The sequence below is a fragment of the Chitinophaga polysaccharea genome (genome assembly GCF_007829335.1).
GTDB lineage: Bacteria > Bacteroidota > Bacteroidia > Chitinophagales > Chitinophagaceae > Chitinophaga > Chitinophaga polysaccharea_B.
The window spans coordinates 1-57,671 of the sequence record NZ_VIWO01000004.1 but is presented as its reverse complement, the minus strand read 5'-3'; the positions used below and the strand labels follow the sequence as shown (position 1 = coordinate 57,671).

Annotated in this window: 44 protein-coding genes and 1 pseudogene; 14 read left to right on the top strand and 31 right to left on the bottom strand. The window is 42.9% G+C overall.

Going from position 1 to position 57,671, the window contains the following annotated elements:
• Positions 1-42: 42 nt before the first annotated feature.
• Genes FHW36_RS14935 through FHW36_RS14925 form a run of 3 tightly spaced genes read right to left on the bottom strand, consistent with a single transcriptional unit; the run spans position 43 to position 2,778 of the window.
• Positions 43-1,416 carry a sugar porter family MFS transporter gene (locus FHW36_RS14935; RefSeq protein ID WP_145670368.1) on the bottom strand — a complete coding sequence of 458 codons (1,374 nt, stop codon included), beginning with the start codon at positions 1,414-1,416 and terminating at the stop codon, positions 43-45.
• Between the two features lie 26 nt (positions 1,417-1,442).
• A complete protein-coding gene (gene eda / locus FHW36_RS14930) occupies positions 1,443-2,081 on the bottom strand; it encodes a bifunctional 4-hydroxy-2-oxoglutarate aldolase/2-dehydro-3-deoxy-phosphogluconate aldolase (RefSeq protein WP_145670367.1) in 639 nt (212 codons plus the stop codon).
• A 10-nt stretch (positions 2,082-2,091) separates the two neighbouring features.
• Positions 2,092-2,778 carry a creatininase family protein gene (locus FHW36_RS14925; RefSeq protein WP_145670366.1) on the bottom strand — a complete coding sequence of 229 codons (687 nt, stop codon included), beginning with the start codon at positions 2,776-2,778 and terminating at the stop codon, positions 2,092-2,094.
• Between the two features lie 756 nt (positions 2,779-3,534).
• On the opposite strand from FHW36_RS14925, the gene FHW36_RS14920 reads away from it, so the two are divergent.
• The 5 genes from FHW36_RS14920 to FHW36_RS14900 all read left to right on the top strand — a co-directional run bounded on the left by FHW36_RS14920 (position 3,535) and on the right by FHW36_RS14900 (position 9,209).
• Positions 3,535-3,936, top strand: coding sequence for a hypothetical protein (locus tag FHW36_RS14920; RefSeq protein WP_145670365.1), 402 nt, complete (start codon positions 3,535-3,537; stop codon positions 3,934-3,936).
• 311 nt (positions 3,937-4,247) lie between these two features.
• The gene (locus FHW36_RS31065) at positions 4,248-4,427 is read left to right on the top strand and encodes a transposase (protein ID WP_145670753.1); all 180 of its coding nucleotides are present in this window, start codon (positions 4,248-4,250) and stop codon (positions 4,425-4,427) included.
• Positions 4,428-4,780: 353 nt separating this feature from the next.
• A complete protein-coding gene (locus FHW36_RS14910; protein WP_145670364.1) occupies positions 4,781-6,295 on the top strand; it encodes a hypothetical protein in 1,515 nt (504 codons plus the stop codon).
• A gap of 839 nt (positions 6,296-7,134) precedes the next feature.
• Positions 7,135-7,530, top strand: coding sequence for a hypothetical protein (locus tag FHW36_RS14905; RefSeq protein ID WP_145670362.1), 396 nt, complete (start codon positions 7,135-7,137; stop codon positions 7,528-7,530).
• Positions 7,531-7,532: 2 nt separating this feature from the next.
• On the top strand, positions 7,533-9,209 hold the full coding sequence (locus FHW36_RS14900) for a tyrosinase family protein (RefSeq protein WP_145670360.1): 1,677 nt from the start codon (positions 7,533-7,535) through the stop codon (positions 9,207-9,209).
• A gap of 841 nt (positions 9,210-10,050) precedes the next feature.
• Here FHW36_RS14900 and FHW36_RS14885 read toward each other — a convergent pair.
• Positions 10,051-10,824: a toxin-antitoxin system YwqK family antitoxin gene (locus FHW36_RS14885; protein ID WP_145670355.1), complete on the bottom strand. Its 774-nt coding sequence runs from the start codon at positions 10,822-10,824 to the stop codon at positions 10,051-10,053.
• A 287-nt stretch (positions 10,825-11,111) separates the two neighbouring features.
• On the opposite strand from FHW36_RS14885, the gene FHW36_RS14880 reads away from it, so the two are divergent.
• Complete coding sequence (locus FHW36_RS14880; RefSeq protein ID WP_145670347.1) at positions 11,112-11,435, top strand: helix-turn-helix domain-containing protein; 324 nt, start codon at positions 11,112-11,114, stop codon at positions 11,433-11,435.
• Positions 11,436-11,479: 44 nt separating this feature from the next.
• Here FHW36_RS14880 and FHW36_RS14875 read toward each other — a convergent pair whose 3' ends face one another.
• Both FHW36_RS14875 and FHW36_RS14870 read right to left on the bottom strand, forming a co-directional pair.
• A complete protein-coding gene (locus FHW36_RS14875; RefSeq protein ID WP_145670341.1) occupies positions 11,480-12,001 on the bottom strand; it encodes a hypothetical protein in 522 nt (173 codons plus the stop codon).
• A gap of 1 nt (position 12,002) precedes the next feature.
• The gene (locus tag FHW36_RS14870) at positions 12,003-13,037 is read right to left on the bottom strand and encodes an RHS repeat domain-containing protein (protein WP_186452455.1); all 1,035 of its coding nucleotides are present in this window, start codon (positions 13,035-13,037) and stop codon (positions 12,003-12,005) included.
• A 137-nt stretch (positions 13,038-13,174) separates the two neighbouring features.
• Between FHW36_RS14870 and FHW36_RS14865 the strand changes: the two genes are divergently transcribed.
• Positions 13,175-13,579 carry a hypothetical protein gene (locus tag FHW36_RS14865; protein ID WP_145670337.1) on the top strand — a complete coding sequence of 135 codons (405 nt, stop codon included), beginning with the start codon at positions 13,175-13,177 and terminating at the stop codon, positions 13,577-13,579.
• Positions 13,580-14,202: 623 nt separating this feature from the next.
• On the opposite strand, the gene FHW36_RS14860 is transcribed toward FHW36_RS14865, so the two are convergent.
• The 4 genes from FHW36_RS14860 to FHW36_RS14845 form a co-directional block, all read right to left on the bottom strand.
• A complete protein-coding gene (locus tag FHW36_RS14860; RefSeq protein ID WP_145670335.1) occupies positions 14,203-15,066 on the bottom strand; it encodes a tyrosine-type recombinase/integrase in 864 nt (287 codons plus the stop codon).
• Positions 15,063-15,917 carry a tyrosine-type recombinase/integrase gene (locus FHW36_RS14855; RefSeq protein ID WP_145670333.1) on the bottom strand — a complete coding sequence of 285 codons (855 nt, stop codon included), beginning with the start codon at positions 15,915-15,917 and terminating at the stop codon, positions 15,063-15,065. Before FHW36_RS14855 ends, FHW36_RS14860 begins: the two co-directional genes overlap by 4 nt.
• A gap of 210 nt (positions 15,918-16,127) precedes the next feature.
• On the bottom strand, positions 16,128-18,800 hold the full coding sequence (locus FHW36_RS14850) for a CHC2 zinc finger domain-containing protein (protein WP_145670330.1): 2,673 nt from the start codon (positions 18,798-18,800) through the stop codon (positions 16,128-16,130).
• The gene (locus tag FHW36_RS14845; RefSeq protein WP_186452454.1) at positions 18,797-19,057 is read right to left on the bottom strand and encodes a SymE family type I addiction module toxin; all 261 of its coding nucleotides are present in this window, start codon (positions 19,055-19,057) and stop codon (positions 18,797-18,799) included. The genes FHW36_RS14850 and FHW36_RS14845 overlap by 4 nt, the downstream gene beginning before the upstream one ends.
• Before the next feature lie 159 nt (positions 19,058-19,216).
• On the opposite strand from FHW36_RS14845, the gene FHW36_RS14840 reads away from it, so the two are divergent.
• Positions 19,217-19,555, top strand: coding sequence for a helix-turn-helix domain-containing protein (locus FHW36_RS14840; protein WP_145670327.1), 339 nt, complete (start codon positions 19,217-19,219; stop codon positions 19,553-19,555).
• Between the two features lie 70 nt (positions 19,556-19,625).
• Here the strand turns inward: FHW36_RS14840 and FHW36_RS14835 are convergent, their stop codons facing one another.
• From FHW36_RS14835 to FHW36_RS30540, 11 genes are all read right to left on the bottom strand, one after another.
• Complete coding sequence (locus tag FHW36_RS14835) at positions 19,626-20,087, bottom strand: hypothetical protein (RefSeq protein WP_145670325.1); 462 nt, start codon at positions 20,085-20,087, stop codon at positions 19,626-19,628.
• A gap of 8 nt (positions 20,088-20,095) precedes the next feature.
• Entirely contained in the window at positions 20,096-28,633 is an 8,538-nt protein-coding gene (locus FHW36_RS14830) for a DUF6443 domain-containing protein (protein WP_145670323.1), read from the bottom strand.
• A 3-nt stretch (positions 28,634-28,636) separates the two neighbouring features.
• Positions 28,637-29,326: a hypothetical protein gene (locus FHW36_RS14825; protein WP_145670321.1), complete on the bottom strand. Its 690-nt coding sequence runs from the start codon at positions 29,324-29,326 to the stop codon at positions 28,637-28,639.
• A gap of 68 nt (positions 29,327-29,394) precedes the next feature.
• Positions 29,395-32,931, bottom strand: coding sequence for a hypothetical protein (locus FHW36_RS14820; protein WP_145670319.1), 3,537 nt, complete (start codon positions 32,929-32,931; stop codon positions 29,395-29,397).
• 14 nt (positions 32,932-32,945) lie between these two features.
• Positions 32,946-33,440: a hypothetical protein gene (locus FHW36_RS14815; protein WP_145670317.1), complete on the bottom strand. Its 495-nt coding sequence runs from the start codon at positions 33,438-33,440 to the stop codon at positions 32,946-32,948.
• A 7-nt stretch (positions 33,441-33,447) separates the two neighbouring features.
• On the bottom strand, positions 33,448-39,030 hold the full coding sequence (locus tag FHW36_RS14810; protein WP_145670315.1) for a PA14 domain-containing protein: 5,583 nt from the start codon (positions 39,028-39,030) through the stop codon (positions 33,448-33,450).
• 50 nt (positions 39,031-39,080) lie between these two features.
• Positions 39,081-40,190, bottom strand: a complete 1,110-nt coding sequence (locus tag FHW36_RS14805) for a hypothetical protein (protein WP_145670313.1) — start codon at positions 40,188-40,190, stop codon at positions 39,081-39,083.
• Positions 40,191-40,201: 11 nt separating this feature from the next.
• Positions 40,202-42,595, bottom strand: coding sequence for a coiled-coil domain-containing protein (locus FHW36_RS14800; protein ID WP_145670309.1), 2,394 nt, complete (start codon positions 42,593-42,595; stop codon positions 40,202-40,204).
• Positions 42,596-43,340: 745 nt separating this feature from the next.
• Positions 43,341-43,703, bottom strand: a complete 363-nt coding sequence (locus FHW36_RS14795; RefSeq protein WP_145670307.1) for a methionine adenosyltransferase — start codon at positions 43,701-43,703, stop codon at positions 43,341-43,343.
• Positions 43,704-43,858: 155 nt separating this feature from the next.
• The gene (locus FHW36_RS14790) at positions 43,859-44,095 is read right to left on the bottom strand and encodes an SHOCT domain-containing protein (RefSeq protein ID WP_145670304.1); all 237 of its coding nucleotides are present in this window, start codon (positions 44,093-44,095) and stop codon (positions 43,859-43,861) included.
• Positions 44,096-44,159: 64 nt separating this feature from the next.
• On the bottom strand, positions 44,160-44,333 hold the full coding sequence (locus FHW36_RS30540; protein ID WP_186452452.1) for a hypothetical protein: 174 nt from the start codon (positions 44,331-44,333) through the stop codon (positions 44,160-44,162).
• A gap of 14 nt (positions 44,334-44,347) precedes the next feature.
• On the opposite strand from FHW36_RS30540, the gene FHW36_RS14785 reads away from it, so the two are divergent.
• Positions 44,348-44,839 (top strand): transposase, encoded by a 492-nt coding sequence (locus tag FHW36_RS14785; protein ID WP_145670302.1) that lies wholly within the window; start codon positions 44,348-44,350, stop codon positions 44,837-44,839.
• 549 nt (positions 44,840-45,388) lie between these two features.
• Here the strand turns inward: FHW36_RS14785 and FHW36_RS14780 are convergent.
• Positions 45,389-45,886 (bottom strand): shikimate kinase, encoded by a 498-nt coding sequence (locus FHW36_RS14780; RefSeq protein ID WP_145670299.1) that lies wholly within the window; start codon positions 45,884-45,886, stop codon positions 45,389-45,391.
• A gap of 113 nt (positions 45,887-45,999) precedes the next feature.
• Entirely contained in the window at positions 46,000-46,476 is a 477-nt protein-coding gene (locus FHW36_RS14775; protein ID WP_145670293.1) for a hypothetical protein, read from the bottom strand.
• Between the two features lie 631 nt (positions 46,477-47,107).
• Here FHW36_RS14775 and FHW36_RS14770 point away from each other — a divergent pair.
• Both FHW36_RS14770 and FHW36_RS14765 read left to right on the top strand, forming a co-directional pair.
• A complete protein-coding gene (locus FHW36_RS14770; protein WP_145670287.1) occupies positions 47,108-47,863 on the top strand; it encodes a hypothetical protein in 756 nt (251 codons plus the stop codon).
• A gap of 46 nt (positions 47,864-47,909) precedes the next feature.
• On the top strand, positions 47,910-48,119 hold the full coding sequence (locus tag FHW36_RS14765; RefSeq protein ID WP_145670285.1) for a hypothetical protein: 210 nt from the start codon (positions 47,910-47,912) through the stop codon (positions 48,117-48,119).
• A 154-nt stretch (positions 48,120-48,273) separates the two neighbouring features.
• On the opposite strand, the gene FHW36_RS14760 is transcribed toward FHW36_RS14765, so the two are convergent.
• The 5 genes and pseudogenes from FHW36_RS14760 to FHW36_RS14750 all read right to left on the bottom strand — a co-directional run bounded on the left by FHW36_RS14760 (position 48,274) and on the right by FHW36_RS14750 (position 51,125).
• Positions 48,274-48,807, bottom strand: a complete 534-nt coding sequence (locus tag FHW36_RS14760; RefSeq protein ID WP_145670283.1) for a hypothetical protein — start codon at positions 48,805-48,807, stop codon at positions 48,274-48,276.
• Between the two features lie 137 nt (positions 48,808-48,944).
• A complete protein-coding gene (locus tag FHW36_RS30955; protein ID WP_262713395.1) occupies positions 48,945-49,076 on the bottom strand; it encodes a hypothetical protein in 132 nt (43 codons plus the stop codon).
• 21 nt (positions 49,077-49,097) lie between these two features.
• Positions 49,098-49,481: a hypothetical protein gene (locus FHW36_RS30850; RefSeq protein WP_186452494.1), complete on the bottom strand. Its 384-nt coding sequence runs from the start codon at positions 49,479-49,481 to the stop codon at positions 49,098-49,100.
• 192 nt (positions 49,482-49,673) lie between these two features.
• Positions 49,674-49,976 (bottom strand): annotated as a pseudogene (locus FHW36_RS31060) (HNH endonuclease signature motif containing protein); the annotation flags it as partial.
• A gap of 51 nt (positions 49,977-50,027) precedes the next feature.
• Entirely contained in the window at positions 50,028-51,125 is a 1,098-nt protein-coding gene (locus FHW36_RS14750; protein ID WP_145670281.1) for a hypothetical protein, read from the bottom strand.
• Positions 51,126-51,494: 369 nt separating this feature from the next.
• On the opposite strand from FHW36_RS14750, the gene FHW36_RS14745 reads away from it, so the two are divergent.
• The 3 genes from FHW36_RS14745 to FHW36_RS14735 all read left to right on the top strand — a co-directional run bounded on the left by FHW36_RS14745 (position 51,495) and on the right by FHW36_RS14735 (position 52,958).
• Positions 51,495-51,926: a hypothetical protein gene (locus FHW36_RS14745; RefSeq protein WP_145670277.1), complete on the top strand. Its 432-nt coding sequence runs from the start codon at positions 51,495-51,497 to the stop codon at positions 51,924-51,926.
• Positions 51,927-51,988: 62 nt separating this feature from the next.
• Positions 51,989-52,366 (top strand): leucine-rich repeat domain-containing protein, encoded by a 378-nt coding sequence (locus tag FHW36_RS14740; RefSeq protein ID WP_145670275.1) that lies wholly within the window; start codon positions 51,989-51,991, stop codon positions 52,364-52,366.
• The gene (locus FHW36_RS14735; RefSeq protein ID WP_145670273.1) at positions 52,353-52,958 is read left to right on the top strand and encodes a leucine-rich repeat domain-containing protein; all 606 of its coding nucleotides are present in this window, start codon (positions 52,353-52,355) and stop codon (positions 52,956-52,958) included. Before FHW36_RS14740 ends, FHW36_RS14735 begins: the two co-directional genes overlap by 14 nt.
• A gap of 250 nt (positions 52,959-53,208) precedes the next feature.
• Here the strand turns inward: FHW36_RS14735 and FHW36_RS14730 are convergent, their stop codons facing one another.
• From FHW36_RS14730 to FHW36_RS14720, 3 genes are all read right to left on the bottom strand, one after another.
• Positions 53,209-53,706 (bottom strand): shikimate kinase, encoded by a 498-nt coding sequence (locus FHW36_RS14730; RefSeq protein ID WP_145670271.1) that lies wholly within the window; start codon positions 53,704-53,706, stop codon positions 53,209-53,211.
• A gap of 305 nt (positions 53,707-54,011) precedes the next feature.
• Positions 54,012-54,698: a hypothetical protein gene (locus tag FHW36_RS14725; protein WP_145670269.1), complete on the bottom strand. Its 687-nt coding sequence runs from the start codon at positions 54,696-54,698 to the stop codon at positions 54,012-54,014.
• A partial coding sequence (locus FHW36_RS14720) for an RHS repeat-associated core domain-containing protein (protein WP_246121157.1) occupies positions 54,679-57,671 on the bottom strand: 2,993 nt, incomplete at its 5' end. The genes FHW36_RS14720 and FHW36_RS14725, both read right to left, overlap by 20 nt.

The following is a 57,671-nucleotide window of genomic DNA, read 5'->3' as shown; positions in this document are numbered from 1 at the left end:
ATAAGATTGTCTTTACATTTTTCCTCATTATGCCGGGAATCATTACTTTACTAATATCTTCTCGATTTCTTCGAGCGACTTACCTTTTGTTTCTGGCACACGCTTCTGGATAAACAGGAAGTAGATGAAACATATTGCCCCATGAATAAGAAAGGTTCCGGGTAAACCAACTCTCATCTTTAATACCGGGAAGGAAGCTGTTGTAAAAAAATTGGTGAGCCATAATGCGAGCGTGGCAGCAGACATAGCATTGCCCCGGATACGATTAGGAAAAATCTCCGAAAGCGCTACCCAGGTTACCGGTCCTATTGTAGAAGAATAAACGGCAATGAACCCCAGGACAAAAACAAGTGTCCACATACCATTCCAATGAAAATAAAAAGCAGCAGCCAACAACAGCGCGTCAGCAAGCAACAGCACTGATCCAAATTGCAACAAGCTTCTTCTACCTGCTTTATCTATTAATGAAATTGCAATGAAAGTGAAAATAAAATTGATAATCCCGATAATAAATGACTGAATAAAGGCAGTTTTTACTCCCATACCAGCCTGTTTAAATATTTCCGGGGCATAAGAAAAAAGGGAATTCTGACCCACTGCTTGTGAAAAAATGGCGATGACTAATCCAATACTTGTAATAGGAAATACGTTCTTTTTAAGAATATCCATGAACCGTTCATTCAATGCCTGAGAAGAACTACTGGCGATTAACGCTACCTGTTGCCTGGCATAATCAACCCCACCTATCTTCGCTAATATTCTCTGGGCTTCACTTATCCTGTTTTTTCTTATAAGCCAACGAGGGCTTTCGGCTATCGCCACAAGACCGATAAAGAAAAATAACGCAGGCACCGATTGTGCCGTAAACATCCATCGCCAGTTGCTTATGCCGGTATTCAACAATAAATAATTGGATAGATAAGCAAGCAAAATACCAACCGTTATAGCCAGCTGATAAAATGATACCATGCGGCCTCGCAGATGAGCCGGTGAAATTTCCGCCGTGTACATAGGGCATACCAGCGCGGCAGCTCCAACTGCTACACCGCTCAGTATTCGCACCGTAACAAACATATTAAAACTCACCGAAAATCCGGTTCCAACACCGGTAACTATAAACAAAACAGCGCAAAAGATCAATAGCTTCCTTCTTCCCCATCTGTCACTCAATCTGCCAGCCAGGATTGACCCGATGATACAGCCTAAATTGATACATCCAACTGCCCAGCCTTTCTCATAGTCATTTAATTGAAAGTGGTTTCCCACAAACTGAATGGCACCCGAAATAGTCACTAAATCAAATCCAAACAATACACCGCCAAGCGCTGTGATGGCACAAACGAGAAAGACATATCTTTTATTAATCTCCGCTACTGCCGTGTCTTTCTCAAGTGTGGAAATTGCAACATAAGCCATGAACTATATATTAAATATTGGAATAACTATCTTTCATTCTTTACTCCTGTAATCGCAATAGAACGTTTGACGTTCTCCCGAATCTGATCAAATCTTTTTTGTTCGATGACTTCGTTTGGGGCAATCCATGAGCCCCCCGCAGCCAATACAACATCAAGATCTGTATACTCACGCAGATTTGAAAGGTGAATGCCTCCCATTGGGATAAACTTTACCCCCGTATGCGCATATGGTGCCTGCAATGCTTTAATCAGAGAGGTTCCTCCTGCCAGATCACAGGGAAAAAGTTTTAGAACCCGGCACCCCATTGTCAGTGCGCTTTCAAGTTCAGACGACGTAATAATTCCAGGAATGAAAGGAAATGATTTTTCGGCTGCATACTTCACTATGCTGCTGTTCAGCCCTGGCGCTACGCCAAAAAAAGCCCCCGCATTTAAAGCCAGGTCTATCTGTTCGGTCGAAAGTAATGTACCCGCCCCAACTTGCATTTCAGGGAACTGATTCCGTATCATCTCTATCGCTTTGCATGCAATTCCGGTACGAAAAGTAACTTCCATTACATTTAATCCGCCCTGCAATATCGCCTCTGTTACAGGCAACACTTCTTCCTCCCTATTGAATGTAACTGCAGGCATCAATCGATGTAAAAACAAATGATTCAACATAATTCCAGATTTAATCTTCAATAGCCGCTTTGACCTTCTTTATCAATGCCGATGTTGCCTTTTCAACTATGTACCTCCCATTCACCACGTCTGCCTCTGAGGGCTTTCCATTGATGCCGCCGGATTCAGCCTCCAGTTCAAATCTTGATCTGACTTTATACCAGGGCTTTTTTACTGTAAAATCCCTTACCCTGTCCATATGAGCTACCGTACCCAATGCCAGCGCAACTTCCGTTTCGCCCTTATCTGCATGATGAATACCCTCTATGCCACAGTCGCTCCACCAATTCCAGCACACTCCTTTGAAGGAAGGATACTGTTCCCATACTTTGCAGAATGACAGCTCACATGGTATTTTATTGGCGCCATGGCCGGTAATAAGAATTACTTTAAAAAAACCTTTTTGGCAAAGTGCCAGGCATACATCTGCAATCACCTGCATATAAGTGTTTGCAGTAAGGCCCAGCGTTCCTGCATACCCGGCCATTTCATCGGCAAAGCCATAATTGATAACCGGGGCAAGGATGGCTCCTGTTTCTTCGCAGACTTTCCTTGCAAAGTAATTGGCGGTATCGGTATCCACGCTAACAGCGAGGTGCGGCCCATGGGATTCTATCAGACCAAGTGGAACAATTACAGGCAGGCCTCTATCTAACTGGCATATTTCGTCGGATGTGAGATGTATCCATTCCTTCATAACGGCATTCTTTTAGCATTTATTTTTTCAACCCAGGCGACAGGACTGTTGCGGAAAATATAAGCCCGAAATTAGGCCCCATGCAAATCAAAAAAATATACAATTCAGGATAAAAGATGGATTATCCTGCATTTCTTGTCGGGCGCTCAAATAGGGTATCTTATTATATAAACATTTACATTATATATTATTTTAATTAGAAATTACTAGACTATTAGGCACTAGCTCAGTACGACGGGTATTGCTACTAATGTTCACCGTCTTTTGTTTTAAGGCACCTGATGAACTCTTGACCAGATCGTCAGATCACAGCTGATTGCTACTACAAGCGCATCTGCACAGTCAAAACCAATATTTTCAAGGGCCCCTACAGCTATTGTATTTACATGTTCCCACATTAGCCTCTGCATCTTAAATCTATTTTGTCATCTATTTCTCCAAGATTCAAAATAGCACCCTTTACTTCCGGTCTCCATCCTATGCTCAGCCCATATAAGATTACCTGCCGGACAATATAAGCGGTAATCACCACCTGTCGTCTTACAACAATTACCTCCAAGCTCCCATCTGTAGTAGTCCTTTTTATCTCCCTGGAATGATAGCTAAAGCCAGCTGTTAGCAAACTGTCTTGTACCTTTAGCGGAATTACAGAAAGTCCTATCCATCCGTCATTACCTGTGACGCTCCAGGCATATCTTATATTCTCTACCGTAATTGTCCTTAACGATTTTCAATATTTTTAACCGTTACGTTTTAATGGGAAGCCTCCAGAGCAGTTATAAATCCGGTACTAAGGCCTTATATAAAGTGACTTTTGAACTATCCCTAACCGATACCGGCGACAACAACTTCGAAGGAACTTGTCATGATCCCGATAGCCAGATCAGCAAAAATAACCCAGCTGCTATTAAAGGTTTTACCGAAGACGATTTTATCAGCTTTACAAAAGAATACGATCAATTCTTTATCATTACTGAGGCTAACCAGGTCATTGTAAATTCGCGACTTAAAAACCCGGACTTGAGCTACTATGGACATTATGACCCGGTAAGCGAAACCTTTTCCGGTGACTGGGAGCTTCTTGGGAGAGAACATTCTCATCCGGATAGCGACTACGTGGAAATAGCCACCGGAACCTGGGAAATGAGAAGAATTTAACGGCGTCCTGTCGCCACCTTAGTGGAATATCTATACTCTAAACACGCTTTTGATACGGCTCATAGTTGCAGATAACTTCAACCAGTGTGGCTCTTATGTACATCAACTACCTAATTTATGCCCCTCCTGTTCAGTTGCTCTCCAACATACCCCCCAACCGCCATTCATTGCCTTTTTCTTATCAACCACTACCTGCCAAATATAATTCCATATTAAAATGAGCTAATCTGAATGAAAATTTCTTTGAACAAAAATACCGGCTTAGGTTTGGAATAGTTATCAAATCGACTTAAATCTTTTGCTGACAAACGATTAAAAAGAAAAAAGGTATACAGAAGTGCAAACAACGTTGCTATGATGTGGCGCCTATTTTCGCCAGTATCAAGCACAACCATGGCTTTAAAAGATCTATGCTGAAAGGGCTGGATAAAGTAACTATCAAAATAGGACTATTGGCAATGGCACACAATCTTAGAAAGAAAACAGCATAAAATCATGTCTAATCTTTTCTTAGTCCGCCCTGTGGCCGGGATACTTCGGTACCTGCTGGAAGTATTCGGCAATAGCAGTATGGAAAAAATTTTATTTTTCGATTTTTTTAAATAGATTAGATTATCATTATTCAGAACTATCCGCCCTGTTTATAAGACTCAACAGTACGTTACCCGCTACAGCATTTAATTCAACCCTCAAATAACCTTTAACCTCAGTACTTGATACGAGCTCATATTACCTATTTTTTTGTCCTGACTAAGCCAGAAAGCATTGTACTTTTTGCCTGATCTGTCATTTCATTTCTTCAACAGAAAATGTTACTCAATCCATTTATCAAACACTTCAGCTTATGAAAAAAGCACTCCTCATTATTACCGCCGGTATTGCAGCAGGGGCAACCCTGATCGTTTTTTTTAAGCAGTCGCCCACCAGGGCTGCGGCTGTGCATGGAAAAGCGGACCAGTTTAGTTTCAATATAACATTCGATTCGACCGTTCCTAATACACTGAGTCAATACGCCGATTCTGCCGCTCTATGCAGCTTTGCCTGGAATGAGTTTTTTGCGCTGAACTGGAAATCAAGTTATAAGAAAAATACGCACGTATACAGAGGATATGCAGATCCCCAATGGACATTTAATGATCAAAGCGCTTACCCAATGAATGATCCTGTGGTATGGGAAACCTATGCTCATCGTGTTGAGCTGCGGCCTAATCATGGGAATACGCTCCCTTTCGATAAGGTCCCCAGGTATGATTATCAAAAATATATTCCCCGCAAGGATAATAGTGTTGATACCACTTTATTCAATAACCTGGACGAGAACAATGAAATTGGCTCCTGTGACCTGTATGCAAAAATAAATCAGTACAATACCCAGTATCAGGTATTGTATGAAGCAAAAGTGAACCGGGATGAATATGATTATAAGCGTAAGAATTATCCTGATGAGGCATCTTTAATAGCTGCGGTAAATAGAACTGCCAGCAATATCGCAAAGGATTCAGCATATTATAATCCAAAAGATTATCCAGGTGGTAAGTATACAGGCGGCAATTGTAATTGCCCTCCGGGTATATTTTGCCTGCCATGTGGAAACGCTAAGGATCCTGATACGCGTTTTGGTAGATATACCGGGGCACTGGAGGTAAAGAGCGCCTGGAGAGAGATGACCAATGCCGCAGAAGAAAATACACATTTTACCCGGAAAGTAATTGTCTATGAAAAGGATCCGCAAACAGGTAAAACGGTTTCCGTAAACAAAACATACGGGCTTATAGGTATTCATATCATCCATAAACTTGCTAACTACCCTGCTTTCACCTTTGCTACCTTTGAACATGTAGATGTTCAAAAGGATAGCATGGGTTACATAGAGTTGCCAAAAAAAGGTAATCCTACACCACAACGATACGATCGCTTTCATCCAATATCAGTTGTGGCAGATGCTTCTACCAAATATGTACAGGATCAATTAAAGAAAAAGAATCCAAAATCCATCTGGTTAAATTACCGCCTGGTAGGTGTGCAGGGCATGCCTACTAATGACAGCACTTCATTCAGCTTCTACCTGGCTAACTACGTCATAGAATCAGATCGAACACTGGGAGATTTCAGAGGAAGCGGCTTCAAACATCCTCATGACGGACGTCATAATGTTTTCATAAATGGAAAACATTACAGTATGGGAGGCTGTCAGGGCTGCCATGGCGCTGCCCAGGGAATCGGGGCTGACTTCTCTTTCGTGATGGATGCGACTTCCAATCAGCCGGATAAAGTACCAGATATCGACAGAACAGACGACAAACTGAAAGCGTATATAGATGCATTTGAAAAGCTGGAGAAAGCGGGGAAGAAAAAATGAATACGTTGATATTTAGGGATTTAATTATTTAGTGACGTGGATATTTAGCATGCAGCGGAGACGATGTGCTGTTCTAAATATCCACGTCGGGATATTGTTAGTTCCATGGTTCAGATCTAAACAGTACAAAGTATATGTCAAAAAACACCGATACTAACTGTATATGTTATACGCAACTATTTTTTGTAGAATTATCCCGGACTCATCTCCGGAAGTCCTTATCCCTACTATAATAAAACGGATCATCCATAATCATAGTTAGCATACCTTCCTATTAAAAAAAACAAAAAAAATTTGAGGATTAATTATTTTTTAATAGCTTCGGATATCACCGATCGTCAAAAAGATAACAGCATTATTTGAATGATTCAACGTAAGTATTTAATCATAGCATTTTTGTATGACATTTTAAACCTCATATAACCAAAACCCACAGCCCTTTTCATTATAAATACCCGCGTATTGATGCCAGTGTTTTGCATTGTTGCAATTATCTGAATTTATTGTCCTGACTGAACCGGCATGCATAGCGTGTCTTTGGCGGAGCCATGTTGTTGCCTTTTCCGGTTCCCTGATTTCTTACAGTGCATGAGTATACTGATTGTATTATCCATAAATGTTGTCTTATGAAAAATGGTGTTCCCTATTTCTTTCATAGTAACCATTGCAGAGATGGCCCCTGCTGCTTCTTTGAAACCATTATCCATGGCTGGATTACGTAGAAATATCTTTCGGCCTTTCCTCTTACAACATCAATATAGGCTATGGAAAATTTAAATGAATGCAACACTTGCAATTGCCATGTCAGGCATTCCGATGAGCAGCAATCGTTGGGAACGATGTCCTCGAAAACTGCCAGGAGTGCACCTTCGGTCATATTGAGCATCCTGATTGCTTTTTTTCCGAAATGTCCTATGTGCTGGGCTGTTTATATGAGTATGTTCGGCAGCCTGGGATTGGCGAAGCTACCTTACATGAAATGGCTGCTGCCTGTAATGATGATCTTCCTGACGATACATCTTTTCTTTTTGTATAAACGGATAAGAGTAGCTGGATACCTTCCTTTCATTATCAGCATGCTGGGGGCGGTTTTTATCATGAGCACCCGCGCATTCTTCCCTGGCACGCAATGGTCGCTGGTTGCGGGCGTTGGCATGATCCTGACAGGATCTTTACTGAATAATTTCCCCAATGTATCCTTGAAACTTATTCACAAGAAACATAAAATTGCTTAACTATGACAAGAAATGGCATAGGCGTTCGCCGCTCTATAATTGAAATTCAGAATGACTATGATGCAGGCATCAATAATGATCTGGAAAAACTGATGACAGCATGGGCTTATATTAAAGCATTACCACCTACTGATCCTAACTCCTTTTTTATGATAGGTGGGTATCACGGAGAACCATTTGCCGGAGAAGGCGCTACAAACCCGGAATGGTGGGGGGGCTACTGTAATCACCAGAATGTGCTTTTCCCCACCTGGCACAGGGTATACGTTTACATGCTGGAAAAAGCCCTGCAGACCACTCCTGGTTGTGAAGATGTGATGCAACCCTATTGGGATGAGACAGATTCCTATTCAACTACATATGGCATACCGCGTGCACTTACCGCTCCGAAGTTTACATTCAAGGGACAGTTCCCGGAGTGTTTGCGTGATAAGGGAATTGTACCTGATGATAATAATGCCATCGACAATCCACTGGCCTCCTTTACTTTCCCTAAAAAAATAACTGACCAGGTGAACAATGACGACTCCGTTTATAGCAAACCACAAGGTTACCAAACAGTAAGATACCCATTATCTGGCCTTGTGGGAACGCCGCAGGCCCAGGCCAATACTTACGCGTATAATGCTAATTTCTTTGATCCTAACGCCAATATTGCCTTGCTGAATGCGAATGTATTGCAATGGCTTAATAATGTGACTTACTATATACCCGGATGTGGCCCAGGAGACACGGGGGTACCACAACCGGCAGGTATAGCAAAGGCATTCAGTGATTGTCTTGACGCGCCTATTTATACGATATTTTCCAATACGCAATCTGCTGCTTATTATGGTAAAGGGTACACTGCACTGGAGCATCCGCACAACGATATTCATTTGGCAGTTGGTGGTTTTAATCTTCCTAAGGGCATAAATAACGGAGGCTATGATTTATCTCAGCTACCGGATGCAAATGGTGATATGGGTGAGAATGATACGGCAGGACTGGATCCTATCTTCTTTTTTCACCACTGTAATATAGATCGTGTGTTTTGGTTATGGCAGCAAAAGCAGGGTTTTACAGAAATTTTTGACATCATCGAAGACCCCGCAGATCCGGGTACCTCAAATGGTTTCAATGGCGGCAACGGACAAGGCCCTGCCAACGGGCAAACGGAGAATGAAACACTGACTATGAGCACTGCGCTGAAACCGTTTATAAAAACTGGTACTACCTATTTCACATCAGAAGATTGCATAAATATTGAATCACAGCTGAATTACACCTATAGCGATGGCTCATTGTCGCAAAACGATGTTGTTGCAGCTGCAAGAGCTGCCAGGGCTGTTGATTCAAAGAGAAGCGATCTGCATCTCTATATTTCAGGGCTTAGCAGAGGAGGTATCAAAGGCTCCTTTATTGTTGGTGTATACGCCACCAAAGGGGATGATACTAAATATCTTGTCGGCTATCAGTCTGTGCTGAGCCGCTGGGATGTTGGTGGTTGTGCTAATTGCCAGGCGCACCTGGGAATATCTGGAGTCGTTAGTCTGAACCAGTACACGGAGGAAGAGGTCAGCGGAATGAAATTTCACCTGGAAATTTTTGGCCGTGAGAAACAGAATACAGCACGCTTTAAACAGTTCAGGACATTGGTTGCAGCGGATACGCCGCCTTATAAGCTGGAGATAAGGTAATATTCCTGTTGATGAAAGTAAAGGGGGTGTCATAAAAAAGACGCCCTCTTTTTTATGGAATACCCAACCTAATGTTGATAGCACCGCTTTTTACTATGGTCATAATGTTCAGTCTGAAAGGCGAAGTGATTGAACAAATCCCTTTCGAGGTTGTACGGATAGCTTTGGTATTGGTTATTTACTTCGCCATCATGTTTTTAAATTCCCAGCACTACGAGCGATTCGAGCAGAAGACATCTTCTAACGGGAAAACCTCCCAGATACAATTCCATATCAAAATGGGCTAATCCGAATGGAAATTTCTTCGAACAAAAATACCGGCTTAGGCTTGGAATGGTTACCAACAAAACTATTACATCCTGCGCAGATGTGAGCCTAACGGGCTTGGCTACGTAAACAGCCCTATTCTTGTTTAAATTGTTTCTATATGGCAAAACTAAGTGGAATTATTCCCTTGCAAGGAACGGGCTTAAAAATAGCACTTACAACTTAATTCTGTAGCCAATTTCACAGCATCCTCAAATGGAGTGGCTGATATCTGAGGATTAGCCTTATAAAAAGTACGAATCTCCCTGGTATCAAATCTAGCAACCAAAAGCCTTTTCGTAGCATTATCAACATATGATGCAATATTTACAGGGACGTGTTAAACCGGCATTTATTGATTTATTGGAAATATCGTCAGCACCTCGTATTGTAAATGTAAGTTTAAGTCGAGGCTCAATTACGCTACACAGCGATCCAAATTATAAATACGACAACTACTGTTGTATATCTTTCTTCAAAATCAGCCTTGAATAATCTATTGTTTTAATTGGATTATCACTTCGGATTGGATCAATTACTCAACAGATAAATTTAAACGAATCGTATCCGATTTTACGATTCCAGCATAAGAGTGTTCCACATATATTGACCAAATATATTTTCCATTATTGCTACATACTTGTTCTATGCCAATCTTCTTGGAAAAATACAAATTGATTATATTTTCAAGATCATATCTCTTTTGAAACAAAATATTTGACGTGCCCAATTCTCGCTCTTCCACCTTCGCTTTAAAATCCGATCCAGGAGGGATCCCAATGAAACAATACAATTCAAAACTTTGATTTACTTTTAATCTGTCTGCATTAAAGGCTGTATAAATAGGCGTCCCCTCCCATCCTATTATCTTACCAACCGCGTTATAGGTAGCCGAAAATATCGGCTCACCATTTAAATTATTAAATGAATATTTCTCAATTCGTCCATCATCAAAGTAAATCTTTTGTTCACCAAAATTTTTTCCACCAAACCAATTTCGTTCTTCTTTAATACTTCCGCTATCGGAATAATACGTCCAAACGCTATCCTTTATGCCATCTCTATAAAACCCTTTGGACTTAATTTTCCCATTTAAAAAGTATTCTTTATACATCCCATCTGGAACCGAATCCTCATTTAGTCTGATTTCCTCTATTAAAACATCTTTTTCATTAAATATCTTCTTAAGTAGGAAATACTGACCGTTCGCGGGTATTCTTTCTATAAGAGTTTTCTTATTATTTGAACAACCTGTTAATAAGGTTATAGTGAAGCAATAGGCTAAAAATTGGTATGCTATAAATTTCATAGTTTGCACTTGATGCTATGGTCAATAACGTAAAAATAAAAGCCATTCAATAAAAAAGAACACCCGGTCGCTGACCGGGGTGTTCTTTTTTATAATGCGCGTATTTAAAGCTCCAGTATATTACTTTATTCTACTACAAATTTAAATATTAAAAACTCTTCTTTAATAATTTGCAAAAACGAAGCAATATCCGGATTCAAAAGGTTATCCATTCCAGATAAAACTATCCTTTTGTTACTAAAATATCCATTATGATTATATAATTCCAATAGGCAATCCTTAAAGGTATGCAGATCATGCCCAAAATACCCTCTGTCTCCTCACAACAGGAATTGGCTAAAAAACTGGGCTCCGCCCATACCGTCATCGGCCGCTATGAACGTGATGAGATGTTGCCTTCCATTGACGTTGTTAGAAAACTGGCGGATGCCCTTGATACGACTGTTGGCTTTTTGCTCGGTGAGGCTAACGATACTAACATACTTAAAGATCCTAAGATGATGAAGCGGATTAATGAGATCAACGACCTTCCCGATAAAGATAAAGAGTGCGTTTATTCCCTCCTGGATGCTTTCCTCGCTAAATCTAAATTACAAGCGATATTAAAATAATACACCCGGTCGCCGACCGGGTGTATTCTCTTCATTAAAGCATATCATTCAATATAACGACCTGACACAAAATAATCTGGAACTATGCTATCACACCAATCCTTATCATTTTTCTTAGGAGATGATTCACAATAATTGGCCTTGGTGTATACGATGAACATTTCATAGTCCCTTGCCTGTAATCCATTCAATCTTATATCTGCTCTACCTTGCCTAATTCGTATTGACAAAATATAATTACGATCACATATTTGTTTCATCTCATCATAGGACACTCCCAAATTATTATGATCAAATATTCCTTTTGCATCAGCATCTAATAATCCATTTTCCTTACGATGTAATATTCCAAACCCTTTTGAATTATAGGCATATGACACATCAAAAGTATCTTTAGGATATTTCGCCATTAAAGAGTCGCAAATATTTCCTATAACCCGAAAATCTGGTTTATTTTTATCAAATATTTCAACTGCTACTCTTTTAGCCCCTTCCTTGTCAAATACTGTATAACAACTGGTTAAGCCAAACAAAATGACTATTATAATTTGTTGTTTCCACATCATTTTAATTTTCGGATTGTTTATAATTTACAGATTTATAATTTTCATCGTCAGGTTTTGTGAAAAACACACCAGATCTATCTTCCACCTTCACTACTTGATCCTTTTGTTGAATACCATCTCGGTGCCCACCTGTTACCATATAATTAAATTGAGTGGTGATCACAGCTTCAAAAATCCCATTTTGATCTTTCACTGGCTGTAGTGACATCATAGAAGATCCAAGTGTCCAAATACCATAGGGCGTATTATTAGCATCTCGATTAGCTTCATTATCATTCCATTCCATCATCCTACTCATATTACGTTTATCGGAACCATCAGCAAATGATGAGAAACGTTTATACTCGCCTTCCGAAAATAATACCGCTGTTGTATTCGTACTTTCCATTGACCATGATGCTGGAGCAATACCGTGTCCTCCACTTATCTGCAAACCCCAACCCACTAATTTCTCGTCTGAGTTATATTCAAGTGATCCTCCAACTGACAAATGTGTTTGTGGAATACCTCCAGAAATTCCAAAGGAGGTCCCCATACCTGTTATGCCAGATACATCTTTAATTCCAGGTAGAAAAGACGCTTTAATACCTACATCATAACCTAAATTGGTTGCCACACTTGGACCAGCTGTTCTCGAATAAAAAAGTGCAACATTACCATTTTTGTCATATCCCATACCTTTTGCCATTGACTGAACACTTCCAAAAGAAACGCTGGCAAATGTTGAAATTGTAAATGTGCCTCTTATCCCTTTTGCGATGTAATGAGGAATACTCTCTTCACCATCAAGATCAACATTTAGTATTGGGCTGTTGGAAGAAAACTGGTATGGAGTAAGCTCTGGGTATTTCTTTGTCAATGGATCCACACTCAAAAACTTCCCTATCCTCGGATCATAAATCCTCATCCCATAGTCCTGCTGATTCCCCTCTCCTTTCACTTCATTATCATTCTCCTTCCCATTAAACCCATAACGATATCCCCCCGCCAACGCCCAACGGCCTTTACAGCCTCTCACACCTGGCGCTTTACTCAAAGAACTCCCGTAAATATATTATTTTTTATTTCATCTGTTTTCCATTTGAAAAAAAATAATATCCGCGGGAGCATAAGCGTAAAATACCGTCGGGAGGATAGATGATGCGTTACTACAGCTGATGATATATTCTATCGATGGTCATAGAACTACCGTCCAGCCTATGTTCTACTGATGACCGCATCATCTGTCCTCCCGACGGACGCGCGATAGTACTAACGCTGATCAGGGTACTGATGCTGGTGTTCGAGCAGTTTATTCTTCAGCCGCCGGGTAGCGGTATAACGCTGACGGCTATATCCTGTCGCCCTAACAGACGGTCTGCCGCCCCCACCGCCATTCCCACCTGGCTGCTGTGGCGGCAGCCTGAGCGCAGGCCCTGGAGCGCAGCGGAAGGGCCCAGCGAGGGCGAGCCACAGCTAGCCGCGCCTTCGACCTATATCTGGCCGGGAGCGCCAGCGGACGGCAAAATCAAAAATGCAAGGCCAGGTGGGATAGCGGGGGGCGGACAAAATGGACAGCGTAGGGATGGCGGGCATTAAAACCACCTCGATTTAAAACAGCTCACAGCCAGACCGGGAGCTGGCCGAACGAAGGGCGACGGGAGCGCAAAAAGCGTGACAGGACGAAGCGCAGCCCCTGTAGCGCAGCGGAAGGGGCAAGCGGAGGACTGGCGCGCCTTTTTGCCGACCTAGCCCGCAGTGAGACCGCTTTTCCTTTAACATAAAGGCTTTACCTTGCATAAACGGGGTTACTACACTTTTAGCACAACACCAACTTTACAAGTGCAGGTTCGATTCCTGTTCTGGGCATACCACCCTCAGAACCACAATCTGATGCTCATAACCTCAGTAAACAATAGCGTAGAAGAAGGGATTCGAACCCTTGATAAAAAACATTGGACGCGGGTTCGATTCCCGCCATCTCCACCTACCTGTTTTTTAATAATTGTACCCCAGATGGGAGTCGAACCCAAACGCAGATGACCTACTGCTTAGAAGGCAGTTGCTCTATACACTGATAAGTTTTTGGGAGGGGCCTACTGATTAAGAGTCAGTAGGTCTAACTTTAGTGCGAAGGAGGAGATTCGAACTCCCTAACCCTTTCAGGCACTCCGGAGGTTCCGAGCGGATTCGAACCGGTTGACAACAATAAAACAGTTTTTTCATCTCATCGGGTGATACTGCTCTATAGCACTTTTCAACGCTTCCACCTGGCTTTGTCTGTAACGCTCCGTACTGGACGGATATTTATGGCCCGCGAACCGCTGAACCACACTAATATCATGGCCCTGAGCCAATAAGTTAGCTATCACACTGCCACGTATAGCCTGTGCCGTTACTGATCGTCCGGGATACACGTTTTTATAACTACTGATTACATGCTTTACTATATCATCAGCGCTCATAGACCGTGATCGGTGGCCGATCAACAGCACATCACTATCAGCGCCCTTTAATAACTGCGGACGTACCTCCCGCAGCCAGGTGTAGAACAACAGGATCTGACCTGGCTTTAATGATAAGGTACGGCTGTTGGTAGTGGGAGTAGATTTTATGTAGATGCTGCCCACTTCCAGATTAATATCCTGTATGCCTATTGCAGCTATTTCCTGCGGTTTTAATCCCTGATAGATCAGTAGCCCCATTAATACCCGGTTACGGTAATATAACGCCTGATAACGCTCTTTTCGATCCAGCAGCCGTTCCAGCTCTTCCCCGGTAAAAAGATCCTGCAACTGTACGTCACGGCTGCGCTGATCACGTAACAGGATGGAACGTGCCGGATGATCACTGCGGCGGCTGGTACAGCATAAATAATCATAGTACACTTTAATACTACACAAGATGCGGTTGAGTGTAGCAGCATTATTATAACGCTCCCGTAAAACACCCAGGTAACTAATCAGATCCGCATAAGTAGCCATGGAAGCAGATGGATAACTGCTTAAAAAAATAGTTATTTCACGGTGATAACTTTCTACCGTAGCTGGTGTGTAGTGGCTTTCAAGATATTCATATAGTGTCATAAGGCTTGTAATTGATGCACACCAGGTCGCGCGTAAATTTGTGTAGATTCAAGGCACTGATGACCTAAAAAGTCACGTACATACTCCATGCTCATCTCGTTTTGTAAAAGATGCGTAGCGATGCTGTGGCGCAGGTAATGAGGGCTGATGTCCTTGCACATGTCTGCTCTGCGCAATAAAGATTTAAGCAGGCTTACATAATTCTTACCTGTCATAGCCCTACCCATACGATTAAGCATAAACGATGATCCGGTATACCTGGCCGTGCCTCGCTCCTGTAATACGTATTGTTCCAGACTATCCGCTACCTTGCCTGTTAACGGGATTACGCGGCGTCTGGCGCCTTTCCCTGATCTTACATACAATAACCGATGCCTAAACTGAACATCTGATAACCGCAGCCACACGGCCTCACTGCGCCGCAACCCGCAACTATAAAACAGGTGAAGCATAGCATACTCTTTAAAAGTGAAGGCTGCATTAAACAAGGTTTGTATTTCATCCACCGTCAAGGGTTCCCGGTAGCCACGCTCAGGGCTTTTAAACTTCAACACACTAACCGGGTTTATAGCGATGCCTCCCGTTTCCAGTTGCCAGCTAAAAAACACCTTCAACGCATACACGTAATGGCTGATCATCATCTCACTCAACCCTCCTTCACCACGCTTTAACGGACGCTCATGCAACCATTCATAAAACAGGTTAATATCCACTGGTCCTATTTCCTCTATGCTACTATACTGCCCGTACTCCAAAAAATCATGGATACACGCTGGCAGCATACTTTGTATGCCGCTGCTATATCCCAGCACGGACAGATAGCTTTTAAAGCTATCTACGATCTGGTACATAATTAATGATGTTATTTTGTGATAAAATAAATGGAGGGGCTAACTGTACGGTGATTCTGGTATAGGTATGACGTTTTTCTAAAAGGGGCCTTGAGCACTTTTTTGGAACGCGGAACGCCAGGGCATTTTTTCAGGTTGGATAAGGATTCCAGCGTTCCACTGGCGTTCCGTAGCGTTCCATTTTATTTATTTGGTGTTCCCTGCATAAACTTATTTCAATACTGGTGAAGGTTCCAGCGTTCCATCCTGAGCAGATACACGGATAGACTGTATTTGAGAAGTAAGATAATTACGGATTCTTTCACGCAATAACTGGTAATTATCGCAATAACTGAGCTTATAGGTAAACCCTTTATTAATATGGCCCCCACATATCTGTATATATTCCAATCGGGTTAGATCTCCTGCATAACGGAACACCTGCGTTTTACTGAACTTCAATGATTGCCTGACTTCACGCAGACCGAACACTGCACTTTGATATTGATCGCCGTGTTGCTGCTGTAACCAGCTTTTCAACTGCTCGAAGAACTGACGTAAACTGCCGTCCAGCTCATCTACTTTCAGCACAATACTATCGAACATAATATCAATAGCCGCTTCAAGGTCGGATATTTCTGTGATTAAACGGCCCTTACTATCCTTTTTTCTTTGGTACTGATGTACCAGCGTGATCATTTTTACAAAGTTTAAAAACAGATCATTTAAACGCCGGATCTTATGTGCATCGGGAGGTAGCTGTAATTTACTGGCGTAAGGATTAATGACCTGGCACACCTCTAAGCAACGCACAATATTTTGTATAAAACATTTGGTAGTCTGTTCCTGCTTACTATCGATCTGACCGGAGGCTTTAGCATTCTGATAACTAATAATACAACTGGTTTGCTCACTGCTTTCATCTACTGCCAGCAGGAACACACGGCTCATATTATCCTCATAGATTTCTCCGCGGGTAGTACACGCAAGGGAGGCAATAGGACCTTTTACGGTCTTCTGACCGCTGGTGATTTGCCCGTTATCCAGCTTGATACTGGTGGCGCTGTTCAGTTCTCCGTTACTCTGCAACTCCCTAAACGCAAACTCAGCTTCTTCACTCAACCCATCTATATCTTCAAGGCATAACAACCGGTTTATAAAATAATGTTCCGGATAATTATATAATACCTTGTCACTGACACGGGTTAGCTTCGTTACTTTCTCCTGCGGGATACAATCGGAGATTTGTTTTAACAGGCGGGTCTTTCCACTGCCACTACTCCCCTGTATCAGCGCGTGTAGCGTTTCTGGCATCTTATAGCTGATGGCGATAAGCAGTAAAAATAAACGGTTCGTTTCCTCCCCTACTATACCTGTCATACCCAACTGATCATTTAATCTGCCTATCAAGTCCGGGGCCTTTAAAAAGGCTTCTGCCGCGCTACGCTCCTGTAACGTAAGCGGATATACGCCTGTACCACTACCCTCAACCGGTTTTATCAGATCCTTTTCACGGTAACCGTCCAGCAGATCTGTTAAACGGTATAAATCCGCTTCCAGTAACGTTTTATCTAATAACAGCTTTTCACTTACTTCCCTGCTTACCTTGTCTACCTGCTTATCTTCGTATAAATCCAGCTTGTTGCGGCTTTTCTGGCTGTTATCTTTTCGTTCTACCACCAGCGTTACTTTCATGCTGTCTAGCTGCTTACTGATACCGCCCTGTACATAATAAAAGGCATGGTCAGTACTATAGCTTAGTTTATAAGGATTAGCGGTATCAAGACCAGGTGACGGCACTTTTAAAGCAGCCACCGGTAAGGGTTCCGGTGTTGTTTTTTCAGATGAAAGAAAAAAATCCTTTCGTTCACTTAGCAGGTGTACAAAAAGATCCGGTTCATGCGATAAGGCCATACTGTTGATATCCTCACCAACAGGAAGATCCAGCGTACTAACAATAACATGCGGCAGTTGCTCCCGCAACTGCCCCGCGTATTTAGCGACTGCTCTATTTCCTGCCTCATCACTATCAAAAGCAAAAATGATTTCCTGTAAGCCTGATAAGGATTTAACAGCCGCCCAATGTTCCGGTGTAAAACCATTGGTACCATAGCAGGATAATACGCTGTATTCCTTAGTAATGGCCGACTGCTGTAATAAAGTAGCTGCATCTATAATAGCTTCGGTAAGGATTAGACGCTGCGCTTCTGCTGTTGGATAGCCAGGATAAAGACCTTTACGATCCTTTAAATAAAAATGCTTTTGCTCATCATCATTAACAGTACTGCGGAAGTAAAAGCCACTCACCTGGTTACTCCGATCACGCAACGCGAACACAATACAATACTTAGCAAAAGCCTTGTAAGCCTGCCCGCCATCACGGTTATTGGTTCCCCATGGTGATAACAACCCCACTTCCACACATGAACTGATCAGCATTTCATCTCTGCGGTTGCCGTGATGGAACTGCGCTGTATTATAACCGATTTCTAAAACAGTAGCATCCAGCCCGCGACTACGTATATAGTCCTGCGCTGGTCTGCTATTATGTACAGCATTTCTAAAATAGGTAAACATATGACCCAGTATAGCTACACCGGGCGATGAGGGGATGCGGGCGGCAGATATGGGGACACCGATTAATTGTTTACATCGCTGGATAGCTTCATGCTTACTGCAACTTTCCTGATGCATCACAAAATCGATGACGTCTAACGCCTTGCCATGAGTTTTACAGTTGGAACTAAAACAATAGCAGGTATGCGTTTTATAATACACCTGCAGGCTCGGCGTTTTATCATCATGGAACGGACAATGTAAACGCAGATGCTTATCAGGCTTTAACCCGTAGTGCTGCAATACAGACGATAACGTAAGCTGCTGCTTGATCTCCTGTATATTCATTGCGCCAACTTTTTCAGCGTCTGCTTCATTTCCTGCAACGCAGATCTATATTCATGTGCTTCCTGCTCCGTGTCTTCCAGTGGTTCTATGATTAGCAACCTGTCACGGGTAGTAATCTTTACCATATCTCCCACTTTAAAACCTAACTCCTCCAACCACACACCGCTGATATTGAGCCACGGTACTACGGTATGATTCCCTGATTGATCCCGGTGTTTGGGTTGCAGCTTGATTTGTCTGTTATTACTCGTCAACATAAAAAATATTTTAGCTTTTTTAACCTGACAATATTTGGTATAAATGTAGAACATCTATATCAACAGACAAAATATTTATGGTTTTATTAGCTCATTTTTTGTCAGTATTTTTATAAAATCAACGCTTAACAAGCTTTTTAATACCATAAATGCGCCAATATGAGCAGTTTCGGCAAAAAATTAAGAGAGGCCAGAGAAGCCAAAGGCTTCTCCCAGGCGGAGTTGGCAAGGCAAATAACCTCTCACCACTCTATTATTGGTAAGTATGAACGCGATGAAGTAAAGCCTACTATTGATGTCGTTAAAAAACTCGCTGACGTCCTGGAGACAACCGTGGGGTACTTACTCGGAGAGTCGGAAGATCGGGAACTTTTAAAAGATCCCTCTATGCTTAAACGACTGAATGATATTTCTAAATTCCCTGATCAGGATAAAAAATGTATCCTGTATGCACTGGATGCCATGATCAATAACGTAAAGTTCAAAGCCATTCAATAAAAATTAATTTGATAAATGATAAAACCCGGTCGTCGACCGGGTTTTATCATTTATCAAATTAATCACTTACTTAATAGCAAGTAATCGTATCTCCTCTTTCCTTCATAATAGTGCTAATATTTTGGGATAGTTTGTACCCGCTAGGTAATTTAATACCTAGCATTTTACCCGTTAGATATTCTATATACTCTTTTTCTTCTTGGCTTAAACTAATTGCCTTGTCAATATTTAAACTAATGTGAGATTGTAACTCTTCTGGAATCAATATCTGAGGATACTTCTTTAAATAAAAAGAGTAATAACTCGGCCAGACCCAAAGACCGTCAGTATAAATAATATTAGGTCCAATAAGTTCCCCATCTGTATCGTACAAACTAGATATATAACGAACTATTGAAACTCCATTTTCCAAATAGTTACAAATCTCAGATAACCTTTCTTTATTAAGAAAACTATCAGAAAAAAGATCATCTATATCCTTTGAGCATGCAATATGCGGGTCATGAACTTGCAAAAAACCAACAACATTCATATTCTAATTTAAGGTTTAAATACTTTGAAAATTCCTCCTGGAACTATAGGCTTACCTAATTGGAACCAAGAACCGGGATACCCTACAAACATTGGTCTAGTAGGCGCTACAACCATCGCTTGAGACATCGTAGACAATCGTTGAGCAGCCCCCCCTTCCAATGAGCCAGACCAGCAAGACATCAACCTTATACGAGTACCTTGTTGATAGCCATCAGCAAGCATTTTTGAATATAATGCCTCAACACTCATCCGTTGTCCATTAAAAATAAACTCCTCTCCGTTTTTAGCCCCATGTACTACAACATCGAACCATCCTTTCCTAGATGGCAGATTAGCCATACTTTCCAGAACTATTTGATCATTACCGTAACCTGCTAAAAATTTACCACTAGTAGAAAAAGCTGCCCCTGAATAAGCACCCAAACCACTTTGAACCATTGTTGGCATTAAGCCCTCCATCAACGTAAAACTCCCCGACTTTTGCATCCAATCCGCAGCATTTGCATTTCGACCTACCATGTAACTCGCAAATGACTTGTCTGCACTCATCATCTTCCCAATAGATTCCCAATCATAATTTTTCCGAGAAGAAGAGAACACCCCGTCAAAATACAGGTCTTTCCCCCAAGTCATGCCACTCGCACTTCCTCTATCTTCAGGGTGCAATTGTGTACTTGTACTCGTTGTTGTAGATCCTCCTTTACTATTAATTACAGTACTGGTAAAATTGTACATAAATACATCTGCTCCAGAACTTTTTGTAATACCAATATTAAAGGAAGATGTACCTGTAGATCTTCGACCACCACCTGGATTAAATGTTGTTACACTCCTATTAAAGTTAATTGTATCTAATCCTGAAGGATCTGCGTTAATGATTGGGTTACTACCAAAAGCCTCATAGGGACTATGCTTATAGACAGGGTCATTATTCCATCTCCTTCCTATCCTCGGATCATACTCCCAGAACTCCGCTGTATAACTATTTCCTTCTCCCTTAATCTCATCCGATTTCTCCATCCCATTAAACCCATACCTATATACACCTCCATTCGCCGCAAACGTCCTTCCCGGTTGCAACATCCCAAACGCATAGTAATCCTGTGCATTCAAAACATCCACTGTATAACTGGCTATCGACTTATTATCTGCAGTAGGTACCGGAAGCTTTTTATCGCTGACGGTGGCCAGCACATTACCTAAATGATTGTTTAACTCAAAGAGCTTATTACCCCGGACAAAGGTAAAGTTAATAGCGGGACCAAGGCCCGGTAAATTTACAGCATTTGGAGCTAAAATGTTCTGTACATTTCGACGGAGTGTACTCATACCCAGCCGACTGCTACCATAAAGATGGCTCTCCGTTTGGGTAAGGTTGCCGCCATTCACGTCCGGATCGCCGCCGGTATAAACACTGATCACATTACCCTGTGCATCCCGTACGTACCACGTACTTTGTGTTTTGCCGCCACCAGTAAAGGTTTTGCTGATTCGGTTTCCAGCAGCATCATAGGTATAACTGATCGTAGAACCGTCTGTTTTCGTGATGGACTGGATCTTACCATAAACTGACCAGCTTATGTTGCTGATACCGGCCTGTCTGTCTGTAGTAAGATTACCGATAGCGTCATAACCATAGTTCCCGGCAGTTTGGTCGTCGATATCATTCGTATAATTGGTGGCTGGCACTACGTCGCTGATATAATCGAGGCGGTTGGTACCTGGAAGGTAATGATAACTGAGATCGTCCATCTCCAATGGTTTCCCAGACAGACTGTTGTTACCTTTACGCTGATTGCTGACGATATTACCCATGGGGTCATAGCTGATTGCTTCTCCCAGGTCGGCTATTTTCTGTAAACCAGACCAATTCCCCGTCGTCCCCTTCCAGGCATCCGATTTTACCAGGCGGTTCAACTGGTCATATCGATAGTTATACAACAACGCAGTATTCAACTTCCCGATGTTTACCGCCATACTGCTGATATTCCCGTTGTATAGCGGACGATGGTCCGTTCCCAGCTGGGCAGGAAATGTTGCGCCTGCGGAGGCGGCATTGATTCCGCTATAGTCACCGCCATTGTATTGAAGCACATAGTTATAGGCATCCGCAGCCACAGGGCTGCCCGCCGCTCCATCTCCACCGGCCATCGGGTTTACTGCTTTCAGCCAACCTTGCAGCGTATATACATAGTCAACTCCCTGGACCTGTTGCTGACCTAAAACCGACCGGGCCAGGGGACCATGCCGGTAATATTGATAGTAGGCATCATTCTCCCAGTAGAGGCTGTCCTGGCTCGTGTACACATTGGTCAAACGATTTTCTGCATCATATTCATAACGTTGATATAACGCATCTGCCTGTCCCGGCTGATAAGAAAACATATTTACCTTGCCGCTGATGAGGTCATAATTATATTGCAGCTTTTTAAACCGGTTATTCATGGTTGCCATGCTACCCTGCTTATAATCCTGTATCAGGGTATCCACATTACCATGGAAGTCATAACTATAAAAGCTTGCACTTGCATAGTTACCATAACTCATATCAGTAGCGGTATTATACAAGGCGGTCCAGGATACCCGGTTACGCAGATTGGCCGCTGTCATCACAGGCGCTAAAGGAGCGTATGGCTGGTCATACACCGTTGTGGTTACCTGGCTCTTACTGTATCTTGCGTTACTTATCCATTGTGTTAAAGCATTGGCGTTACGGCTGATAACATCTGTCATAACGGCGCCGCTGATAGTTTCTCCTACTTCAGTTATTCGGCCTAAGGCGTCGTAGAGCGTATAACTGTATCTGGACTGAGGCTGTTGCCGCGCATTCTGTGATACGGCAAGACGCCCAAGCCTGTCGTACCAAAACTGGGTAGAGCCGCCATCGGGCGTCTGCTGCACTACTACCTGGTTCAGCGTATTGTAACGGTAACTACTAATCAACGTATGCGCCGGCGACAGTAACTGGTTGGCTTTACGGGCGGCTTTTACCCGATTCAGCCAGGTGGCGCTGCGATCAATGATTACCCCTGCCGGAGGTACTGTTCTTACCAGGTTACCTGCCTGGTTATAGTAATAAAGTGTATAATGATATTCACTCAAATTATGCGTAACGGTGAATTGTTCCTGCGAACCGGCCAGCAAACAAGTAGTGATATAGTCCTTATCGAAACTGCCCAGGATAGAATCACGATACGCCTTGAACAACTCCGTACCCTTGCTGACTGCAAAGAAGTTATTATCTGAACAATTATTGATGGTATTTACATCAACGGGTTCAAATACCGGGGCAGCATTACCACAAAGCAGCGGACCTTTATAGTAGGTAATACAATCCACACCTGTCCCCGAAGAACAAGGTGAGCTATTGATGGAGGGAGAACAAAGGACGCCCGTAACCGGGAAATCTACTACACCACCTTGCAAATAACTGTCATAGAAAAGACTCCCCACGCTTTGCGTATATGCAACATCTGTATAACCTGCTGTCAGCGAATCTGTACTACATCCCGCTTTTCCACGGGCAGTGGTTAGCAACAACATCGCCTGGTTATTATATATACCAGCCCCGGCATAGCTTCCGTCGGCATTGCTCCTTATACACTGAAGCTCCATATTTCCAGGGATATTTATCCCGCTGGACCACTCAAATGTGTTATCAGCCTTAATTTTGTTTAAGTACAGTGTTTGCTGGGGAATATTCCTCAAGGTTTCCCCTATTATCATTCCCTTATCTGGTGTTGTATCTGTAGGAAACCACCATTTTATACTCTTCCCCGCCGGCCTATCCAATTTTTTGGCTGCAATAACACCACCGGCATCATTGATATCCAGGAAAACCACATTCGCATTGCTATCATCGATGTCGTCCCCGTTCAATATGGCTATCCTATATCCGGTGGCGGTCTTAAATATGCCGTTTAAGGTGTTTTTTCTTGCACCTACGTTGTACCGGTTCACTTTTGACAAAGTGCCGGTATTTTTGTCCAATTTTACCACCAGGCCGTCATACACACTGGACCCTCCCACGAAAGCAATGGCGGTAACCACCAGGGTATCGTGATTTTCAACAAGCGTATAGGCCTGGTCTGTACTGGGGGTCCCCAAACGTCTTATCCACCGCGGGGTTCCTTGTGCGTCTAACGATCCTATCAGCATATCGGCAACCCCTGGCCCCAGGTTATGGTTACCTGAAAAGGCGTATCCACCGTCGCTGGTCTGGATAATATCCCGGCATTCTTCACCATAGCTGGTACCATAGCCGATAGCTTTGCTCCAGGATACATTTCCCGCTCCATCCATCTTTAGTACAAATACATCCATGGTATGTGCTCCCGACTGGGTACCGCCAATAGCCACATACCCTCCGTCTTGTGTTGGCCTGATACGGGCAAACCAATCATCTTTTGCACCACCATATGTTTTTGCCCATAAAACATTCCCCTTATTATCTGTTTTGATCACATAGGCATCCCTGTCGGTCCTGCCTGGCGTAGCTCTCCCCGTACTGGACCCCACTAAAATATAGCCGCCATCTGATGTTCTTTCCAGGTTATTTATAACATCCGTTCCGTTGTTGTTGGAATAGCTGATAAGCGACCGGCATGCGGTACTGTCCCAGGATGAACTGGAACCACAACTATCTATAAAGCGCAGATATTCCCATGCCTGTTTGTTAAATCCCAGCCGGTTGTTCATAAAACTCGCAAACAGTCCATTTTTCTTTTGCTGGATAGTATCCCCCTCTTTAATTGTTGGGATGACAGACGGATAGGTAGTTTTAAACAGTTGATACATATCCGCTATATCTTTGCATCCTACGCAGGCGGGCGCCTTGTCGCATTGCATAAATGCCGGTATCTGCATAGGAGCGGCACTATAATTACAGGTTGAAGGACGGGGCTGGGCACAGGCAGTCAGTAATTGCTGCAGTGCATCCTCGGTGATGGTAATACCCCTTGTTCTGGCTAAATATTTTGAGAAAGTGACATCTTCCGGTTGTTTTCCAACTACGTATTGTTGCTGAAGTGCTGTAAGCTGGCGGCATTCACAGTCATCCGGTCCGGTATAGGAAGGCCTGCTGCCATATGCCGGTTGCTTATCATACGGCGCCGGAGCGGTGATCATTTCCGCATTACAGCTCAGCGGGTCTGTGATCCCATGTTGCCGGTTATACTCATCCAGTACTTGCTGAAAACTGCGATAGGTGTTCGTACTGGAAGGTTTTACAGTACTGGCTCCATTGGGATGCGACTGATCAGATCCTTCCTTGCACACCTGGATCAGCTTAGGCATAATCTCTTCCAGGGCAGCCTGGCTATATTTACAAGGGGCCAGTTGCTGCATCCATAATTTCACATAGGCATTGCAGTTATCTGAATAGTACTGGCTCATAGCCTGGTTGCCTGAAGTAATGGCGCCAGCAGCGGTAAGGTTGGGGTCATTCAGATACCCAAAACCATTTTGATTGAGGGCGTCAGTGGCGTTATTGAAGTTGGGTTGTTTTCCGGCAGCTATCAGCTCTCCGGCACCAGCGCAAGCCGCTTGTTTCACCAGGTTGTTGATGATATCCCGCTTGGTATTCTGGTATAATTCCCTAAAATTGCGCCAAGCCATATCCAGTTCACTGCCACAAAGTTTTGTTTCATCAAAAGGCGTGGCGCCATAAATGGCCGCGCAGGCAGTCATATCAGACTGAGTGCATTTCGACAACAAGGTGGCTACTGCCCACATAGAATAATTACCCGCATATTTACTCAGTTTAGCCTCCAGCTGGCTTTTGAGTGCGGCACTTTCCTGGCTCAACGGGTCCTGTCCTGCTGCAACGGCTGGCAAATTGGCTGGTGCTATAGTACTCGCTGTTGGGTTGAGATACCCTTTTTGTTTAGCTTCCGCATAGGTGTCCACGCCGGTGACTAACCGGTCCCAGGCCAGGCTGGAAGCATGTTTCTGGTATTCCTTCAGTTTACAGTATTCTGGATGAAAAGGCAACAGCGCTTCCGCCCATGATGGCTTAAACTTAGCCGCAAACAGGGCCGGTGGCAGTAATTGCGGTACAACGTAAGTCCCTGTTTGTTCATTGTATACTTTATCTGCCTGCCGGCTTTCATCAAGATAAATGATAGCACTGCTTCTATAAGGAGGAGTAGCATTGATATCTGGCTGATAAAAGATAGAATATTTGCTGGCAGAATCAGCGGGAGCAGCGTATTGCCCCGACGGAGCGGATACATCCAGCAACATAGCCCGTTGAATATCATCTGCATCGGTCAACTTGTTACACAAGGCGTTACAGGCATCCATGGCAGCCTGGTAAGCCGAAAGTATCTGCCCGTTATTGACTTCTCCGGCTGCTATCCCCGTCTTGCTGATATAACGGTCCCTAAAGGTGGTCCAGCTCCCGATGCTATCCAAACAGGATTTACAATCCGGTACGCAGGATGGGTTCTGCGAGGCAAAGATCACCTGTTGTTCATCAATAAACTGCTGCAATGTTTTACAAGTATTCGCTGGCAGGAAGATATTATCTCTGTAATAATCCATCCCGTCTTTACTCACCAGCAAACGTTTGGTAATCTCATAATTACCTGGAGGCAGATGCAATGAAAATTGCAGCGTCATAGGGCTGGGAGCAGTACAATCAGCGATGATATTACCCAGGGTATAATTCTGTAACTTGCTAACATAAGGTACTCCACCTAATTTCTGGTTATTACAGTCATCGGTAATTTTTATCTCAAGGTCATACAAACCTGTATAGCAAACGGTATTGTTATTACAATCTTTCTTCTGTAATACAGGCGGGGTTAGCAGGTAGCTAAACTGATAATCTCCTTCAGCGGCTATCAATTGAGACTGTTTGCTTTCCATGGCCAGCTCCTTTACCACATTACTTCCGGGGCTGGACAAGGTATCAATTACAGACACCTCCACATTAGAGGAAAGTTTGTCCAGACTCGCATTTTCTGGCATCCCCGAAAGCGCAGTAGCGATGGTACGTCCATTCATATCAACGTAACTAACGCTATACTGCCCGTTGGCATCACGCACCATGTTCTTAAAATAGTGGGATTTATCGCCGGCTTCCGTTCCAAAAAGGGCATCCAGCTCTTCCTGAGAAGGAGTGCCATAATAGTATTTTGTTTCATGGTTACTCCCCAGCTGGTAACCTGCACCCACCCCGCCTTGCCTGTTAATTCTTCCGGTATTATCGGGTGTATAAGCCGTTTCTGTAAAAGCATAACCCTGTGCATCGGGTATATAGCGTTGATAGCCGTCTGTTTTTTCAGGATTATTAGGGGAATAATACAATCCCGCGCCACTGGTACTGGAAAAAGCCGGCGCGCCGGCGTCGCATTGGTTTGTTTGCAGGTCGTACTGCGACTTGTCATACTCTGCCCCATTAATAGCCGTATTAAAATTACGGCTGTATTGTATTACGGTATTCAAAGTAGGGGCCGGCAACACCTGTATTACTGGCCGGCCTTGCCCATCGTAGTAAGTTTCTCCCACAATCGTTTTACCACTCGTATTATCCTTAGTAACAGACTGACGGCTTCGCAGGCTGCCATCATAGTATTGTACAACCGCTTTACGTTTACCTCCTTCCGCAAAACTAATATCCGCGTGCCAGTTTAGCTTTCGCTGGTGCCCTCCGAAATCATATCTTCCCAAGCCACTGGCATAATCAGAACTCCAGGCAGTAGGAATTCGCTTATCTCCTTTCTTCACCTGTACCGCCCTTACCCGGAAAAATAACGCCCCACGGTCATCATAGAGTAACGGCACAGCATAACTATTCCCGGGAATCATTACCCGGGTAGCGTTGTTGTCAAATACCAACGATGGTTTCACCGGGTTACCATACCTGTTGCCCGCCAGGGCTGATGAATCAATGTAAGCCCATTCAAGGTCATACTCGTCTGCACCGGTAATAGCCGGCCAACTTATCATGATTTCGTCGGTTGCGTCAGTATTCGGCGGCGAATTGGAGGATATCGTTTTAACGGCATCATCAGTATAAGACCACTTAAAAGTGGGCTGTACAATCATTTCATTTTCAATCAGCAACGCTGGCAGTACATCAACGCTGCCAGCTGTGGTGGTAACGTCAAGCACTTTTACCGTCACCTGATGGGCATCATTGAATACATAACTATTGCGAACTGTATATTGCTTTAATGTATCATAATTAATGGTAATCGATGTCTGTACGGAATCCTTTTGCTGATCAGCCTTGGTATAGATAATGCGTATATTGGCTGTGGCACTGAAGGGCGATGGTAAAAACAGCGGAGAATATTCATTAAGCCGGAAGCTGATTATGTTTTTGGCTGGATATGGCAGCACCAGTTTAGGTTGCATAAAAGCACTGAAAAAAGTAGTGTCTGTTACCGTCACCAGGGAATCTTTGGCAAGTTGATGTTTACTTCCGTCCAGCAGTTTCTTCAGTCCCACAGCTGTTTGCGACCAGCCAGCAATGCTCTGGCACATCAACAAAACGAAGATGGCGACCCTTGTTATTTTCTTTACTAAATACATCATTGCTTAAAAATTGGGGGTTGCAATAAATATTTTATAATCCGCATACGCCGCCGCTGGAAACACTTCATTGCCTTTCTTCACAAAAAAACTGCGTTCATCAAACAGGTCTTTTTCAGCAGCGAGTGGTTGGTAATGATGAAAATCCGCCACCACCAAAGCATATTCCTCGTACTCCTTTCCAACCTCCTCACTTGCCCCTGGAGCTATTAACAAAGTGGTTTTTACGATGTACCGCATTTGAAGCAGGTACCCGGAGAGCGTATCCAGCGTCATTTCTATGTGCCGGTAGGGAAGCCCGTCCTGAAAATCCACCTGTAAAGTTTTACGATGTTTTTTATACATTACTTCACAATGCCTGACGCCTGCCTGTCTTGCCATATCCTGCAAGGGCTGCAATGGACTTGCCGCGAGTGTATCTGTTGTGGTTTTTCCCAGGTAAAGCAACTTATCCTCTTTAAATACCACAACGCTATAGTTCCCGGTGCGGACCATTTCGGTATTGTCCAGTATGTACCGGTAATCTGCTCCGGCCATACATACCTTTCCTTCCAGCGAATCAAGTACCACGCGAGGAGTATGTTCGTTGGCATAGGTGTACTTCACCTCAAATGACAACGGATGCTTCTGATAAGCCAGCTGTATATCTTTCAAGACAGTAGCCATTTCATCCAAATGATTATCCTGCTGTGACATACCATTGTGATATGTCAGGACTAACAGCCAGCTAAATATTAATATCAACGTCGGATGTTTCATAGGTTCTACTCTTTTAATAATGCGTTTCTTGTTTCACGGATGGTTTGAACACCTCGTTGTGTTTCCTTCTTCAGCCGGATAAGGGCACCATCATCATCATATTCATAAAACGTTGCATAGTTATTCTCATCCAGCTCCGCCATGAGCCGCAGGCTTACAGGATTATATACAAACGACTTCATATTGGCGTTGTAGGGGTGTATTCGCAGATCATCGAAGTAAACAACAGAGGCCCCTTTTGCCTCCAGGGTGAAGGAGAGCTTGGTAACATCTGCCGGCAGATAAACCACTTGTTCATATCGTTGCCAACCATCTATAATAGCCCCCACAGGTTTTGCGATGACGGTAGTAGTGCCAGATGGCTGTGTTATGACGATCCCCATCTGGTTATTACTATAACCGGTACAGTTGCAGTTCTGCGCTTCCTTTGCCCAAACACTAAAGAGGATATTTTTACCTGACAAGGGAGAAAAAGCAGGCAACAAGGCATCAGATGTGGCCCGGACACTTCTCAATAAATACTGACTTCCTGAACTACCGCCACAATTATCAAGCACCGTATTGCTAGTAAATCCATAGGAGTTATTATCACTGGCCGTCACTGCCACAGTCATACCCGCTGCCTTACCTGCATCTACCCGCAGGCTATATTTACCTGAATGTTTCTCGGTTGAATCCAACTGAGATTTATAGGAAGAAAAATCAAAACTCCTTGGTGTGCTGCAACTGGCGCCACATGCGTTATTTTCAAAGTCATAATCTTCGAACCCCTCAAAAGCAGCTTCCCGATAACGGCTATTCTGTACTACAGCCACCGGAAGCGTATTGCCATATCCATATAATCCGGCATTATACCGGTCCAGCGGGTCTCTGCTTTCCAATTCATATCCCTTTTTATTATACAGGGTAACCTCCCCGGTCCACACCCAGCCACCTGCCGGTAGGTTATCCCCTAATTGCAGTCCTTTTGCCGATGATTTCCAATAAGGAGTATAGTTAGCAAAAAAACCATCCTGGCGTATGTCGTTGCTATTACCTGTACGGTTGCCATAGTTTACATAGGATTTAACTTTTCTCCAGTTCCCTAACAATCCATATACATATGGATTTACGCTGGTATCTGTAACAGCGCTGTAGCAGGTTATAACAGTTGGAGCTACCCTGACATTTACCTGTCCGGTTATAGACGCGCTACAAAAACCGGTAATGACAACCTGGTATAAACCCGCATTGGGTAAACTCGCTGGTACAGTGGGATTTTGCGCTGTACTGCTGAAGCCATTTGGCCCGGTCCATTGATACTGTACATTGGCGGAAGGCATATTAAAAGCGCTCAACCTGATGATGTCCCCTTCGCAATACTGCGATTTGTCGGAGGAAGCAATCTGCGTGGCGCCAACGTCCAGTACTTTTATAGTCTGCACCACACCGGCGCCACAGCCATCTTCCACGCGGATATCATAGTTCTGATTTTTCATCAGGGCATACGCCCCGCCAGACATGGCCGTACTGAACTTACCGGTAGTATTGGTTGCCAGGTATGGCCCTGCGATACCATTACCGGCTGCCGCCAGCTTATAGGTATAGGCGCCAGACGTGCTAACCCGGCCATTTATGGCTTGCACATTAATACTTCCGTCGTTATCTGCTCCGCCGGGGCATACCCAACCCCAGGAGCTGTTAACATCTACGCCGAGCGGCTTATAATCATAGGTTATATACTTTTCGGCAACACCATTATTGATGGTGGTGAAAGTAAAGGAAGCATAAAAATTATTGGGCTCCGAGCTGACCGCAATCTTATAGGTTCCCGGAGATGGCAAAATCAAAGAACTGTCAATAGGTACTACACCATTATTAAATCCGGATGGACCGGTTATTATCTTCATATAAATGGGGTAATTAGTATTATTGTAGGTGCAGGACCCGGCGCCTGTCAATTTCAGCCCCGTACAGGTTTCCCGTTGAGAAATAGACCAATTATAACGATACGCTTCCTTCTCTGCCACCGTAACAGGTAGTTCATAACTACCACAATTATCAGTTACCCTGAATAGATATGTACCGGGATAGAAAAAACGGGCAGGGGTATCTGTTGTTGTTGCCAACGCGAAAAAGGAATTACGCACGTTCAAAGAAGATGTTTTGGTATAAAAATTATAATTAGATGGACCCACCAACTGAATCTCGGTTCCTTCCACAAAATTGCCGGTCGATTTATTTATAGTAAACATCACCGCTCCATCATTTCCACTGCCCCCCATATATGGGCCAATTGAAACAGCATAAGGATTGGACGCCGGCTTATTGACAACCCAGTTATTGTTTTCATACAAAACATATCCATCTGCTGTAGTACATGTAACGGAATACCCCCCATAAGGAAGTTTTTTAACCACCCGATCATAAATATTATCAGTCTTTGTCTTTATAGTGTCTCTGTGATAAATACCTGTGCTATTGTTTTTAAAAACAGTATACAACGGGAAACAAGCAAACAAGGCATTGCCATTTAAGGTATAGCGGGCATCAAAATCAATATCACAGTTAGGAGTAGAAGAGAAATATGGGAAAGGGGTATAGAGTGTTCTATTTATTACCACCTCCGGGCCGCAGGGTGGCTTTACATAATAGGTAAGGATTTTACCATAGGCATCCTTAAGGGTTTTTCCAGCAGGTAATATAATAGTGTCGTTATTGCCGGGAGAAATATAATTCATCTGTTTATAGGGAAGTTTGGCGCCCCCATCAAAAGCTACCGTATACATCAGGGGCGTTTCTGAGCCATCGTAACCGCTTAATGAACTATTGGCAAGGATATAGGGAGCGCTCACATAAAACCTGTTACATACTTCATCGATTACTGATAGTTCGTGTGGATAAAACTGCGACGAAACCAATGGAGGCAGCTCCGCGATGGTCAGGTACTGGGTCGATTCAGTAGATCCGCAGGAATCGGCGATGGAAATAGTATAGTCTCCCTTGTTAAGATTATCTAACAAAAAGGGAGAAGTACGGACCGTAAACGTGACCGGACCTGTATAACCAGCTGGTGCGCTTTGTATTTTAATGTTATACGGAGATCTGCCCGCCGTGACGGTAACTGTGGCCTGCCCAGTGTTACAGGCATTCAATGCTGGCCGCTTCTGACTTATAGCAGCAGTGAAGGCTATATAATTCCCCTGAATCTGCACGTCTGAATAGTTTGACATCACCGTGCCGTTGCAGGTTGCCTGAACACGCACCTTATACTGTCCGGGCGGAATATTCTCCAATATAGAAGAACCATTGGGAGATATAGCATACCCTCCGGGGGTAACAGGCTCCAGGCTATATAATATATTACTGAGTGAACCCACATCCGTGCCAGTGAGCGATACTGTTATCTTGCCACTGGCCGCACAGGCAGATGCCTGTGGTACTGTACTGATCCCCCAGTTACATTGTGCCTGCGTTTGGAAGGCCGCCGACAGCAGACCTGCCAGTACCAGGGCTACAACAATGGGCTTTTTTAAAATGAAGACAGCTTTTGTCATTTTCATCCGTGTATAGGGGTTTATTTAAGACGTTGTTGATAATAACAGGTGTATTCCAGCCTTACTGCCAGGCCTCTGTCGTTATCTTTATAATATCCCGATGGCATATGTAATACCAGTGTGTGCTCCTGGCTCAAACTATATCTAATAACAAATCTCGGAACCGGTAATGGTGTTGCCGGTCCACTTCGCTCTTCCGGGAAATACTTCAGCTCTCCATTGTTCGTTACCTGGTACAAACCACCTTCCATACCATTACGGTGAGTGACAATACACTCCCGTTCCAGGAATTTTAGGTTCCAGGGTACCCAGCCGTTGATAACATGGGTGGATTCAGGAGTAGTAAATACTTTTTCTTCCAGCAGCCGCCCATCTTCCTGCGCATGCAGCTTCGTCTCTACTTTTGACAGTATCCATTCTCCCCTGATGCGTGCTTCATCACCCGTTGGTTGTTGCGCATACAACAGATTTCTGCCTGTAAGCAGCAGCATCGTTGCTATTATAATTTTTTTCATATTGTTATTATTGCAGGCTACAGTTTACTTTTTGTTTTTTCTTATCCTCTGCCTTCCATTGTTGCTGGAATTCCGTGGCAGAAGTATTAATGATTTTGGAATCTTTGCTAATGATGAGGCTATAGGCGCCGGCAGATTTCACCAGTGGGTTCACCATCATTGTGACTGTGCCAACGGTAGCGGCTATATTCCTTCTGCCAGAGCGAATAATCTTCATGGAAATATCGTTGCCTGTAAAGGGCTTGCCATCTCTGTCCATAAAGTAGATGTCTGGCGTACCTGTATTGGGAGGCAAGCGGTCCAGTATATTTTTATTTATTGCCCATATCTTACTGCTGGCCGGGAAAGAAGCTATTTGCGGATTACAGGTATCGCCACCGGTTTTAAATTTAGAATAGCAAAGGATTTCATCACCTGAAGCAAAGTAATCTGCCGGGTTCCCGGAAGGAAGGCCACTGATAATACGCCCCTCTTTAATATAGATATGGCTTAGCTTTAAGCCTGCGTTCTTATAGGCGCCTGCCATACCATCATAAGCCCAAGCCGCCGGGTAAGTAAGTTGAAAAACGGGGTCATTAAACTCATTTTGTACGCTGCTCAGTACAACATCACCCGTTTCACTGTCGTATAAAAGATTCCGGGTTACCACGCGACTCCCCTTGTCCATTACAATCACACTATCCAGGATACCATGCCGGTTAACGACTTTGGTAACCGCTACCGACCGAAATAGGTTTTCTTCCCGTTGTGCCAGGTTCAGAAAGCTTGGTATCAGTAACACCGGGGGAATAGCAAAACTGAAGAAGTCCCCATTAACATTAAAGTTATTGGCATTAGTCACAGAACGCTGCTCCCGCATGTCAACCATCAATTCCACATCTTTACCTATGGAGGCTGCGGAGTCAATTGTTCCATCAGGGCCAATAGCCATCACGGTGCTATTCAGCTGTTTAAAAGCAGCCTGCTGATTATCCAACCGGTAATAATTTTCCGTATAGGCGATAGGGTTATCAGGGTCCGTTTCCGCGTAGGACGCCTGGAAACGAAGTTTTCCATTCATATCATTCAGCTCTACCTTAAAACCCTGGCTGATTGCCACGAAATGTTTTGCATTGACACGCAATAGATTAGCCAATGCCGGCCTGTATCTTTTCTTGTTATCGGCCAGTAATGTCATATCAGTAATTGTCGGAAAATCGTAACTGGTATAAAATCCAGTTTCATCATACCCATTGGCAGATCTCGTATTCCTGGCATTGATAGTACGTATTCTTACCTTACTGTACCCCACAGCAGCAGAAGGGAAGAAAGATTCACCCAAGGGTGTTTCTGTATAGCCCAGGTTTACCGGCGCCAGGGGGGCCACCTGTTCTACATATTCAAGGGGTAGTTTCCAGGGATTTTCCTCCCCTCCAATAGTTGGTTCATAGCTGGCAACCCCGCTGCTAATGACAGTAGGCACACCATCTATTATCTTAGTTGTTGTATACTGATATTCCTGCCCGTAAAGCGCTTCTTTCTGCCCCGTCATCGCGTTCCAGTTGTCATAGGTAATAATACGCTTCACACGTAATCCGCCACCATATTTTTTATAAACAGGACTATTGAGCCGTGCATACGTCCGCGTAACATCCACTTGTCCGGCCCATCCTTTCATGCGGGCGCTATTGTCAAATCCTCCAAAAGCATTCTTTATATTACCGGCAAGGGAGAATATCAGCTTCACCGCATCCGCGGCGTCCAAATCATCCCCTACATCCGATCCGGGATAAGCCTTAGATGGCAAATTAAGCCGTAGAAACTGAATGGCAGCTTTGGCCAGGGGACTGAAAGGTCCACCCGTATTTCCATCCTTATCAATCCCCTTCAGCTTCACCCAAATAGTATTGCTGTTAATAAACCCATATCCGTTTGCCGGGTCCAGGATGGCATAGCAGGGCACATATTCACTTCCGCTGCCATACTTGTCGCCCGGCATTTGCACATACATACGGAAATATATTTTCTCAATTCCTTCCAGGTATCGGCGATAAACTTCTTTTACAGAAGAAACCTGTTGGGGCACCTGTATCGCTACATACAAATTGTCTTCATAACCATACAACCAGTTACTTAAATCCCCGGTGGATTTAGGTACTGTAGCGGAAAAACCCGCCACCTGGCAAAGCTGCATAGCCCGTTTATTCTGAACATAAGCGTAATCATCACTTTCATAGGTAACCTTCATCCTTCCGCCGGACGGCAGCTGCAGGGAATCCAAAGTCCACGCGGCAGCATTGTAAGCAGCTATTGTACTGTCCTGTAACGCATACGGATATTCTGCATTGGTTATCAGATTAGTTGGCGATGAGCCGGGATTTTGCAGTGCATCTTTGTAATTACCCCAACGATCATAGGACTTATTGTTATAACCAGGGTTATTGGCGTGATAGTAGAAGACGTATGGGTTTTTCTTTCCCTTATCGTTTCCATTGTAGCTAAACCATATTTTTTTCAAGGTCAACTTTCCCTGGTTATTAAGTGGCGCATTTACACCGGGGCATAATTCATAAGTATATTCAAAATGCACCGTTTTTACAGGGATGGCAGCTGTATTGTGTTTTAAGAAATCTGCCTTTGTATATAAATTAATCTCATCCAGCTTCTTTGCAATATGGTCTCCTCTCTTTTTCCCATTTTCATCGATGGCAGCCAGGTCGTCCCGATCGCTTATTTTGAAAGTGGCGATCATATTTCTTGATTCAATGGAATGCAGGTACCATAATTCCTTTTCCCCGTATACATAACTGCCTTTATCATCCCTTTTATCCGTTTTGAGTCCTTCATTATAGGTCGCATTCGTATCATAAGGTGCTCTCCAGCTATAAGCATTACGAACACCGGCTATTTTACTATAATTAAAACGGATAGCTTCGCCCGGATCGTCATCTGTAATCCCATCACCGGTCAGATCCGAATAGTCCGGAGAAACAATGCCCGTGAGCAGAAAAGAATGCGCATAGGCCGGCATTCGCTCTCCGTTGAAATACCAATCACCGCCCTTTCGGTTATTGGTTGTATTATCTGTCCCTGGCGTATACTTCACGAGCCCTTCAGGAGTATTACCATCGCTTGCATTTACAGAAAAAGTGGCCTCTCTTTGCCTAATGTTGTATACCGGTATACCATAAACGTATCGCCTGCCGTCGGCATTCAGTACGCTGATCTCAGAAATATGGTGTGCCTTCCGGAAATCATTTACCCTTTTTTCTTTAGACAACCCTGAGTTCACCACAAACGTATCTTTTGAAGGCATCAGGTAAAGGTTACGCTGCGGGATCACCTGTTCAGTTTGTCCCGGATATGACCAGCGAAGATGCATTCTTATATAGGTAGGGCCATTGTGATATTCAAGCCGGATATTATATAACTCACCCGCCACCAAATTTGCACTCCCATACCTGGTGGTAGGTTTATCCAACCATGTGTTCATAATAATGGAATCATTCAGAAAAAGCACAGCGCCATCGTCGGTATCCATTCTGAAGTCATAGCGGCCGGTAACAGGCGCCTTCAAACGGCCTGTCCATTTCACGGAGAAATGTTCTCTAACGGGTTGCGCGCCCGGTGGCAGATTGATATTAATATCATTGCCATCCCCAAAATCGATTACGGGATCAATTTTTTCAAATACCTTATTTTCAAAATATTCACCGTTGAAATATTCTCCTTTTAATCCTACACCCGGACCATTAATATCATCAGGAAATACATCACCGCAGTTGCTCAGGCTAAATTGATTGGGAGTATAGTTTTCAATGTACCGTGAAAGCCCGGTAACACTGGCTTCTTTCGCATTAAGATAAGTGATTAGCTGCGTCCTCTTGTCCCGGGCTGGTTTATACACTTTACTTTTGTTAAGGGCCACCTGGCCTACGGGGCGTTTGTTTCTATACCTGTTCAGAAAATTAGTGGTGGTAATTACGGAACTACTGTTACCGGATTGAAATAAATCTGCCGCCACTACATCATCTCCACCCAGGGCATCATAAAATGTGCTGGTATTTACCGCCTTCTCACCAGGATTACGGAAATAGGCGGCCTCGAAATCTTTATCTGCTTCCTTAAATCCAATAGTATTTGCCAATGGATTTTGTTCCAGCCAGGGACCATTTTGTGTAAAGGCCCTGGTAAAGTTAAGATCCACTCCGGCATGCAGCAGATCGGCAACCCCTACATCCGCACTTATCCGGGAAGAGTTGTCTTTGCTCTTCATCTGGTGATCATATACAAATCCTATGTCTCCGCGATATGCTCTGAACATACCGCCTGTACCCTCACCTGACATTGAAAATACATCATAGGTGTAGCCAGGTACCCCGATATTGGGCACAGCCGGCTTTTCGCGGTAAGGAATTTCTTTCTCCCGGTTATAATCCAACAGCGCGCCAGGATTTGAACTACCGTGTTGGTAGTTCAGATAACCATAAGCGGGAAGAGACAGGCGTTGGTCAGCTTTATCGATAAATTGCCGGGATATATACCCACTCACAAATAAACTGGGATGCACTACTTTAAATTCCGTCCCTACTTTAGCCGTGTAAGTCTGAAGCACACTCGTATAAGGCAGATTCATGGATGGGGTAAAAGAAGGCTGCGCAAATGAAATGCCCGAAGCAAACACCGAACCGGTGCCCATTTGACGTAAAGGAGCATTCGGCGTAGATTCTTTTTTAGTATCATCGTCTGTTTTGTATTGCCGGATACCGGCATCCAGCTGTAATCCCTTTAACCCCGTTCTCGAATTATACGCTGTTCCAATCGTTAAACTTCCTCCAATCCCCCCATTATCTATGGCTGCTCTTTGTGACAACCCTAACGATAAAGATGGCGCCAATGTGAGGCCTTCCTGCGAGTTGTTGGCAACTGATAACCCTCCTGAAAACAATCCCATACTTCCTACACCTGCATTAATACTTGCATTCACACTCTTCTCCAATCCCCAGCCCCGATATGTATTATGAAAAACTCCCTGGCTGGCGCCAACATTCAGGGGGAATCCTACCAGTTCTACATCTGCCCCGGCGGTAACGCCAATCGTCTTATTCTCCTTTATGGAAATTTCTTTCTGCACGGTATCCAATCCGTCAAAATCATCCGGTAGCCCCCGCAGGTTCCGCGTAATGGCCCCCGGGCTTATATTCCATCCCAAGCCTGTCCAACTGGCTTCCTGAGCCATAGATATACCACTGTTATAACCGATAGTTACCGGATATCCACCAACATCCAGTAAGGGAATACTATAAGAAAAATCGCCACTGAACAGATCCACCAGGTTGGTGTTGTTTACCGAATGGAAACCCTTGTTTTCCGGCTGTCCGGGGCCACCATCCATCGCCTTGGATTCAGAATGACCGGTTCGCACTACCGGTAAAACAGGTGCAATTTTCCCGAAGACACCTGTGGTATTGACAACAGCCCGGGGCATATGATAACTACCCTTAAACCTGCTGTTTAGGGCGTAAGCCGGCAATATCGTTTCCAGATAGCACAAAACGAGCAATGTAAAAGCAAGTGTTTTTCTACTCTTTGTGGCAAGCACAAGTATCATATCATTTTAATTTAAAATCAGGGATCATTATATCTGTCAATAGTGCCAATTCAGTTCCCGCGGTTTTCCGGTTTCGAATAAATAAACTGCAGATACCAGTATTCCCGCCTGGAATTAGTCAGGCGGAGCAAATAGTGCCGCCCTTCTTCCAGGTGCGTTTTGCCACCCAGCGGTAGTCTTATCAAATTCTCGCCTGGCCGGACGGCTAACGTATTCTTAAATACCAGCACACTGTTATTATCCAATGCAAGCACCTCACATGTAACCACGCTATCTCCGGGTTCATTACGATAGTTGAAATGGAGTGTATTACCACCACTAGTGACAATTGAGGCATCCAGTTCTTTTTTCAACTGGAGGTAAGCACTTTCATTTTCCGCTTGTTTCATTGGGAGGCCTTTCAGGCGGAAAGTCCAGACTTCCGTCTGTCCCGCCAACTGCGCCCCATTCCTGACGGTTATTGTCCAGGCATATTGTTTACCCGTATCCAGCCTGGGGGCAGAGGCAGGATAATTTGCAAAAAGATATTTATTGTAATTTGACCGGTACACAGGAATATTTTGCTGTACGGCTTCAGCAGCGGATTGTGAGGGTTTCATTTCTACCAGTGTAAGATCATAGTTCAGGTCATTAAATATACTGACTGGCGCTGGCGGCAACCAGCTAAACTGGGGTAAGGTTGTTTCCAATATACTTCCATTGGCAGGCATATTCAATAAGGCAGGGCTGGCCGGCTCCACAGTGAAGGAAACACAGTCTTCCCCCACTGTTGCCTTTTTATCCGCCACCTCAGCAACAATGCTGTAGCAAGCCAGATAGTTACCCGCTGTAAAAAATCCATTTACCCCTGGGTCAACGATGCGCGAAATATATTCATATTGCACAGGTTCTACGTCCTGCATCTGCAGTAGCCTGGCTCCCTTGTTCAGGGTAATATTACGTGAAATACCAGTTAACAAAGGCTGATTGGTGCGCAAATCCGACAAACGCAACATTACCCTGACATTCTCCGGCCTCTCAGAGACAGATACCAGCACAATGTTCCATAGTTGCGTTTTCTGCAATATACCCGCAGGTGGAAGCTGTACGGTCATACTTACCTGTCCTTTTACCTGCAATGCCATCCCAAACATCAATGGTAGCCAAAGTAAATACCTCATGCGTTTCATGTTTAAAATATTTTTGTATAGGTGATCCTCCCTACGTTGTTAGATGTCAATCTTTTATTTGCGCCAGGTATAAATCCTTTATCTGCGAAAAGCGAAAGCTCTCCGAAATAGGGTATACGCATGCGCGAGTTAGCTGAATACCCGATCTGCTGCAACCCATATACCGTCTGTCTGTTATACTTCACCCCCCCGCCCATCTCGAGCCATTTATTCACTTTAAACTGAAGATTTCCATCTGCATTATACAGTGTATAGTCACTGCTCTTTGCGGCTGACAGCACTGTATTAAGTGTAAACCTGTTTAAGAGTACAGTATGATTGAACATTACATTCCTGGTATTGAAATAGACGAAATTGCTATCGGTTTGCCTGTTGTAAAACTGCGTAAATGAAAAAATGGTGTTCATCATAATACCATGATACCTGTAAAGATGGCTGGCGGTACCTGTAAATGTATAAAACCGGTTTTCCACATAATGATCTTCACTCAGCTTTGTCAACTGTGAGCTGGGATAATACCCTACAGAGATCACCGGCCACTTCTTTATCCGCAATGTTGCCTGGATGCTTTTATAAACGGTGTTACTATGAAAATCCAGGTATTGATAGGTATTTTGAAAATCATTCTTTCTGAGGGCGACAGCAATGGAAAGTTGCCGGCGCCAAAAGGGCTGATCGATCCTTAATGACCAGGAACTTTGCGAAGATCCAGTCGTATATAAACTGAAGGATTGAAAATTCGCTCCCATTGATTTATATACGCCATTAATACTGGTTGCTGTACGAGGAATGAAGGAAAATGCCTTTACAGACCAGGCCTCATTGGAACGATCACCAAAACCAAACATGCTGCTGAAACCTTTCTGTCCTTTTGACGCAGCGGCATAATATGGTATAGACGATTTAGCCACCTCGCCCACCACATAGTTGTTGGGATTTATCTGCCACCTTCCCTCCAAAGACAGCCCCATAATATTATAATCTGGAGACCATTCCGTGTTATTGACGGTGCCAGCAGAGCTGAAGTTGTACAATTGCTTCTTCCCGGTATAATAGGTAAGGATCACGTTGTTCCCTTCTTTCATACCTGCTCCCACCCGCACCAGGTTCAAGTATTGTTTCGTTCGGTTCGTTCCTATTACGAAATCACGGAAACGGTAATCCACCGCCCCGGTGGCAAATGCCAGGTACCAGGAAGGATTATATTCTGCCTGTACGCCCGTAATACTGATATCTTTAGCAGTTAACTCCGAATAATCAACCAACGTCCTTCCAAGGCCGATTGATCTGATAGCCAGCAGATTCCGATACCCTTTGGGTAAAATGCTATCGGGTAAATTCATAGCTCCCAGCTCATCTGCCAATTCTTTATTGCTCCTGCTATTCATTAGTACATCCACTAAATGAGTTTTGGCAGTGTTGACTTTTTGCCGCTTCTTTTCATATAGATGTTCTAGCTTCGCCAAATCTTCCTTCAGGGAGTCAATCCTTCTCTGTGTTCTGTCGTTTACATCGGAAAGCTTAGTACTAACGGTATCGGCAGCACTCAATTCATTTTTCTGCCATGTTATCAAATCCTTTATTTTAGGTTTGTAAAGGTGCCTATTACCTGTTATTGAAATTTCCCTTATACGGAGGCTTGTATCTATTTCCCTATTATTTTTCACCAATGAATCCCGTATTCTTCCATATAACTCACGTTCGTTTTCTTCCACCATTTTTTGCAAGCGGGACGGCGCGGCCATTGCATTTTTCAACTGGTTAACCTGGCGAATTTTTTCGTCTGCCTGCTCCCGTATAGACTGTAACTCAGCCAATAGCTTCATCTGTGAAGACTCCCAGCTTTGCGCCTTATTTAATAATGATTGTTTGAAGTCCCGGTTTGTATACTGTAGGTTAACGCCGGTAATATTTCTGAAAAAATCGGAATTACCAATACTTGTGGTAAATGCAATACGCATCGGATATTGGTCTTTGACAGTAACATCAAGATAGGTTTGCAGCGTATGTTGATAAACATCCTTTTCTACGAAAGGCGTATCCAGGTTTGATCGATAATACAAATCATACATGACGTTACCATGTATTGTTAAAAAAGGTTTGGCAACAGCTGGTATAACAGGCCTGGCAGCTTTCCGCGTCCTTTCCCTGACGACGCTGACCGTATCATTACCCTGTGAAAATAAGAGCAGCGGTAATACCTTAACAGATTTACAGATAGATAATCCATAGTAATAGCCGGTATCAATCTGATGTTTCAGCTTCCCTCTACACACACTACAATTACACATGCTATCATTCGAGTGAATAATAGCACTACTATCACGCCGTTGCTGGGCATGCAGAACACCTGTAAGCGAAACGCATACAAATAGCTGTATGATGAATGCTTTCATCAAATTATGAATTGCGGTTAATGATGGAAAACTGGACGGAAACCAGATCTTAGCCGGATTTAACCGGCAAAGATGTCAAGGGATTTTATCACATAGAAATTATTACGGGCTGCATTTCCCAGGTACATTAAGGACATTCCACAAGTATTAAGGTTATTGCTTCAATAATTATTACGAAGATTCGGGGGCTAAACCGGGTCCAACATGCTACAGTATTTAATTTTTTAGTTCTTCTTTGGTAAAGGTTTACAGACATTCTCGATAGTCTGCTAATCTATAAGACTGCAATGATAATACTTGCGGTCGAAATATATTCTATCCCGTTTGTTATAGAAATGTTAATTCCACTAGTGTCAATTAGACATTGAAAGCCTGCATACACGCCGAACAAAATGAACTTATCCAGCAATTGCAGAACTGTTATTTTATAATGCCTGTTGCCTCCTTCCTATCAAGATAGAGCTTAGCCAGCAAGTATCTTAAGTAGATAAGTTTGTGATCACAATACCTGGACCTGGTTGCACAGACATCATTACCAGAATGCCAATCAAAAATTGCTTGTATTTATGAGTTCATTTCATATCTGCCGATGAGATACAATAACAAAGTCGGCTCTGTGGTGAAAGCGTCCCATTAAAACGTAACGGTTAAAAATATCTAATAATCGTTAATGAGCATTGTAAGCTTTTCTCACTTCCATAAGGAGCATCATTGATAAGCAATAAAATTTTCATCTTACGGTATTTTAAATTGCTACATAATTCTTTTTAGAGTTGATTATTATTTTCCAGAGTGTCGGCAAACAATCAAGTTTAGCCTGTACGAATTCCTCTATCGCTGTATTATGAGCAGATTGATTTTTCAATCTGATATCAAGCAATTGCGGCTGGTTAATTGGCTTTCCAATTTGAGAAACAATGTAAACACTTGCTTCTTCAGCCAAAGCATTTGTCACATTAGCTTTGCTTAACTCAAAAGCAAACAGGCTGTATATTTTTCCAACATGGCCGATTTGGTTTTTGCCTGCTGATACTTCAAGGCTCACGGGCCTATATGGGGTAATTAACCCGTCAAGTCTGTTTCCCCTGCCTACCTGGCCATCATCGATGCCCTATCCCTTTTCGTTCAGCTATTTCAATACCAGTAGCAGGCGAACAAGGATGTATGTAAATATTATTGTTCACTTTTTTTTCTGTTTATCCGGAATAACCATGATTACTTTGATCGTTCCTCCATTGTACTTTCTTTGAAGCTATCTTTTCATCAGATATTTTTTTTCATTTCTTCCATCTGATCTTTTGTAATCTCACCTTTGGCGTACCGCTTTTTTAAAATATCCAATGGAGTTTCATGAGTTTCTTTTTTATCATTATTATCCGGATGATAGTGATGATGATGTGTAACCTGATTATTACTGCTCAGTTTCCATAATATGACAATTATGATGGCAGGAATGATCCACATTCCCCAACTCATCCATACCCAGGGATTATTCATCATAGTGCAATGTTTTTATTTTTAACTGATTTTATGACAATAAAGCTTCCTCTGCCATAACCCAGTTTTAGCTATTTTCTTCCGGCTTTATTAGTGTTTGCCAGAATGAAAAATCACCAAAACGCGCATTAGACAAAAGTTGCATAATTTCTTTTGTGGAATGAAAATAAGCATTTCTGTAAAATTTATTACTTTCTTTCTGTTGCATATATCTTTCCCCAAGTTCACTGGTGCTGTCCATCAGGCCAATGACAAATATCCCCCCGGACTTTAAAATGCGATACACTTCTGAAAAAGCTTTCGGTATATCATTCAGAAAGCAAACTGTTTAGTGCCGTTAAAGCCTGTTTCGCCAACGCCCATAGGGTGATAGATCGCTTCCATGTGCAACACCTGGCTTTTGACGCAGTGCAGGAAATCAGAATTAAACATCGCTGGGAGGCGCTGGAACAGGAAAATCAGGAGTATGAGCAAGCGAAACGGGCAGCAGTGAAGTATGAACCTGCCAGGCTCTCCAATGGCGACACAGCGAAGCAGCTGTTGGCCAGAAGCAGATATTTGCTGTTTAAACATCCCAGACTATGGACCAGAGAACAGCAGCAGAAAGCCGAACTTTTATTTAGTCATTATCCTCTTATCCATAAATCTTATCAGCTATCCCTGCGTCTGGGGGAGGTTTACAGTGAAGTCAAGATCGGTAGTGGTTTTATTTTTCAAGGAAAGCTTGTCATAAAATTCACCTATTAACTCCGGATAGTTCCCTGGAGCATTCACTAATTTGACTTTTACATGTGGATTACATTAACCCACAGACATTGGAAAGATTCCAAGCCCTGATTGCTGAAAACTCCAATGAGTATCTATATGTGGACAGTTTACAATATGGAAATTTAGGACTACAGAAAAGTAGGTTTCAAAAAGATAAACTTAAAATTATTGACATCCCATCCGGCCAGATCTACTGGTCAAACTACAAAGACATGCCCATTGCATTAACAAAAAAATGGGGACTTCAGATAAGCCGCGATAGGAATACCGTCCATTAATTTCCTTTATATTCATAATGTTGGCGAGGATATTAAAGATAGCTGCTTTAAAGCATATTTCCATCTCGCCAGGAATATATCAAAAGAGCGTTACTTCCGTTATTTACAGGGATATAAGTCTTCGGGGGAATCGGTAAAATCCTGCCTTCTGATATTCAGCTTCACCATTTAGGTATTGCCCCCATAATCTACCAAGTCCAGATCTTTAAGCCCGGAAGACCACCGTTGATTTTCTATTTTCTACAGCCCGTTATCCCTTTATTATCCTAATTATTTCATCGGCTACCGCCTTAGGAGTTTTAAAAGTAACGTCAATCATCGAGCCTGCATTTTTGTACAAACATCTCCTAGCTTCATTAAACTCTGTTTTAATAAACCCGCTGATTGATGGATGATGTTTTTGTCTGTTGCCTCTTTCATAAATTACCTGAGGATCTCCTACTAATGCGAGAAGATTTTTAGACTGGTTCCAACTATGGCTGACTGGAAGATTAATAGACCCAGCACCAACAACAATTATTAAATCAGAAGAAGCATCCTTCTCAATTTCTTCGATACCTTCTTTGGACAATGTAAAAAATTGCTCGTCTCCTACTTCCGCCAAGTGAGCAGAAAGAGATTTTACACCGATTTTCTGTCTTAAAAATTCATCAAGGTCAATGACCTTAATGCTGCTCTCCTTTGCTACAATACCACAGGCAGTGGTTTTACCCACACCACTGGGCCCTACCAAAAGGGAAATAGCCATAGTTATTCTATTTAAAATACTTTAAACTCCGAAGATCTTTAATTATAAATATGATTTCTGTCAGTATGCCTATGTATTGCCAATCCTTCACAGGTTACTGTGCCAAATAAAGCCTACAAAATACCAGGACAAGTAACTTCAATCTTTTCAACTAGCTTTTTATATCGATCATAAGGAAATTCACCCTGCCTATCCTTTGCAAAGCTTTTTTCCATGAGCAAATGATAACTTTTCTTTAGCTGGTAAAACATTATGATTAAAAATTGCTTTTGCTTAATGCTAAAACCTACCACCTTTTCATACTCGCTGCCGTACTGGTCAGTTGCGTTGCCAATTTCCACAGAAAGAATATGTCGCTGCGTCTTATCCCTGATAACTCGAAAAATACTCCAGCCCGGTTCCTCAAACCACTGCATTTCCACCTTGTCTTCATTATTGAGTAAAGCAAGTAATAGGCTGGTAATATCATACATTGGATCGCTAAGCACACTAGAAATTCCTATTTGATGAATCGCCCCCTTTATACTAATTAAAAAAGTACTCCAACCGTGTTTGTCCAGGATGAATGAAAAGTCGATATTGTCTTCCATGAATTTCCAATATGGGATTAACTGAAAAGATAAATATACCTATTTCTTCGTATATTAACGAGCATCCACAGGTAGAATTTGAGATTGAATATATGGGCCTACAGGTATCATCAAACAAACCAGAGCTATTACGCGTATTATGACCCAATAAGTGAAACTTTTTCAGGTGATTGGGAGATTCTCAGGAGAGAACATCGTCACCCAGATGATGAGTACGTGGAAGTAATCATCAGAACCTGGGAAATGAGAAGAATTTACTGGACATAGCAGTATCATGGCAACGCATTAGTGGAATATCTATACTCTAAACATACTTTTGATATGACTTATGGTTGCAGCAAATTTCAACCGGTACGGCTATTGTGTCCATCAATTATCTAAAATTCGTCCAACTCTTATAACTTGCTCTATAACATACACCTCACATTCGCTGCCATTTCTTGTTTCAACTACTACCCTGCCAAATACAATTCCATATTAAAATGAGCCAATCCGAATGGAAATTTCTTTGAACAAAAATACCAGCTTATGTTTGGAGTGGTTACCAATAAAGTTACAACATCCTGCGCAGATGTGAGCCTAACGGGCTTGGCTACGTAAACAGCCCTATTCTTGTTTAAATTGTTTCTATATGGCAAAACAAAGTGGAATTATTCCCCTGCAAGGAACAATCGGCAACATCACGTTTTACAAGACGAAATCCGGACACTTGGCACGTGAAAAAACCAGTATGAACGCCAACAGGATCGCAACCGACCCGGCGTTTGTCCGTACCCGTGAAAACGGAGCAGAATTCGGCCGTGCGGGTAAAGCGAGTAAAGTGTTGCGGACTGCCTTCCGGGCCATGCTACTGAACATCGGAGACAGCTATATGGCGTCGCGCCTGACCCGCGAAATGGTAAAGGTGATCCAGGCAGATGCCACCAATGCGCGCGGTTTGCGCAATGTGATTGATGGAGAGGCTGAGTTACTCAAAGGCTTTGAGTTTAACAATAACAGCCGGCTGACCGGGGCTTTGTACGCTCCATTCACCACCGCCATTGATCGCGCTGCGGGCACCCTGAAGGTTGATATTCCGCCGTTCGTTCCCGTGAACATGGTGGCCGCTCCTATGGGCGCTACCCATTTCAAGGTGCAGGCAGCCGGTGCGGAGATTGATTTCGAAGCGGAAACGTTCGTGAATGGCAATACTGCCAGCCCTGAACTGCCCATCGATGCGACACCTACTGCTGTTATGGCTTTGACGGTAAATGTGACAGCCAATAGCACCAAACCGCTGTTCCTGGCACTGGGTGTTGAGTTTTACCAGCAGGTTAACGGGACTATGTATGGCCTTAAAAATGGCACTTACAATGCCCTTGCACTGGTAGACATTTCCGGTATGTAATCACCGGCCTCTATGGACCGGCATTTCTTAACGCTAAATTGTGTATATGAAACTTGCACAACGACTCACTGCATCCACCCCACCTTTTTTCAGTAAGGTGCGCAATATAGGTTTGATCCTTACAGCGATTAGTGGTGCGCTGATGGGTATCCCCGCGATCCCCGCCATCATCATAAAAATTGCCGGCTATATTGCTGTTGCCGGCACGGTGATGAGTGGTGTTAGCCAGGCGGCAGTGTCAGAAGAAGGCGGTTAGGCCGCCGATGATTATAGGGTTTTGTTTGATGTGGAGGCGCTCGTTAAAAACGGGCGCCTTTTTTGTATTCTAAAGATGGATTAAACTTTCAGTTCTGCTGAAAGGCATCAATTAACAATTAATACTCGCTTCTTTCCAGCTCGTTGAAGTTAATTTACAATCCAAGATCCTTCTGTGGGTTACCTCCACTCATTAAAAATTTATTTTTAAATTCAGGAGAATTACACTCAAAGTAAAATGTTGAATCCTTACTTGAAATTGTAAAAAATGATCCAGCATTTATCCTATATCTATATTGATTACTATCAATCTGTACTAATCCATTCACTTCGCAAGGCAGTACATAATAGAGATAATGAAAATCAAGCATACTTATTGGTTTCCCATGCCTCAAAATAGCAACAATAGATTCATTTGAAAGTTTCCACCCCTTGCATTTTGAATACATTACATCATCGGGTTTTAACTCATGCGATTCCCAATTGGCTGATTCTACTTTAATTATAGAATTAGATTTAATTCCAATTTTATCGGAGATTGACTTAACAGCTCCGCTATTAGCTCCTTTTGGCGCGGAATCACTCGGAATTGTTTTCAGAGGCTCTTCTTTTGAGAGACCAGGTTTAACCTTGCAAGAAACATATATACACCAGATGAAACCTAATACGGTAAAAATAAAAGCTCTCATAAATTGGTTATTTACTAAGTACACACGCCATCCAGATCAGCAACTTGTCCTTACTTGCTTAAACCTTTCATTAATATGATAGGTAATCGTCTTTCCCTTCGTGCCTTTTCCACTATCTGAATATAGGGAAAATTGGACTATTCCTTTAATGAGGTCTTACCAGACAGCGAGAACATGTCAATATCTCTAAAACCGGCAGCTTCCTTCACCTGGCTATTTGCCGCACCAGATGATATACAAATGATGGCTGAAATGATAATTGGCTGCATATAAACGCGTTTATTTCTCATTTACCATCTTTCCTTTTTCCCATCAGGTATTAATCTGGTCTCCATATAGTTACCCGTTGTGTCCAAAGTGATCTTATATCCAAACACCTCTTCTTCTACATGCTTTGTAAATACCGTACTTTTTGATGGGCCAAGCGTCTTCAAAATAATATTGTGGTCTTTAAGCGTCACATTCAAAACAGTCCATGTTGCTTTAAAAATCTCCTTCTTTTTGCCGTTCTTTTCCACAACTACAAAATCGGGGCTATTGTTTGTAATGTAACTATAGTAATACCATTTTATTGAAATATCCTTATTGTCAATTTCTTTTCGTACAAACTTTGACCCCTCCAAGCTGCAGCTTGAAAAAAAATTTATGAGTGATATAAGCATTAATATCTTCATGTATTTGCAATGTTTAAGGATTTTTATAAAAGAAGCCTGTATAAATTCCGGTACATGAATAAGTATGTTCACCAAAAAAGGGATAGCCTGCATTATAACCATTACCTCCATTTTGATGTTGGTTATATGCGCCGACCGCAGGCATAGCAACCATATGAAAGACCTTGGCCGGTACTGCAAGCTAACACACCTGAGATTCTCTGGTCGGTTATTTCGTTTGTTGATGTCAATATGGTCCACAACATAATCCTCTGTCGGAGGAAGGCCGTGGAAAGCTGTTGCCACTATTCTATGAATGGGGACGGAAGCAATCTGCAGATAACCCTGTCGGTCATTAGGTTTGCCAAAAGACCATTTGTTATCAGTCGACCGTAGTCGTTTGCTTGTAGGAGAATGCCGTAATACCTGCCCGCTATCACGTACCGAATATCGTTCACCTTTATAACTGCACGATACTTCTTGCGAGAAATCTTGGTCAGATTTACTATCTATCATGGCTATCTATTTCATATTATGGGGATAATCATTCAAAATGCGATCTATGCGTCAAACTATGCAGTTACCGAGTGTTGTTATACTGACCCGTTCTCCAGAAACGGTTAGACAGCCAATTTGCACCAGTTTGCCTATTGTTGCTGATACTTCCTCCGCGGTGAGTGAATGGACATACCGTTGTTGAATATTAAAAATTATAGTTTCTCCCTTACAGACGTAATGCACAAATCGCAAAACAGAGTCATCTCGGGAGGTGATTCCCTGCTTAAAGAAAAATTGGTAAGTATAGCCCTCTGTAATGGCTTTCTCTGCAGTTTCAATATTGTAAATATAGCTCGCAATATCTGCATGTACCTGATTACGCCTGTCCATCAACTCGTACTCCCGCCCCTGATATTGAACTTTATAGGTACCAATGAATTTTTTCATCCTCTCTTCAATATAAGGTTTTTCATAGGCCAGCAGCAATTTATCCAGGACTGTTTCTAATTGGCCTTTGAGTACCAAGATGTCCGCTATATCCAGCGCAACTATACTTACTATCTCTTTAGTGATCCGCTGCTGGACTTTATCCCGTATAAACGGGGCAATGGTGAAGGCCTCGAACTTTGTGCAGTAGCCCATTTTAAGGCACTCATCACCTTTTAAGAGGCATAAATTATAACCATCATCAGCTGGCTCGGCTTTCCTTAAACTTTCGTCCCACTCCCGCTTCAAGTGGCAAGGGTAGCAAATTTCTTGTGGTATATATGGGCTTTTTCTTGGTAAAATCAGTTTGCCACAATCCTGGCACAGAATACCCAAGTGTCTCTCTGTCCAAGCGGGACATTCGTCATCTGGTCCATCTTTCGCAGGAAAGTAAAAGGTGAGACCGTACTTCTGAGCGGCTTGGTTTCCCAAAGCTTCTGCCACTCCTTCGATAGTAAGTTTACTATTGGTAAAATACTCCGTTCCTTCCGGCACAGCAACTTGTCCCAGGAAATAGTGGTGTTCCCTCCTGAAGAAGAAAGGATAAGTAACTGTATAAAGATAGCACGACAGGTACCACCCATTAGTGTCTCCACTCCATAGCGCTTCTAATACAACTGGTTTCCCGCCAGCCTTTTTTATCTGCTGATCTAACGACTCAAATGTTGTGATAATAGCCATAAATACACTGACTGTTATGACAGATTACGGTTACCGGATTTTCTCCAAAGCTTAACTGCCAGGAAAATAAGCCCACCCGTTAAAAGAATAGCCATCGGTATCAAAGCTCCCCAATTCTGACTTATATCAGGGGCATCAGAGGTTAATATGCGAAAGGTCTCTTTGACAGCGCCCAGCGCTATAATACTCACAACAATGGCAAAAATTATCCATTTACTCATAAGGATACTAGGTATAGGTTCAGGTATGCAATCTAATCAAACTATATCATCCCGGCAAACTATGCCAAGGTAAGTATCAAGGTTTTGCAATGACTTTGCTGGCAATAAAACAAATACTATCTTGGGGCCAAGCAAATCCTTCATACTTATGATTTCCATCACTGGCCAATGGCAGGGATACTATATTTACGGACCCGAATACGGAGAAAAATTGTCTGGCAGTAAAGTAAACTTTGAACTATCCCTAACAGATACCGGCGACAATAACTTCAAAGAAACTTGTCATGATATGGATAGCCAGATTAGCAAAAATAATCCCGCGGTCGTTAAAGGCCTTACAGAAGACGATTTTATCAGCTTTACAAAAGAATATGATCAATTCTTTACTATCACTGAGGATAACCAGGTTATTGCAAATTCACGGCTTAAGAAGCCAGACTTAAGCTACCATGGACATTATGACCCTGTAAGCGAAACCTTTTCCGGTGACTGGGAGCTTCTCGGAAGAGAATATGCTCACCCCGATGGCGATTACATAGAAATAGCCACCGGAACCTGGGAAATGAAGAAGGTTTATTAATGTCCTTGTTAACGCGATTTCGCAATACAGCCAGGCAAACTATTTATCATATTTAAAGGACCATGCAAGCAGCACTATTAAATTATAAGGGCCAACAGCTAACAGACTTTCCCGCTGAGCTGCTAGAAAACCAGCAAATTACTCATCTGAATCTAGAAAACAACTTGCTGACTACCATCCCAAATTGGATAACAAAACTCTCCAATCTCAAGGTATTATATCTGAGTAATAACCTGTTATTGGATATAGATATATTGACCACACTACCGACCTTAGAAGTGTTGCATCTTAATAATAATCGTATCACCAATATTCCAGACAGCGTAACAAACCTTAAACATTTAAAGCAGCTATTTATCAATAGAAACCTTATTAGCCATCTACCGGACGCATTATGTAATCTTCCAGATTTGAACACTTTGCTACTTGCAGAAAAATAGATTGGAAAAAGTGTCCAATCACCTAGGGCGACTCATCCAGCTAAGAACTTTAAACCTGTTTGATAACAAGTTAACAGATATTCCTGAAAGCATTGGCTGCCTTACTGAACTCGACTACCTACAACTTGGTATGAATAAAATTGATTACTTACCGGAAAGTATCGGTCACTGCGCCAATATCAGGCACTTCGAAGTTTTCTCGAATGCGCTAACGAAAATTCCTTTACAATTAAAAAAAGTAAGCCATTTAGAAAGCTTGAATATTGCGGATAATCAGATCACACGGATAGAAAACGTGCCGGACCAGATTCATAGACTAAGTATTTATTCTAACCCTGTGGATTACATTAACCCACAGACATTGGAAAGATTCCAAGCCCTGATTGCTGAAAACTTCAATGAGTATCTATATGTGGACAGTTTACAATATGGAAATTTAGGACTACAGAAAAGTAGGTTTCAAAAAGATAAACTTAAAATTATTGACATCCCATCCGGCCAGATCTACTGGTCAAACTACAAAGACATGCCCATTGCATTAACAAAAAAATGGGGACTTCAGATAAGCCGCGATAGGAATACCGTCCATTAATTTCCTTTATATTCATAATGTTGGCGAGGATATTAAAGATAGCTGCTTTAAAGCATATTTACATCTCGCCAGGAATATATCAAAAGAGCGTTACTTCCGTTATTTACAGGGGTATAAGTCTTCGGGGGAATCGGTAAAATCCTGCCTTCTGATATTCAGCTTCACCATTTAGGTATTGCCCCCATAATCTACCAAGTCCAGATCTTTAAGCCCGGAAGACCACCGTTGATTTTCTATTTTCTACAGCCCGTTATCCCTTTATTATCCTAATTATTTCATCGGCTACCGCCTCAGGAGTTTTAAAAGTAACGTCAATCATCGAGCCTGCATTTTTGTACAAACATCTCCTAGCTTCATTAAACTCTGTTTTAATAAACCCGCTGATTGATGGATGATGTTTTTGTCTGTTGCCTCTTTCATAAATTACCTGAGGATCTCCTACTAATGCGAGAAGATTTTTAGACTGGTACCAACTATGGCTGACTGGAAGATTAATAGACCCAGCACCAACAACAATTATTAAATCAGAAGAAGCATCCTTCTCAATTTCTTCGATACCTTCTTTGGACAATGTAAAAAATTGCTCGTCTCCTACTTCCGCCAAGTGAGCAGAAAGAGATTTTACACCGATTTTCTGTCTTAAAAATTCATCAAGGTCAATGACCTTAATGCTGCTCTCCTTTGCTACAATACCACAGGCAGTGGTTTTACCCACACCACTGGGCCCTACCAAAAGGGAAATAGCCATAGTTATTCTATTTAAAATACTTTAAACTCCGAAGATCTTTAATTATAAATATGATTTCTGTCAGTATGCCTATGATGGAAAGAAAATCATTTGTCTGTTAAGGAATAGCAAATATCCCTCCCTCGTATTATACACCCGATCCCTATTAACCATAAATTTATAATTGCAAGCGCTATTAACCAGCAAAAGCAACATTGCCATATATCTATACATAATTGATCGATATCGACCTTCAAATTCCTATTTGGGCACACTCCAATCCACTCTTATTCCAAAACTCTCTATTCAGCGTCGTCTTCTTAAAATCAAAACAGCTTTCTATCTCTGACCCGTCTTAGCAGTATGTTATTAATCGGACTATCTTTCCGGAGTATTCCTTCTGAATAAAAATCTGAATACATGATATCAGCATTTTTAATTTTTGTCACGATTACAATATCCTCATTTACTCCATGCCCGACAGTATCCATCCATTTTTCTTTATCTAACTTGCTCCATTCCGAATATAAATCATCAAACTTCACTTTTGTATCGGCATCCCTAATCCATTTACCATTAACCAGACCAAACCTTCCAATATCAATAGTATTGGTGATAGTATCTAAAAAGAGTACGTAATTACAGATTCTGATTTTCTCTCCAGATTCATTGGCTTCCACGATATAAATATCACCACTGCAATTGCCATAATAAAAATTAAAAGTATGCAAGAACGTATAGCGCAGAGATTTCCGATTGATCATCGCTACATTGTCAATATCAAGATAGCTTTTGAAAGCTGAATCTTCGTTTAAATATAGGATTTCTGCCTGTTTATCTGAGGCCGTCTTTATCTGATTTTCGATGCTCTTTATCGTTGCCTTATTCCAACTTACAAACACTGAATCAGTACGTCTTAGCTCTATCTTCTGAGCGATTGCAACAACGGGCATTGCAAAAAATATCATCCAAATTTGGATCTTATATTTCATTTTACTTTTTGACTTTTTCATTTTCTTTATAGGGTTTCATTCTGGGTTTATCTCCTTGCTCAATCCTAATTTCAGTATCTTGTTCCCGAATAAGTTTCTCGCTTTTACTAATGATACCTTTCTTCTTTGTGTCAGGATCTATTAATGCCGGATCTTTAGTTTTGTCACGTGTACCTTGACTATTTTCACGACCATGCAACAACTCATGAGCAAGTCCGGATTGCGGAGATCTTCCATCAGACCCATCTGCATTCAATACTCCCTGCCCCTTATTGTCAGGATTAAAATAAACATTAGAACTTGTGCCACTACCATTTCCTGCATTTTCTTGATTGACAGCATAAGTAATGTTATCGTCTTTCGATTCCTGGACAGTAATTACTTTGTCTGTATTGATGAGATCAGTAATAAGTTGGGTGCCTTTTTCTTTACCTCCTGTTGATGAACCATTATCTAATGAAGTACCTTTCACTTCTGTAACTTTTCCATTTTCGTCCATCGATAAAATATTGCTAGAAAGTTTCTGCATTTCATTCAAGACTCTCTTCTGATATTCCGCGCTTCCCGCAACAATGATATCCAACGGGCCCATTCCATCTGGATCGATAAATCTAATCGGATTATCAAACGCATAATTATATGGCGAGTGTCTTCTCATTTTTTCTGATAAAGGATCTAAAACATGCCACCTTCCTATTTGCACATCATACATCCTCGCTCCATAGTCATACCACTCCAATCCACTTCCATCTCCAAACTCTTTATTCTGCAACTCCTTGCCATTATATTTGAGCCTATTTTCGGCATAGTTGGTACCTTTCAGCGCATTAGAAGATATCCCGGCCATTGTCAACCCAAACGGATAATAATGTGTTTCTTCCAACAGCGGTCCGGAATTAACTCCTAATATAATGTTATCAAAAAACACTGGCTCCGCGCTTTCATTGCTGGTATAAGCATACAAGAAACCAGTCTTCTTAATCACCATCTTATCCTGGCCCAATGTCTGCAACTCATCTGGCGTTGCTTTTACTTGTTTTAACCCGCTGTTTTCTCCTACTAATTTAAACTCATCGTCGAAGAGTACAAAATTAAGATACGCTTTCGGCCGATCTGCATTAGGTTGATCCGGCTCTTTCTCTTTCAGGCGGCGGTAGTCGTTGTTATAGAAATTACTGTTAAAAGGTGTCAGTTGATCAGAAGCAGCCTCGCCATGTGCACCATTGGCCTGTCCGGCATTCCCACTGAAGGCCTGCACCAGGTCGGCTACCATATTTTCCGCAGTGGCCACGGCTGATTTACCTTCTTTAGGGCCATTCGATTTGTAAAAAGCTTTGGCGCTCAGCTGAATGGTGTCACCGGCCATTACACGCAATACGATGGAAGGTCCGATTTTTTTACCAGCGCCCGTGGCAGTGAGCTTGGCTACAGAGGCATTCTGGCCCGCGCTTTCATCTGCCGGGTAACCTACCGGTTTATCGGTACGGGTATTATCGATATTGCTGAACAAGGCGGTTTCCGTGGCGGCTGCCGGGGCTTCCATGGTAGCGGCGTACATGGTAAAGTCGGTTTGGTCGGTCAATACCATACGCACATTGCCCAGGTGATCCTTTACAAAGTAATCGAAAGGATACTGGGTGGCCTGCCCTGTCTTAAATATCGGGCGTATACGACCTTCTTCATGTGCTAAAAACTGTAAGGTGTCGTTCTGGTAAGCAAAACCGCCGATGTAGTCGGTAACGGTCACTTTATCCGTACTGGTGGTTTTATCCGTTACAATCTTTCTCCACTTTACACCCGCGGCATCGTACAGGTACTTTATTCGCCCTTTGCCGGTGATCACGATGCTATCCGGCAGGTTGAGGTGGTTATAGGTGATGACCGTAATGTTTTTGTTGAGGTCTTTGATAAGATTGCCATTGGCATCGTAGTCGTAGTCATCGCCGCTATTGGTGCCGTTGATAAAATCTCCCAGCTTAGCGCTGGCCGTGTTGGCAGTATCTGCTACAGCAGCTAATTTGTTGCTGCTGGCCCGGTAAGTATAGGTAAGACGATCTATCATCGTTTTGCCGGTGCCTACCATCCCCATTTGGCTCATGGCCATGATATTGCCGTTGGCATCGTAGCCCAGGTTGCTCACAGAAAAATCCTTCTGGTCTACGGTCCAGTTGCTGCTACCACTGTTCTGCTGCGAAAAAGGCGCAGATGCCAGCCGATTCACTTTATCATAGCTATAACCATAGGCGCGCGCAATACCGTCGCTCTTACTCTTCCAGGTACTTCCTGCAATGTTTCCATTGTACTGCAAAGCGGTGAAGCCTGAGTCATAAGCCAGCGTTTGTCCAAACCAGTTAGCCGAACTGTTGGCGGTGCTTGCGTAAGCTTTGTTAATGCCTGTCAGCCAGCCACGGATATTATAATCGTATGTCAGCGTTTCCAGTTGTGAACTACCGGCGACGCCTAAACGCTTGGTTTTCAGTTGTCCCAACTCATCATAGGTATTTACCGCGATGGTTTTATCCAGGGTAGCACTGGCATCATTGAGCCTTTTCTTAACACTGGTGAGCCGGCCGGCTGCGTCGTAGTGCAGCATCGTTAATACCGTGGTTTGCGGAGAAAGGCTGCTACGGAGGTTTTTATGCCGCAGGTAAGTACTGAGCACCTTACCGTTAAAATCATACAGACTGGTCATGATATCCAATCCGCCATTGATATTCTCTGCCAATACCTGGATTACCCGTCCTTTATCGTTATAACAATTGGTGGTGGTTAACCATTGCCCGGTACCTAATACTCTTACTTTTGTACCGGTCACCAGTTCCTTCGTCAGGTTGCTGCGGGTAGCCGGCAGTGCTTCCGCATTAGGACTGCCATCTGCCTGCGGCTTAGTAATATCGCTGCTGGCATAGTTTTGCGCACCGGGGAAGGTATAATCGTCGTAGTAAGTATAGGTCAACGGTGTCAGGGAGTCCTTTGGGATATTCGCTAACGCGC

Excerpts from the sequence above, each read along its gene's own strand:
- FHW36_RS14935 (WP_145670368.1), bottom strand. The coding sequence starts at position 1,416 with ATGGCTTATGTTGCAATTTCCACACTTGAGAAAGACACGGCAGTAGCG.
- eda (WP_145670367.1), bottom strand. The coding sequence starts at position 2,081 with ATGTTGAATCATTTGTTTTTACATCGATTGATGCCTGCAGTTACATTC.
- FHW36_RS14925 (WP_145670366.1), bottom strand. The coding sequence starts at position 2,778 with ATGAAGGAATGGATACATCTCACATCCGACGAAATATGCCAGTTAGAT.
- FHW36_RS14920 (WP_145670365.1), top strand. The coding sequence starts at position 3,535 with ATGGGAAGCCTCCAGAGCAGTTATAAATCCGGTACTAAGGCCTTATAT.
- FHW36_RS14910 (WP_145670364.1), top strand. The coding sequence starts at position 4,781 with ATGAAAAAAGCACTCCTCATTATTACCGCCGGTATTGCAGCAGGGGCA.
- FHW36_RS14905 (WP_145670362.1), top strand. The coding sequence starts at position 7,135 with ATGTCCTCGAAAACTGCCAGGAGTGCACCTTCGGTCATATTGAGCATC.
- FHW36_RS14900 (WP_145670360.1), top strand. The coding sequence starts at position 7,533 with ATGACAAGAAATGGCATAGGCGTTCGCCGCTCTATAATTGAAATTCAG.
- FHW36_RS14885 (WP_145670355.1), bottom strand. The coding sequence starts at position 10,824 with ATGAAATTTATAGCATACCAATTTTTAGCCTATTGCTTCACTATAACC.
- FHW36_RS14880 (WP_145670347.1), top strand. The coding sequence starts at position 11,112 with ATGCAGATCATGCCCAAAATACCCTCTGTCTCCTCACAACAGGAATTG.
- FHW36_RS14875 (WP_145670341.1), bottom strand. The coding sequence starts at position 12,001 with ATGATGTGGAAACAACAAATTATAATAGTCATTTTGTTTGGCTTAACC.
- FHW36_RS14865 (WP_145670337.1), top strand. The coding sequence starts at position 13,175 with ATGGTCATAGAACTACCGTCCAGCCTATGTTCTACTGATGACCGCATC.
- FHW36_RS14860 (WP_145670335.1), bottom strand. The coding sequence starts at position 15,066 with ATGACACTATATGAATATCTTGAAAGCCACTACACACCAGCTACGGTA.
- FHW36_RS14855 (WP_145670333.1), bottom strand. The coding sequence starts at position 15,917 with ATGTACCAGATCGTAGATAGCTTTAAAAGCTATCTGTCCGTGCTGGGA.
- FHW36_RS14850 (WP_145670330.1), bottom strand. The coding sequence starts at position 18,800 with ATGAATATACAGGAGATCAAGCAGCAGCTTACGTTATCGTCTGTATTG.
- FHW36_RS14845 (WP_186452454.1), bottom strand. The coding sequence starts at position 19,057 with ATGTTGACGAGTAATAACAGACAAATCAAGCTGCAACCCAAACACCGG.
- FHW36_RS14840 (WP_145670327.1), top strand. The coding sequence starts at position 19,217 with ATGAGCAGTTTCGGCAAAAAATTAAGAGAGGCCAGAGAAGCCAAAGGC.
- FHW36_RS14835 (WP_145670325.1), bottom strand. The coding sequence starts at position 20,087 with ATGAATGTTGTTGGTTTTTTGCAAGTTCATGACCCGCATATTGCATGC.
- FHW36_RS14830 (WP_145670323.1), bottom strand. The coding sequence starts at position 28,633 with ATGATGTATTTAGTAAAGAAAATAACAAGGGTCGCCATCTTCGTTTTG.
- FHW36_RS14825 (WP_145670321.1), bottom strand. The coding sequence starts at position 29,326 with ATGTCACAGCAGGATAATCATTTGGATGAAATGGCTACTGTCTTGAAA.
- FHW36_RS14820 (WP_145670319.1), bottom strand. The coding sequence starts at position 32,931 with ATGAAAATGACAAAAGCTGTCTTCATTTTAAAAAAGCCCATTGTTGTA.
- FHW36_RS14815 (WP_145670317.1), bottom strand. The coding sequence starts at position 33,440 with ATGAAAAAAATTATAATAGCAACGATGCTGCTGCTTACAGGCAGAAAT.
- FHW36_RS14810 (WP_145670315.1), bottom strand. The coding sequence starts at position 39,030 with ATGATACTTGTGCTTGCCACAAAGAGTAGAAAAACACTTGCTTTTACA.
- FHW36_RS14805 (WP_145670313.1), bottom strand. The coding sequence starts at position 40,190 with ATGAGGTATTTACTTTGGCTACCATTGATGTTTGGGATGGCATTGCAG.
- FHW36_RS14800 (WP_145670309.1), bottom strand. The coding sequence starts at position 42,595 with ATGAAAGCATTCATCATACAGCTATTTGTATGCGTTTCGCTTACAGGT.
- FHW36_RS14790 (WP_145670304.1), bottom strand. The coding sequence starts at position 44,095 with ATGATGAATAATCCCTGGGTATGGATGAGTTGGGGAATGTGGATCATT.
- FHW36_RS30540 (WP_186452452.1), bottom strand. The coding sequence starts at position 44,333 with ATGGACAGCACCAGTGAACTTGGGGAAAGATATATGCAACAGAAAGAA.
- FHW36_RS14780 (WP_145670299.1), bottom strand. The coding sequence starts at position 45,886 with ATGGCTATTTCCCTTTTGGTAGGGCCCAGTGGTGTGGGTAAAACCACT.
- FHW36_RS14775 (WP_145670293.1), bottom strand. The coding sequence starts at position 46,476 with ATGGAAGACAATATCGACTTTTCATTCATCCTGGACAAACACGGTTGG.
- FHW36_RS14770 (WP_145670287.1), top strand. The coding sequence starts at position 47,108 with ATGGCAAAACAAAGTGGAATTATTCCCCTGCAAGGAACAATCGGCAAC.
- FHW36_RS14765 (WP_145670285.1), top strand. The coding sequence starts at position 47,910 with ATGAAACTTGCACAACGACTCACTGCATCCACCCCACCTTTTTTCAGT.
- FHW36_RS14760 (WP_145670283.1), bottom strand. The coding sequence starts at position 48,807 with ATGAGAGCTTTTATTTTTACCGTATTAGGTTTCATCTGGTGTATATAT.
- FHW36_RS30955 (WP_262713395.1), bottom strand. The coding sequence starts at position 49,076 with ATGCAGCCAATTATCATTTCAGCCATCATTTGTATATCATCTGGTGCG.
- FHW36_RS30850 (WP_186452494.1), bottom strand. The coding sequence starts at position 49,481 with ATGAAGATATTAATGCTTATATCACTCATAAATTTTTTTTCAAGCTGC.
- FHW36_RS14750 (WP_145670281.1), bottom strand. The coding sequence starts at position 51,125 with ATGGCTATTATCACAACATTTGAGTCGTTAGATCAGCAGATAAAAAAG.
- FHW36_RS14745 (WP_145670277.1), top strand. The coding sequence starts at position 51,495 with ATGATTTCCATCACTGGCCAATGGCAGGGATACTATATTTACGGACCC.
- FHW36_RS14740 (WP_145670275.1), top strand. The coding sequence starts at position 51,989 with ATGCAAGCAGCACTATTAAATTATAAGGGCCAACAGCTAACAGACTTT.
- FHW36_RS14730 (WP_145670271.1), bottom strand. The coding sequence starts at position 53,706 with ATGGCTATTTCCCTTTTGGTAGGGCCCAGTGGTGTGGGTAAAACCACT.
- FHW36_RS14725 (WP_145670269.1), bottom strand. The coding sequence starts at position 54,698 with ATGAAAAAGTCAAAAAGTAAAATGAAATATAAGATCCAAATTTGGATG.